Origin of the sequence: Methylotenera versatilis 79 (assembly GCF_000384375.1) — a bacterium.
GTDB lineage: Bacteria > Pseudomonadota > Gammaproteobacteria > Burkholderiales > Methylophilaceae > Methylotenera_A > Methylotenera_A versatilis_B.
This window is the reverse complement of record NZ_ARVX01000001.1, coordinates 403701-461371: the sequence shown is the minus strand read 5'-3', so window position 1 is coordinate 461371 and position 57671 is coordinate 403701. Positions and strand designations below refer to the sequence as shown.

Here is a 57671-nt window from a genome sequence, read left to right as displayed (position 1 = left end):
CTGCAGTTTCAGGCACAGAATCAATGCCCCACAGTTTGGCGACTTCTGCGCGGTGTTCGGCATTATCTAAGTCGCGATGGCCAGACATCAAGTTTGCCATGCCGCCTACTTCACGTCCACCCATGGCGTTTGGCTGACCTGTGAGAGAGAACGGACCTGCGCCTTTTTTGCCGATTTGGCCTGTTGCTAAGTGCAAATTAATCAGCGCGGCATTTTTGTCTGTACCATGAATACTTTGGTTAAGTCCCATGCAGTACATGCTTAATGTTGGGCCAGCGCCAAACCATTTAGCGGCTTGGATGATATCTGACTGTTTAATACCACAAATATCCGCCACCATTTTAGGCGTATATTCGCGTAGAGTTTCCTTTAGCTCATCAAAACCATTGGTGTGGGCGTTAATAAAGGCCATATCTAGCAAGCCTTCCCACAACATCACATGCAACAAGCCATTAAATAAGGCAACATCGGTGCCAGGTAAAATAGCCAAATGCAAATCGGCTGAACGAGCAGTGTCAGTTTTGCGTGGGTCAACCACGATGATTTTTAGATCGGGATTCTTTGTTTTGGCATCTTCAATACGCCTGAAAATAATCGGGTGCGCAAATGCGGTATTGCTGCCAGCGATAAACAGGCAATTGGTATGGTCGATATCTTCGTAACACGCGGGCGGTGAATCTGCGCCTAATGTGGCTTTGTAACCTGCAACAGCCGAGCTCATACATAAACGTGAATTAGTATCGACGTTATTCGTGCCAATCAAGCCTTTAGCGAGCTTGTTAAACACATAATAATCTTCGGTTAACAGTTGGCCTGAGATATAAAATGCGACCGAATCAGGCCCATGTTTTTCGATGGTTTGCGCAAATTTTTCGGTTAAGTAATCCAGCGAAACATCCCACGAAACACGCTTGCGTGGGGCTTCACGAGTCAAGCGCATCTCTGGGTACAGCAGGCGATTATCCAGTTTGGCGGTTAAATGTAGCGTAGAGCCTTTAGTGCAAAGTCGACCAAAATTGGCGGGATGCTCTGTATCGCCTTTAACGTCAATAATCTTATCGTTGAGTGAGTGAATAATCACGCCGCAACCAACGCCGCAGTAGCAACAAGTACTTTTAGTTTGTTTGATTAAAGTGTCCAATTTACTAGTCTTTATTTACTGGCCTTTTAATTCCAAATATACAATACCGTCTTCCACTTTGGTATTAAAACAGGCGGTTTCGCCCACATCTGGCTCTTCCGCTTTGCCGTCTACTAAACTAATTTTCCAGGAATGCAACGGGCAAGCGACTTTATCGCCGTACACAATGCCTTGCGACAAAGGCCCTGCTTTATGTGGACAGCTATTGTTAATCGCAAAAATGCGGTCGTCTTCTGTACGAAATACGCCGATGTCGAATTCTTTTTGCTCACTATCTTTTGTGCGCACAACGCGCGCGCCTAATTTAGGGATGTCTTCAAACGGCGCTACTTTAACCCAATTGCTCATGTTTTAACCTTTGTACTAAATAACTTTAAATATGCAAAAAACGTGGAAAATACTTAACACTCAAAAACTCACAACTTTAAGAAGTCCCTCATCAAGAAACCAAGAGTAAGTAAATTAAGAATATATTGATCATAAATGAAAAAATGGCGATCCATTGCCATTTAACTAATCTGGCGCGTGCAATCAAGGGTGTACGCGCTGGTGCTAATAGTGGCTTAAGTTCGCCATGTTCTAATGCAAGCAGCATTTCTTCTGCGGTTTCAAATCGCAATTGCGGATCGCGCGCAACGGCTTTTAAAATGATATTTTCTAACCAATACGGAATATCAGGCCGGTAACGCGTGAGCGGGGTAGGTGTGCCGAACTTGGGATGCTGGAACGGCTCAATTTCGCCATAAGGATATTTGCGCGTCAACAAATGATACAGCGTAGCGCCTGCGGCATAAATATCGGTTTGTGCGTTTGCCACTGCACCGTCAAATAACTCTGGCGCCATAAAACTAGGTGTGCCAGGATTTTGTGTGGCGCCAATCATCTCAGCGCCCGTACTTAATGCCACACCCAAGTCTAAAATGCGCAGGCGTTGGTCACTGGCCTGATGAATATTCGCTGGCTTAATATCGCGATGCATAATATTCAAGCGATGCAAGGCACCAATGCCGCGCATGATATCCATACCGATTTTGGCCGTACCTGCAACGGTAAAATAGTGTCCATTATCCAACCGTTGCTGCAATGTTGCGCCTTCGTGCCAGCTCATCACAAAATACAATTTGCTACGATTCTCAAGCGATAGCGTCAATACCTGCGGGATATATTGCGATACAACGCGCTTGCCCAGCCACTCTTCGTTCAGCAAGCCATTGCAGCTTTCGATATCGTTGGTCAGCGCGGGCTGTAGCGTTTTTAATACGAATAATTGTTTAGTGCTAACTTGGCGTACTTTGTAAAGCAAACTTGCACGTGATTCGTGCAAAATATCTTCTACTATAAAGCCATCAATGGAATCATTAATCGCCAGTTTTGGCGGCAAAGCCAAGTGTTTTCCACCTGCGATGCGCTCACTTAAAGTATCTGCGCCCAGTTGTGTAATCTTGACGATAACAGCAGTTGAATTATCTCCGCTTTGCTGAGTTAGCGCAGTTTTGGTGAGATGATTAGCAATCATCTGCACGCTGTCGAATTTTTTTAAGCCTTCATGAATGGCTTTTTCGCCTAAGGTTTCCCAGACGCCATCTGTCATCAAGGCAAAAATATCGCCTACATGCAGGGCGCCTTCGGTCAAATCTACAGACAAATGTGCATCCAAACCGACCGCGCGTTTTAACACGTGGCGCATATCTGGCCTATCCCAAACGTGGTCGGTAGTCAGCTGGGTTAACACATTATCACGCAGCAAATAGATGCGCGTATCGCCAACGTGTGCCAGATAATAACGCTGCCCGCGCAAAATAATCAGTGATAGCGTAGTCGCCATTCCAGCCAGATCGCGATTGGCATTCGCTTGTGAAATCAACCAGCGATTAGCAGCGGTAATCACTTTATCTAATGCGGTAGATGGTTCCCAGGTATCTGGCGTGGCGAAGTAATCAGTCGAAATATTGCGAATAGTCATCTCAGACGCTTCACCGCCGCCCGCGTTACCACTTACGCCATCAGCCACCGCAATAAGTGAGCCTTTGATATTCAATTGCTCATTAATCGGCGTCACCACACCTACGTAATCTTCATTACGCGGTCTTGGCCCTGTGAGGCTAGATTGACCTATTTCAAATTTTAGCGACATGTGGTGATAGCGTTATACAACTGAGTAATGAGTTTTGTTTTTGAACGACATGTTTTACTTTAAGTAAATAAATAGCTAAGTTAAATGCTAATTTAGCTTAAATTATACTTTGGCTGCGGTGTTAACCGCGCTGCCCCAAGTGGTTCTCCAGCGTGTTTTTACACCACTTAAACCAATCATTGCCAATACGGCAAGGCCTGCAAAAATCAATATACCTATTTGGTAGTTGCCAGTTACTTGCTTAACGTAACCCAAGCTTGCCGCCAAATAAAAACCACCTACACCGCCGGCCATACCTACTAAACCAGTCATGACGCCGATTTCTTTGCGGAAGCGTTGTGGCACTAATTGAAATACTGCGCCGTTGCCCATACCTAATACCGCCATTACTGGAATAATGATAGCCAATGCTAATTGGTAAGTTGGTTGCCCAAAACTCATGATAAACAACAAGATTGCAGCAATTGAATACATGGTGAGTAATGTGCGAATGCCGCCGATGCGGTCAGCGATCATACCGCCGATTGGGCGTACCAATGAACCTGCAAACACGCAAGCTGCCGTACAATAACCGGCAACCACTGGGCCTAAGCTGTACAGATCATTAAAATAAATTGTCAGTGATGAAGCCAAGCCAACAAAGCCGCCAAAAGTAACGCTGTAGAAAAACATAAACCACCAAGCGTCTTTGTCTTTTAATATCGCCATATATTGGCTTAATGATTTTGCGCTAGGCGTTTCTGGGCTATCTTTTGCGTAAATTAAATAGATCGCAAAGGCAATGCCCAGTGGGATTAGTGCTAAACCAAATACACTATTCCAGCCGTATGCCACTGCCAAACTAGGTGCGAATAGGGCGGCAAATACGGTGCCAGAATTACCTGCCCCTGCAATACCTAAAGCTGTGCCTTGGTGTTCTGGCGGATACCAGCGGCTAGCTAAAGGTAGAGCGACCGCAAATGCGGCACCAGCAAAACCTAAACCAACGCCCAGTAATAATGTATGTTGAAACGTTTGCAAACCATGCAGCCAAGCAGTTAACAAACTTAAAATAACGATGATTTGCCCAATCGTACCGGCATTTTTTGGCTTAATTTGGTCGACTAAAACACCCATAAAGATACGCAATAGTGCCCCTGCAAGTACAGGCGTGGCGACCATCAAGCCCTTTTGTGCGGGCGTTAGATTCAAATCGGTGGCAATTTGCACTGCCAATGGCCCTAGTAAAACCCACACCATAAAACTTAAATCAAAATACAAAAATGAGGATAGTAAGGTTGGTGTGTGGCCAGCTTTCCAAAAACTGCTTTTCATTTGTTTATTCCCAATGTGATTTATTTTCAGTCACAGAAAGCGCAGTATGGTTACTGCGCTTTCTGTGATGAGGATTTTTAACTGTTTAAACTAATAATGTTTTAAACGGTAATCGTCTCGAACTCTTTATGTTCTGCACGTTTCTGTACACGCTCAGACCAAGGTTCAATTGCACCTTGCAGCGCAAATAACAAACGTTCGTAAGCAGCTTTGCGGCCTTCGCTGTCTTCTAGAACGCGTTGTTTCACATATTCCAAACCAACGCGTTCAATCCAATGCACAGTCCGGTCTAAATAGCGTGCTTCTTCACGATAGATTTGGATAAAGGCACCCGAATATTCCAACACTTCATCTGATGTTTTGACCTTGCATAAGAATTGAGCCACTTCGGTTTTGATGCCGCCATTGCCGCCCACATAGATTTCCCAGCCTGAATCCACGCCGATGATACCAACGTCTTTAATGCCAGATTCAGCACAATTTCTTGGGCAACCAGAAACAGCGAATTTAACTTTATGTGGTGCCCACATATGGTCAAAAGCTTTTTCGATATCAATGCCCATTTGAGTAGAGTTTTGCGTGCCAAAACGGCAAAATTCAGAACCTACGCAAGTTTTAACGGTACGAATACCTTTGGCGTAAGCATAGCCAGACGGCATGTCGAGATCTTTCCACATGTCGACTAAGTCTTCTTTTTTCACGCCTAGCAAGTCAATGCGTTGGCCGCCAGTGACTTTCACCATTGGCACGGCGTATTTATCAGCCACATCTGCAATTTTGCGTAATTGGTCAGGTGTAGTCACACCGCCGTACATACGCGGAATAACCGAGTAAGTACCATCTTTTTGAATATTGGCATGCACGCGCTCGTTAATAAAGCGCGATTGCGGATCATCCACTGCTTCATGCGGCCATGTAGAAAGTAAGTAATAGTTCAGCGCTGGTCTGCAAGTTGCGCAGCCATTTGGTGTGCGCCAATTCATGCCTTTCATCGCATCTGGAATATTCAGGTATTTATTGTTACGGATTTCTGCACGAACTTCTTCGTGGTTTTTATCGGAACAACCACAAATGGCTTTGCTAGTGGATGGAGGCGCATAACCGCCACCTAAAGTTGACGCTAAAATTTGCTCAACTAAACCTACACATGAACCGCAGCTTGAACCCGCTTTAGTTTGTTTTTTTACATCATCGATGGTGAATAAGCCTTGGTCTTGAATGGCTTTGACAATAGTGCCTTTGCACACGCCATTACAACCGCAAACTTCCATTTCGTTGGTCATGGCAGCAGCTTTATCCTGGCCTTGATGGCCTGAGTTGCCTAAACTATCTTGCCCAAACATTAAAGAGTCGCGAATTTCATGAATCGGTTTTGCATCACGTAGCATTTGGAAATACCAAGCTCCGTCTGCGGTGTCACCATAAAGCACGCTGCCAATGATTTTGTCATTTTTAATGACGAGTTTTTTGTAAACCCCGCCAACTGCGTCGTGCAAAACTATTTCTTCTCTGCCATCATCAGCAACACCATCACCGCTAGCAAAATCGCCCGCGCTGAATAAATCGATACCTGTTACTTTTAATTTGGTAGAGGTGACAGAGCCTTTGTATGAACCAATGCCAAAATTAGCCAAATGCGTTGCACACACTTTTGCCATTTCGAAGAGCGGCGCTACCAAACCGTATGAAATACCGCGGTGTGCTACACATTCGCCCACTGAATAGATACGTGGATCGTAAGTTTGCATCGTATCGTTCACCACAATACCTTTGTTGCAATAAATGCCTGCGGATTCTGCTAGTGAAAAATTAGGGCGAATACCAACCGCCATCACCACTAAATCGGCAGGTAATTGTGTGCCATCATCAAAATGGATGGTGGTGACTCGGTCTGTTTTTCCGTCAGAACTGTCACCTGTAAGTTCTTTAGTATTTTGATTTAATTGAAACTTAAGCCCTTTGGCTTCCAAGCTTTGTTGCAGCATTTTGCCTGCGGTTTTGTCTAGCTGCTTTTCTAACAGCCATTCATTGCGGTGAATCACAGTGACATCCATGCCTTGAATTTTTAAGCCGTTTGCAGCTTCCAACCCAAGCAATCCACCACCGATGACTACTGCGTGTTTGTGTGACTTTGCAGTGTCAATCATGTCGTTGGTATCTTTAATATCGCGATAACCAATGACCCCTTTTAAATCTGCGCCAGGAATCGGCAACATAAAGGGTTTTGAGCCAGTAGCCAGCAGCAAGCGGTCATATTCCGCACTGGTGCCATCTTCTGCATAAACAACGCGATTTTTACGGTCGATTTTATTGATACGCGCACTGGTATAGAGCGTGATATTGTTTGCGGCATACCATTCACGCGTATTCAAAATAATGTCGTTAATGGTTTGCTCGTTCGCCAGCACTGGCGATAGCATGATACGGTTGTAGTTAGGGTAGGGCTCATCACCAAACACAGTGATATCGTAAATATGTGGTGCGATTTTTAGCAACTCTTCTACCACGCGCATACCTGCCATGCCGTTGCCCACTACTACTAATTTCATTTTTTGCATAATATCTACTTAAAAATTGTTGATACAGATAGCCATGTATTGGCAATTAATGTGCCACTATTATTTGTAACTAAACAAAAGTTTTTACGTTTAAATACATCGGCTTGCTAAATTCCTGGTGCCGGCAGGTCTGAATTGATGCACCAAAACAGCAAGCACACTATTTTGATGAACCAAAACAGTGCGCAGCGTGGCCAAGCTTTAAAAACTATACTGTGCAGTTACCCAAACAATCTCTTTATCAGCTTTGCGTGGGGCAGCGCCTAATGTTGTGCCGTAAACGTCGCTTTCGTTAAATTTGGCATACTCCACCTTGCCCCATAGGTTATCGTTAAACGGGTAGGTCAGGCCTAAATCGAACTCAGTGCCGTATTTATCGCCAAAGCGACGGCTAGCAGGTGTGCTACCCAGCGTTTCATACTTTTCATCTGACTTAAATATGTGATATTCAGAGTAAATTTTCAATTTATCGACTGCACCAGATAAGGTCACAAAAGTATCTTTAATGCCCTGTCTTGGTGTGGTTAAGAAATGGTCAGCCCAACCTTGAAACAAATGGTTGGTGCCAAGCGGCGTTTGGAAAGCATATTTGCCATCATTGCTAGAGAGTACTTCATGGTCCACACGAATCGACCACGTGTTATAACCAGCGCCACCGCCTATTTTGATGTAGTGCGCATCAATCGCCGAATTACCGCCACGATAATCATCTTGTTTTGCATATTCCGCTGTATACAAGCCTTTCCAGTTGGGTGTAAAAATATGCACGCCATCTAAACGCAAGCCGAAGGTTTTACTGCTGGCATCGGCATAAGGCACGCCGCCTACAATTGGCGTATCTTGACTAGAGCCTAATCCATTGCCGCCTTGTGTTGCAAAACCTGCTGCTGCTGGATTACCTGCGTTCTGACTTAAGTTTTTGACATCAACAAAGTAGCCATAACCCACTAAAAATTCTGATGGCGAAATGCGATATTTTGCGTTGACCAGATCAATATTGCCGTTGCGGTATTCAGTGTTGATTTGCCTGACTTGGTAAAAATGGCTATAAAACAGCTCAGTATCGGGGATGCTTTTATTCAACACAGAAACGCCATCGAACACTTGTGTATTTTGACGGAACGCGATATCACCGATAAAACGCACATTATCTAAATTGACTACTTGGCGTCCAAGACGAAATTTGGTGTTCTTGATACCTGTCCAATCGACATAAAGTTGATTGATATCGGTAAAACCCGGGTCAACAATATTGGCATATTGGCGCTTAAATAAAGAGGAAGTAGCCGTGCCATTATTGTGCTCTGGCTCATTGCCACGTCTGTCATTAAAGTCATCGTTAAACTCATGTACATCGGTTATCTGAGCAGCAAAACTAAAGTTCTTATATGGCGCAGTTTGCCAGCCCAATAAAGTGCGAGTGGTATACGCATAACTGTTTTTTAATTCTTTAGTACCATTCGGCGCAGGCTGTAAATTGGCTTGATCCACATTTTCATAGCGGGCACGCACACTGCTCAGTGATTTACCATCTTTAATTGCATCTAAAAACGTATATTCCGGTTCTGCGGCTTCTGCCGCTACAGATTCCTCTGCATAGGCACTGCCAGCAAAACTAGTGAATGCCATATATAAGTTAAGCGTTAATAGGTTTAATTTAAATAAATGCGTTTTTTTCATTGAAGTTATCTTTTTAAGTAAGGGATTAATTAAGGTAATTAAAAGTCGTGTGAACAAAAAATCTTACCAATAAGCCTAAGCCGCTTTTTTGGCGTGGCGTTCGTATAAAAATTTCAATACTTCAGAACGTAAATGGTTGTATTGCTTGTCTTCAGCCAACTCAAGACGTTTGCGTGGATACGGTAAATCGACAGTGAGAATTTCACCAATGGTCGCGCTTGGGCCGTTGGTCATCATCACGATTCGGTCTGATAACAATACGGCTTCATCTACATCGTGCGTCACCATCACCGCGGTTGCGCCAGATTTCTGCATGATTTTCATCAGTTCATCTTGCAAGCCTGCGCGGGTTAATGCATCCAGTGCGCCAAATGGCTCATCCAGTAATAACACTTTTGGTTCCATCGCCAATGCTCTGGCAATACCTACGCGTTGCTTCATGCCACCAGATATTTCATTCGGACGTTTTTCAACGGCGTGACCCAAGCCAACTAGATCTAGCGCAGCGTAAGTACGCGCTTCTTGTTGCACTTTCGATTCACTGCCAAATACCCGTTCAACTGCTAAATAGACGTTCTCATAACAGTTCAACCACGGTAGTAAAGAATGATTTTGAAACACAACCGCACGCTCTGGACCAGGCGCAGCAATCTCGCGTCCCGCACAAAACAGATTGCCGCTAGTGGGATGCAATAAACCAGCGATTAAATTCAGCACCGTTGATTTTCCGCAACCTGAGTGACCGATTATTGATATAAATTCACCTTGTGTGATGCTTAAGTTAACGTGTTTTAATGCCTCAAATTCGCCTTTTTTGCTGACAAAGCGCATGCCGACATCTTCAATTTCTACATAGCGTTCAGTGATTTTTTTGGTCACTTTATAGCCATCGGTATGATTTTTTTCGTGTGAAATATTAGACATTTGCTTATCCCTTATTCGTAATTAAAACGGTTAGCGATTGCAGTCAAACCTAGTTCAAGCAACAAGCCGACGATGCCGACAATAAAAATCGCGATAATGATGTGTTCGTAGTTAGAGGCGTTGTATTCATCCCATAACCAGAAACCAATACCTGCACCGCCGTTGAGCATTTCTGCCGCCACAATCACTAGCCAAGCGATGCCGATTGAAAGGCGCACGCCAGTCATCATGTAAGGCAATACATAAGGGAATGAGATTTTAGATATGATTTTCCATTCACTTAAATTCAGCACTTTGGCGACGTTCATATAGTCTTGCGGCACTTTGCTGACACCGACCGCTGTATTAATGACCATTGGCCAAATACTCGATATAAAGATCACCCAGATTGCGGCTGGGCCAGCGGCTTTAAGCACCAACAAACCCAATGGCAACCAGGCGAGCGGTGAAACCGGGCGTAGCAGACCGATGACGGGTGCTGTCATGCGTGATATAAATTCAAAACGGCCAATCATAAAGCCCAGCGGAATACCAACTAATGCAGCTAAGCCAAAGCCCAATGCCACGCGTTCTAAAGATGAAAGAATGTTCCAGCCAATGCCTTGGTCATCCAAGCTATTTTGGTGGAAAGGATGTGCAAATAACTCCACCGCAGAATGCCATGTGCTGACTGGGCCGGGCATCACGGGTTGCAAATGCGAGATTAAAGTCCAAACAGCTAAGAATAGTAAAATGCCAAATGCAGGTGGAATAATTATTTTAAAAAACTCGTTTCTTTTGAGTTGGCCTGGGGTTTTTATTTTAGCTGCACGGGTTTTTGACTTGTTTTTTCTGTTTAACATTTTCATGTGAGTGTTATCTTCATTAGCCGCGACGAGTTTATCTGCAACATTCTCATTGCTAACATCCGTTAAACTGTCTTGCAGGTTTAAGTCTTTATTACTATTGACTGCGCTCATGTTGCGCTCCTTTTTGCATTGAATAGTTGCCACATTTGTTTGCTTCACCCGAAAATTGCAGGGGATACTGACAATCTTCGGGTGATGCTCACAAGGGTCATTAAAATTTGCATTCACTTAAGTGCTTAAATCGCCACTAACTTAAGTTAGGCTTTAATTTTAAAACCCGCTGCATAGGCGGCTGGATTTTTACCATCCCACACCACGTTATCCATCAGTTTGCTGCTGCGCATCACATCTTTAGGAATGCTCGCGCCAACTAAGCTGGCTGCTTCAGAATAAAGTTTGATTTCATTTACTTTGGTCGCAACACCCAGATAATCAGGGTCAGTTTTCAACATGCCCCAGCGTTTATGCTGTGTTAAAAACCACATACCGTCTGATAGATAAGGGAAATTCACTGCGCCATCGTTATAGAACTTCATGTAATTAGGGTCTTTATATTTTCTGCCATTACCATCGTCGTAATCACCTACAAAACGACCAGAAATCACCTCTTCAGTAGTATTCACATACGCTTTACCGGATATTAGTTTTGCTACTTTTGCGCGGTTTTCCAATGCATCGATATATTTGCAAGCATCCAAAATGGCGGCAATCATGGCGCGTGTTGTATTCGGATTTTTCGCCACAAACTCAGCCGTGGTACCTAATACTTTTTCTGGATGATCGGTCCAGATATCTTGTGTCGTCGTCACAGTGAAACCAAGCTTGTCGTATATCGCACGCGCATTCCAAGGCTCGCCCACACAGAAACCATCCATATTGCCAATGCGCATATTGGCGACCATTTGCGGTGGCGGTACCACGATATTTTTGATGTCTTTTACAGGGTTAATACCGTTGGCTGCCAACCAATAGTTAAGCCACATGGCATGTGTGCCTGTTGGAAATGTCTGTGCAAAAGTAAAATCGCGGTTTTCATTCGCCATCACGCGTTTAAGAGATTTTCCGTCTTTCACGCCTTTATCTTTTAGTTGATTCGATAAGGTAATGGCTTGGCCATTATTATTTAAACTCATCAACACTTTCATGTCTTTTTGCTGTCCGCCAATGCCAAGCTGCACGCCGTAAACCAAGCCGTATAACACGTGCGATGCGTGTAATTCGCCATTCACGGTTTTATCGCGAATCGCCGCCCAAGAGGCTTGTTTAGCAGGAATAATCTTAATGCCGTATTTCTTATCAAAACCCATCTCAGCCGCCACTACAATCGGTGCGCAATCGGTTAAAGGAATAAAACCGATTTTGACTTCAGTGATTTCTGGCGCATCGCTGCCCGCTGCATACGCCATATTTTGAATGCCTGCTGGCACGATATTCATCATGGTCGCTGCTCCAAATGCACCTGCGATGGTGTGTTTAAAAAACTGCCGACGGTCAGTATTTAACGTGTCCATTTTGCTTACACTGCTATCAACACCTGTGCCAATAACAGCTGTGGTATTTTTTAATTCATCTTGATTTTGCACATTCATTCCTTAACCAAAGTTTTGCATCAAAAAGTTTCACCCAATAAAAAAGACGCCTTAACAATGAGGGTTAAAACCTCACTACTAAGACGTCTTTGTCTTTTTCTTTCTATTGATGCCAACTTTGGCATCATTTTAATATCGCATTACCCACCGTTGGGTCATGCGCATTTACTACAAACTAAATATTACAAATCGGTGTTACAAAATCTCTGCTACAAACTTACTTAATTTACTAATCGATCAGTTAATTAAATAATCAACATCTTTGCCGCTTCATTCAATTGATGCGATAAATCCGCTAACTTCATATTCTTTTTCATCGCCATACTGCGCAGTAGGTTGTAAGCCTCATCTTCATTTAACATACGCTGTCTCATCAGCAAACCTTTTGCGCGCTCAATCGTTTTGCGCTCATCTAGCTTAGTGTTCGCAATGTTTAATTCAGTGCGTAAATTTTTAAACTCTTCAAATCTCGCTATCGCAGCATCTATCACAGGTGTTAGCCTTTCACTTGAAATATCGCCTACTACATAAGCACTTACACCCGCTTGCGTAGCAGCCTTAATTTTTTCTTTGTCACCATCGTGGGTAAACATCACCACTGGTCGCGCATCATGCATACTCAACACACAAATATTTTCCAGCGTATCTCGTGTTGGTGAATCGGTATCAATAATCACAATGTCGGGTTTAATTTCACAACATTTCGCTTCTAGATTGATGGTATCTTCAACATGTGCAATCACTTCAAACCCATTATCAATCAAAGATTGTTTTAATGGTTTGACACGCATTAAGTCATTATCAACAATCATCACCTTCAACATGATTGGTACATAGCAAAGGCTATGCCAATTGTATTTTTTTATATTAACTGATTGAATTTGTTGATTAATCTAATTGCAGATATGGCTGTGAGTGTGCACTAACTCACGCATTTCATGCACAAATTAAGTGCGAACGCACCGAACTTAACTGAATAACTAGGGGGAAATTCCTGAAAATGGCTGAAATTTAAGCGTTAACTCAGAATAATGCGCGCATTTAATCGGGCATTAAATCAGCGATATTCATATCGATTAATTAAAGCAATTAGATACGTTATGCTAGTTGTAGTTTAGCCAAGCGTGCATATAAGCCTGCTTGCTCGCGTAATTCTGCCGGGCTGCCTGTTTCAACGATATGCCCGTTTTCTAATACGATAATACGATCCGCTTTTTGTACCGTGCTTAATCGGTGCGCGATCATTAAAGTGGTGCGGCCTTGCATCGCGGCTTGCAAACCTTGCTGAACCAGAATCTCGCTTTCTGCATCCAGCGCGCTAGTGGCTTCATCTAATAATAAAATCGGCGCGTCTTTTAATATCGCGCGCGCAATCGCAATACGTTGACGCTGGCCGCCAGATAAACGCGTGCCGCGTTCGCCCAAAAATGTTTGATAAGCATCTGGCAGTTTCTGGATAAATTCATCGACTTGTGCCGCTTTAGCCGCCGCCAGCACTTCTGCATCCGTCGCGCTGGGTTTACCGTAACGAATATTTTCTAGCGCGTTGGCAGAAAAAATCACCGCATCTTGCGGGACGATTGCGATATTGCCGCGCAAACTGGTTAAGCTGAGCGAATTGATTGCTTGGCCGTTAATGGTGATTTCGCCCGAAGTTGGCTCATAAAAACGCAATAAACATTGGAATAAAGTGGTCTTTCCTGCGCCAGATGGGCCGACTAACGCGACTGTTTCACCTGCTGCAATCGTTAAGTTAATGCCATCTAAAGCCGCAATTTGTGGACGTGATGGATAATGGAAAACGACGCTTTTAAACTCGATTTTTGCTTGCGTTGGGTTGATTAAAGTTTGTGCGTTCTCAGGTTCTGTAATCGCGGCATCGGCATGTAGCAATTCTAATAAACGCTCTGTCGCACCCGCCGCGCGCATCACTTCTCCCCACACTTCCGCCATTGTGCCGACTGCGCCAGCCACCATTAATGCGTAGAGCACGAATGAAGCCAGTTCACCGCCTGTCATGCTGCCAGCGCTTACTTGTCTTGCGCCAATCCATAGCACAAAAATAATCGTGCCCAGTATCGCCGTCACCATTAATAGCGTTAATCCAGCGCGCACTTTTACGCGTTTTAATGCGGTGTTAAAACTGATATTTGCGCTTTTGCTAAAACGTGAAATCTCCGCTTGCTCTTGCGTGTACGATTGTACAGTCGGCATGGCATTCAATATTTCACCTGCCATTGCGGAGCTGTCTGCAATACGATCTTGCGATTCGCGAGACAGTTTTTTAACTTTGCGCCCAATCAAGATAATCGGCAGAATTAACAATAACATTAAGCCAATATTCAGTGAAAACAAGTAAAAATTCGTTATTGCCAGCATGATCATGCCGCCAGTAAACTGAAACAAACTGCGTAAACCCATCGAAATTGAGCTGCCAACTACGGTTTGAATCAGCGTGGTATCGCCGGTTAAACGTGATAGCACTTCGCCTGTTTGCGTGGTTTCAAAAAACTGCGGGCTTTGCGTCATCACACGTCCATAAACCGCACTGCGTAAATCGGCTGTGACGCGTTCGCCCACCCACGAAATATTGTAATAGCGCATGGAAATCATCAGCGCCCAAAATCCCGCTAATACGAACATCACCAAAAAATGGCCGTTCAAACTCAAACCACCTAACAAGCCCGTGCCTGACTTTACGGCAGATGGATTACTGATAAAGCCAAAATCGATTAAATCGCGAAAGGCGAGTGGCACCAGTAATAAAGTGGCTGAGCCTAAACACAGCAACACAAATGACAAGATAACCCGTGCGCGATAAGGCTTTAAAAACGGCCATAAATTAGCCAGTGGCGACAGTTTTTTTGATGTGATTTTAGATAACGCGGTATCGGTTGAATTGGTTTGCATGATTGCTTTGTCTTAGATATTCTAGTTTAAATGTTGGGTTGTTTTTAGGGTTAAGTGTAGCACCCGACAGGCATGATATGCAGTCTGTTTTGCCTGACTCAGGATAAATAGATTGTTAGCACAACTAGATGACAAGCGACTGCACTAGGTTCAAATCACCAGTCTGATTTATACTAATGAACATTATTTATTCAACCACTTAACACAGAAATAACCCCAATAATCATGCCTAAAAATTTCAAATTCATTCTCTGGATATTAGTTGGATTGTTGGGTACTTTTGCGCTGAGTACGATTGCCTTGCATCGTGGCGAAAGTATTAACGCGCTGTGGTTAATTACCGCGGCAATCTGTATCTACGCCATCGCTTATCGTTTTTATGCGGCATGGATTGCAGCAAAAGTGTTGACCATAGACGAAACGCGCGCAACACCTGCCGAAAGATTAGATGATGGCCGCGATTTTGTGCCAACCAATAAATGGGTGGTATTCGGACATCATTTTGCCGCGATTGCTGGGCCTGGCCCATTAGTTGGCCCTACTTTGGCGGCGCAATTTGGTTATTTACCTGGCACCTTGTGGATTTTAATCGGCGCAGTGTTGGGCGGCGCGGTGCAAGATATGGTGACGCTGTTTTTCTCAACACGACGCAATGGCAGAAGTTTAGGCCAAATGGCGCGAGATGAAATCGGCGTTATCGGCGGCACAGCTGCATTACTTGGCACTTTTATCATCATGATTATCTTGATTGCCGTATTGGGTTTGGTAGTGGTGAATGCCATGAAACATAGCCCGTGGGCGACTTCTACCATTGCTGCGACGATTCCAATCGCCATGTTGATTGGCGTTTACATGCGCAATATTCGGCCAGGACGCGTGTTAGAAGCTTCAGCCATTGGCGTAGTGCTGCTTTTATTGTCTGTTTTTGCAGGTGGTTGGATTGACCACAATGCTACTTTGCGCGTGCTTTTTGACCATGAAGGTTTACCACTGGCATATGCGATTATTGTGTACGGGTTTGCAGCGGCAGTGTTACCAGTTTGGCTGTTATTAGCACCGCGTGATTATTTATCGACCTATATTAAGCTAGGCACGGTTATTTTATTAGCCATTGCGATTGTTATTTTACGGCCAGAAATTCATATGCCCGCTTTCACCCAATTTATCGATGGCACAGGGCCGATTTTCGGCGGCAAGCTCTTCCCATTTGTATTTATCACCATTGCTTGCGGTGCGATTTCTGGTTTTCACGCGTTAATCGCTTCGGGCACAACGCCTAAATTATTAGAGAACGAACGCGATATTCGCACCATTGGTTACGGCGCGATGTTGCTAGAAAGCTTTGTCGCGATTATGGCGATGATTGCTGCAACCGTATTAGAACCAGGCGTATTTTTCGCCATTAACAGCCCAGCAGGCGTTGTAGGTAAAGAGGCGGTTGATGCGGTGGCCACCATTAATAGCTGGGGTTTTGCTGTCACAGTTGAACAAATGAACCAGCTAGCCAAAGATATGGGCGAAACCAGTTTATTTGCGCGTACAGGCGGCGCACCCAGTTTAGCGGTTGGCATGGCCAGCATTTTTGGCAGCGCGTTTGGCAAAAGCATGCTGGCATTGTGGTATCACTTTGCCATTATGTTTGAAGCGATTTTTATTTTAACCACCTTAGATGCAGGCACGCGCGTTGGCCGATTTATGCTGCAAGATATGCTGGGGAACTTTAATAAAAAACTGGGTGAAACGTCTTATATGCCGTCTGTCATCCTAACAAGTGCCATCGTAGTGGCTGGCTGGGGATACTTTTTATATATCGGCGTGATTGACCCAAATGGTGGCGTGAACATCTTATGGCCATTATTTGGTATTTCTAATCAAATGTTAGCGGCGATTGCGCTGTGCGTAGCAACGGGTATTTTAGTGAAATCCGGACGATTGAAATACGCTTGGGTCACTGGTTTGCCATTGGTTTGGCTGGTAATGATTACCAGCACGGCGGCTTATGAAAAAATATTCTCTGATGATGTGCGCATTGGCTTTTTTGCCGCCGCGAATGACTTAAGTAGCAAATTAGCCAGCGGTGCTTTATCCGTTGAAAAAGCTGCGATTGCGCCACAGCTTATTTTTAATCAGCAACTGGATGCGTACTTAACACTATTTTTTGTGGCAATGTTGTGGATTGTGATTATCAATACTTTGATTGTTTGTGCGCGGCATTTGTCTGGCAAGCCAGTGTTGCCAAGTACAGAAGTGGCTTATGTTGAAACAAAGTTATTCAAACATAGTCTTTAAATTGCAGTATTTAAAACACAGAGTTTTCAGTGAAGTAATTGTTGATTTGAGGCAACAGTATGCTTAAAAAATTGCGCCACATTTGGCATTTAATCCGCCAGTTATCGGGTGATGATGCGTATGAACAATATGCGAAACATCATGCGGACTTTCATGCTTGTAGTGTAGATGCGCCGCCAATGTTAACGCGTAAGGATTTTTACAAATTATGGCAAGACAGTAAATGGAAAGGATTGAAACGCTGCTGCTAGGATTTTTAAATAGGCGCTTTACACACAAAAACAATCAATCTTAAATCGGAATTTAGATTTAAATCAAATAAATTAAAACAAGCTTTAAGTTAATTAAACCGAGCAAAAATAATATTTAAACCGCAACAAACTTACATGCCTTTATAAATATTATCAATTTGCATTTCATCCAGCTCTTCAGACTGATCCGTTTCATGTTCAGTTACACTTACATCTAATCGCATTTTGTCGATTTTAATGGGCTGGTATTCAGCAATGATGTAATTGTATGCTGGTTCTTTTTTCAATAAACGCGCAAGTAAATTAATCATATCATTCGTTCCAAAATTCTAGGTTAGTTGTTGCTAGTACCAGTACTGCAATCAACATGCCAAATTTTTTAAACAAAACGACTTGTTTAACTGATTGATTTTATTAATTAAATTATTTGTGTAATATTGTCATTTTTGAAGCTGTGTTGTAATTTAAAGATTAACGTTTAATTTTCATCAATATTTCAGAGTTAAGTTGCTGCGTTAAATCGACCTGATTTCGTTTTAAGCCACATCCAAATACCGATTAAAATCATCGGTAAACTCAACCATTGGCCCATGCTTAAACCTAGCTGCAACAGACCTAAATAATCATCTGGTTGACGCGTAAATTCGACTAAGAATCTAAAGCTGCCATAGCCGATTAAAAATAGCGCTGAGATTGCGCCAACCGGACGTTGTTTGCGTGAGAACCACCATAAAATGCAGAATAAGGCGATGCCTTCTAACGCAAACTCATAGAGTTGAGAAGGGTGGCGCGCAAGCATGTCGGCTTGTGGGAAAATCATGCCGTAGTTGGCATTGGTTGTTCTGCCCCATAATTCGCCATTGATAAAATTGCCCATGCGCCCAGCGCCTAAACCGATTGGCACAAGTGGCGCGACAAAATCCATAATTTTTAACCAAGGCTGTGGATATTTTCTAGTAAAAAAGAACATGGCAACCAGCACGCCTAAAAAACCGCCGTGAAAACTCATGCCGCCTTGCCATATTTTGAAAATATCCAACGGATGCTCGACAAAGCTAGAGAACTGATAAAACAGCACATAACCAATTCTGCCGCCTAATATCACGCCTAATGCGCCATAAAATAACGCATCATCAATCATCTGATTCGACCAATTAAACCAAGGTTTGTGTTTCACCTGGTAACGTCCTAAACCTAAAAATGCCAAAAAACCAATCAAGTACATTAATCCGTACCAATGAATGCCGAAGCTATCGGTGAAATGGATGGCAACTGGGTCGAACTTTGGATGAGTAAATATCATGATAATTTAAGGTGTTAAGTAAGTAATTTGAGGGATTATGTTAATTTAAATTTTATGCTATGGTTTAAGCATGATTGTAATAATAAAACCGTAAAGAAAGCTTAAGTGCATGGCGCATGGTTCAAAAAAACCGCAACTATCAACTGAGGCAAATAGTTTAACCTTAAGTGCTGGACTTCTAGCGGATTTTATTCCATTACTGACGGCAATTTTTCAAGATTCGCCGGATTGTGTTGCCATCTATGCCGATGACGCAAGTATCGTTTATGCAAATACAAGTCTTGAGAACACTTGGGGCTACCCTTTGCATTATGCACAATCGCTTCAAGATCAGGTGCCCGAAAGTTTGAAGCCTTATCGTGATGCATTAAATAATGTATTAAGCACTGGCGAAGCCACTACATTTTTATTGGATTGCCAGCCTTCAACGATGCGTCGTCATATACACGATATGATTTCTATGACCGCCATTAAGAGTCAAAACCAATCCATTTTAGGTGTTATTTCAATTGGGCGAAATTTAGATGATTATCGCCAAACACAACACCAAATATTAGCGCAAAAAGAGCGTTATCAACGCGCATTGATTGATAATTTCCCGTTTATGGTGTGGCTAAAAGATATTGATAATCGCTTTTTGGCCATCAATAACACCTTCGCACAATTAATTGGCGTGACTTATCCTGAAGAGGCGATCGGCAAAAGTGACTATGACTATTTTCCGAAAGAAATCGCCGATGGTTATGTGGCGTTTGATCGCGAAGTGTTGTTGTCAGGTGAATCTAAAATTATGGTTGAGTCCATTCACAGTGATTCGGGTGAGGCGCACTGGGCTGAGGTCTACAAATCTCCTGTATTAATTGATGATATCGTCATTGGAACGGTAGGTTTTGCGCGCGACTTGTCTGAATTTAAAAAGTTACAGGCGGACATTTCAAAAACCAAGTTAGATTATATGACGCTGGTCGAAAGCTTGCCGCTGACGATCTCACGCTACGATTTGAATCATAAATGTATTTTTATGAATTCCTATTCTGAGCGTATCTCAGGTGTGTCAATGGAATCTATGTTGGGAAAAACGCCATCAGAATTTTGGCATTTACACCAGTTAAGTGTGGCAGCAGAAGAGACCGAAACCAAGATGGCGCAAGTGATAGAGACCGCCGAGCCTTGTGTTTTCGAATTATACAATCATGCCGAAAACAAAACTTTTGCGTTTTTGGTTCAACTGATACCTGAATTCGATGCGGAAAAAAAAGTCATCGGCGTGATGATGTTGGGTAATGATATTTCTGAGGTGAGCGAATATCGTGAGCAACTTGAATATATGGCGTATCACGATACGTTAACCAGTTTACCTAACCGCGCCCTGTTTAATAAGCGCATTGTTTCTGCCATCAGTATCGCCAAACGCCAGCAACAGTTGTTAGGTATCTTAATGATCGATTTGGATCATTTTAAATCGATTAACGATACTTTAGGTCATGTGATTGGCGATGCGCTATTGGTTGATGTGGCGGCGCGGATTTTGAGTACTTTGCGCGGAGGTGATTCAGTTGCGCGTTTGGGTGGCGATGAATTTGCTATCTTGATTCAAGATGTGAACAAGGCAGAAGACTTGGCTGTATTGGCTAGCAAGATTCTACAAATGTTGGTATTGCCGTTTTATGTGTCAGAACAAGAGTTGTATGTGACCGCGAGTATTGGTATCGCGGTTTACCCGCAAGATACCGAACATGTGGATGATTTACTTAAATATGCCGATATGGCGATGTATGCCGCAAAAAAACTAGGTCGCAATAATTATCAATTTTTTGTAAAAGAACTCAATCAGCGCATGTCGCAGCGTTTGCAAATGCAGACGGAACTCATGCATGCCATCGAAAAAAATGAGTTTTACTTAAATTATCAGCCATTAGTGCAGTTAGGTACAGGCGAAATTGTCGGTGTAGAAGCGTTATTGCGCTGGAAAAATGGTGTGCTGGGTGAGTTAAGCCCAGTTGAATTTATTCCGTTGGCTGAAGAATTGGGTGTCATTACTGAAATTGGTCGTTGGGTCATGATGCAAGCATTCAAAGATGCGGCAGAAGTGAATGCGACACGCAAAAATCCGCTCATATTTGCAGTTAACTTATCTGCACGGCAGTTTTTGCGTTATAACATTTTTGGCGCGATTGAATATTGTATCAGTGTCACAGGATGTAAGCCTGAGTGGGTGACGCTGGAAATCACTGAAAGCTTGTTGTTAAATGATTCTGCCTCTGTGCTCAATATATTGCATAAACTAGTGGATTTGGGCGTGAAAATTGCCATTGATGATTTTGGTACGGGCTATTCTTCACTTTCTTATCTGAATAAATTTCCTATTAGCGAAGTGAAAATAGACCGTAGCTTTGTTAACGATATTACGACGCATGAAGATCATGCCAAATTGGTCAAAGCCGTCATTGATATGGCAATCAGTTTGGGTAAAGAGTTGGTTGCAGAAGGTGTGGAAACCCAAAAGCAGGCAGATTTGCTGAAAAGTTGGGGCTGTCATATTGGCCAGGGCTACTTATTTAGCAAGCCGCTTGGTTTTGAGCAGCTTTTGCTACGATTAAGCAAATAAGCTTAATTACACATAATTTAAGCATTACATGTAAAAACCTGCTTACTCTAGGCACTGCATCAGCTAAAATAGCGTATTAAGTATTATTTTAGGATTTGCAATCATGCCAGTTTATCGTTCTCGTACCACAACACACGGCCGTAACATGGCTGGAGCACGCGCCTTATGGCGTGCTACGGGCATGAAGGATGGCGATTTTGATAAACCAATCATCGCTATTTCCAATTCATTTACGCAATTTGTACCAGGTCATGTGCATTTAAAAGATCTAGGCCAATTAGTTGCGCGCGAAATTGAGCGAGCGGGCGGTGTGGCGAAAGAGTTCAACACGATTGCAGTGGACGATGGTATCGCTATGGGACATGGCGGCATGCTTTACAGCCTACCTTCACGCGACCTGATCGCTGACAGCGTTGAATATATGGTGAATGCGCATTGTGCTGATGCGCTAGTGTGTATTTCGAATTGCGACAAAATTACTCCTGGTATGTTAATGGCGGCATTGCGCTTGAATATTCCCGTGGTGTTTGTATCTGGCGGCCCAATGGAAGCGGGTAAAGTGAATTGGAATGGCAATACGCACAAGCTGGATTTAGTGGATGCGATGGTCGCTGCGGCCGATAGCAAAGTTTCAGATGCGGAATCGGATGCGATTGAGCGCTCAGCCTGTCCAACTTGCGGTTCATGTTCTGGTATGTTTACTGCTAACTCTATGAACTGTTTAACCGAAGCGCTTGGTCTTAGCTTGCCTGGTAATGGCTCAACTTTAGCCACACATGGCGCACGTAAAGAATTGTTCTTAAAAGCGGGTCGTTTGATTGTTGAGCTAGCAAAACGCCATTATGAGCAAGATGATTACAGCGTATTGCCACGTAGCATCGCCAATATGAACGCCTTTGAAAATGCCATGGCGTTAGATGTTTCAATGGGCGGTTCGACCAACACTGTATTGCATTTGCTGGCGGCTGCACATGAAGCCGAGCTTGATTTCACGATGAGTGACATTGACCGTATCTCTCGCAAAGTACCATGTTTAAGCAAAGTTGCCCCTGCGACTGCCAAGTACCATATGGAAGACGTGCACCGCGCTGGTGGCGTAATGGGTATTTTGGGTGAATTAGATCGCGCTGGTGTCATCCATCGTGATACGCCAACCGTTCATAGCAAAACAATGGGCGATGCTTTGGATAAGTGGGATATCAAAGTGACGCAGGATGAAGAAGTTAAAAAATTCTTCCGCGCGGCACCAGGCGGCATTTCTACGACGATTGCTTTCAGTCAAAGCATGTTGTATCCAACGCTAGATGATGACCGTGCTGAAGGTTGTATTCGTGATAAAGCGCATGCTTATTCGCTAGATGGTGGTTTAGCAGTGTTGTACGGCAATATTGCTTTAGATGGCTGTATTGTTAAAACAGCTGGTGTTGATGACAGTATTCTGAAATTCACTGGCCGCGCACGCATTTTTGAATCCCAAGACGCAACGGTAGAAGCGATTTTGGCAGATCAGATTGTAGCGGGAGATGTAGTGGTGATTCGTTATGAAGGGCCGCGCGGCGGACCTGGCATGCAAGAAATGCTCTATCCGACGTCTTATTTGAAATCGAAAGATTTAGGCAAGGTTTGTGCATTACTAACAGATGGTCGCTTTTCAGGTGGTACATCAGGCTTAAGTATTGGCCATGCTTCACCAGAAGCAGCCGAAGGCGGCGCGATTGGTTTGGTTGAAGAGGGCGATACTATTGAAATCGATATTCCAAATCGCACTATTCATTTAGCCATTACCGATGAAGAAATGGCACACCGTCGTGCGCACATGGAAGCCAAAGGTAAGGACGCGTGGAAACCGGTTAATCGTACGCGTGAAGTGTCCTTGGCATTACGCGCCTACGCAGCGATGACAACTAGCGCGGCCCGCGGCGCAGTGCGTGATGTAACGCAAATCGAGAAGTAATCTTAAGCTTAAATACTCAATTAATTCCTAGTTAATAAAGTAAATCAATATTATGGATACAGAAATGTCAGAAACCAGTGTGACACAAACAAGTGCGACAGAAGCCAGCGGTTTGAAAACTGAAAAACTTTTAAGATTGCACGCGCATGTGTTGCAAACAAAAGATGAAAATGGCATGCAATACTTAGAGGTGGACAATCCGCTTTGTACAGCAAAAATCGCGCTGCAAGGTGCGCATGTTATGCACTGGCAACCTAAGTTTTTAAAAGATCCGGTTTTGTGGCTATCTAGCAATGCGCGCTATATGAAAGGCCGTTCAATTCGTGGTGGAGTACCAATTTGCTGGCCTTGGTTTGGTGCACATCCAACTGATAGTAGTTATTGTCCACACGGTTTTGCACGCGTTATTCCTTGGCGCATCATTGATATAGATGCCACGCCAACCGGCGCAACACGCATCATGCTGGAAATGTTAGAAACAGAAGAGGCTAAGCGCCAGCTTTCATATCCGTATGCACTCACCATTACCATTACAGTTGGTCGACGTTTGAGAGTGGATATGTCTACCACTAATAAAGCAGATCACCCATTTGTGATTGGTGAAGCATTTCATACCTATTTAAATATCAGCGATATTGCAAATGTTAAAATTACCGGTATGCAAGACTATGTTTATGCAGACAAAATGCTTAAATATCAACGTGAGGTTGAACATAATGCACTGAAATTTGATGGCGAGTTTGACCGTGTATATGTTAACCATAGTTCAGATTGTACTGTGCATGACACAGGCTACAATCGTTTAATACATGTCTCTAAATCAGGCAGTGACACGACCGTCGTTTGGAGTCCTGGAGCAGAAAAAGCGAACGCAATGGCTGATATGGGCGTAGCAGATGAGTGGCGGAAAATGGTTTGCGTAGAAACAACCAATGCGCTGGATAATATGGTGGTCATCAACCCAGGACGTACCCATGTAATCAGCGCAGAATATGTAATAGAAACTTTATAGCCTAGGCTATTAACATGTTGTGATTAACACATAATTTGCATCAATAACTGATTGGCGTCAACGCAACGCCATTTAAGGCGTTGTTTCTCTTTAAGCATGAATGACTTACAAATGTATTGGAATTTGTAGTCCAAATTGTCTTAAATCCTATAAGAGCTATTGTGGATTTTTAAATTATAGGTATTATTCAATTTGCATAAAATTGCAGCATTAATATAAAAATTATCACGTAATTCAAGGAGATAGCATGAAAGTTTTATTATCAACAGTTGCGGTAGCCACCATGTTATTAGCGGGTCAAGCCAATGCAGCGAGCGCTGACGCGGCAAAAGCGTTAGCACAAAAAAGTGGCTGTTTAGCCTGTCACAGTATCGATAAAAAAGTATTAGGCCCATCTTACAAAGATGTTGCAGCCAAATACAAAGGTGACAAAACAGCCGAAGCAAAATTGGTGGCAAAAGTTAAAGCAGGTGGTAGTGGTGTTTGGGGCCCTATGCCAATGCCAGCTAATAGCCCACAAGTAAAAGATGAAGATATCAAAACAATCGTACAGTGGATTTTGACACTTTAACTTCGGTTAACTATATTTCATTATTAAAAAAGCCAGCTAACCGCTGGCTTTTTTATTGCTTAAATGTTGTTAAGTTTGCTGTGCCTAATTGAATAGGCGAAATAGAATATAACACCAATTAAAATCCACCAGCCAAAGCGTATCCAGGTGGATGTTGGCAAAAAATACATTAATGCGCCGCAAGATAATATGCCTAATACGGGAATCACAGGATTCCATGGGTTTTTAAATGGTCGCGGTAAATCAGGTTGGCGTATACGCAACACAATTACCCCAACGCAGACCATGACAAATGCGGCTAAGGTGCCGATATTCACTGTCTCTGCCAACTCACCCAAAGGGAAGAACCCCGCGACTAAAGACACCACCACGCCGCACATTAATATGATGCGCGTGGGGGTTTGTCTGTCTGGATTCACTTTTGAGAAGATGGGCGATATTAATCCATCGCGGCTCATGGCGAATAAAATCCGCGTAAGACCATACAGTAAAACTAATAACACGGTAATTAATCCAGCTAAAACGCCAGTGGCAACCAAGGTGGACGACCAAGTGTAGCCAAGTTTAAATAATGCATACGCAACAGGTGAAGATGTATTGAGTTCTGTATATGGCACAACGCCAGTGAGAACTGCGGAAACGATGATATAGATGGTGGTGCAAAATGTTAATGATGCCAGTAAGCCAATGGGTAAGTCGCGCTGTGGATTTTTAGCTTCTTCTGCCGCTGTTGATACTGCATCAAATCCAAAATAAGCAAAAAATACTAAAGATGCGCCTGCGAATACACCGATGTTTTTGCCATTTTCTAAAGTGCTGAACCAGCCAAATGGAGTAAAAGGATGCCAGTTATCTGTGTTAATGTGCGCGCTTGCTAGTGCTATAAAAATGCCAATCGTACTTAACTTGATGACAACAATAATATTGTTAAAACGTGCACTTTCTTTTACGCCGATAATCAATAATATAATCAATAGCCAAATGATGGCAAAAGCAGGCAGATTGATAATGCCACCTAGCATTGGCGCTTTAGTTAAAGACTCAGGCAAATGCAGGTTAAAATTGGCGAGTGTATTAATAAAATAACCAGACCAACCATTTGCGACCGCAGCGGCACCCACACCGTATTCAAGCAATAGAATCCAACCTATTACCCAAGCGATTAATTCGCCAAAGGCAACGTAGCTATAACCATAAGCACTGCCAGAGCCGCCGACTGAAGCAGCTAATTCTGCATAAGCCAGCGCTGCAAAAGCGCTGGCAATGCCTGCAAATACAAAGGATAAAACGACAGCGGGACCAGATTGAGTAGCGGCGGCAAGGCCTGTTAAGACAAAAATACCGGTGCCGATGGCGCAACCGATACCTAATAAGGCTAAATCAAAGGCACTTAAACACTTTTTAAGGCCACTATTGGCATGATTTTCGACAGGTTTTGTGCGCAATAATCGTTTTAGCATATGCTTTGATTCCTCATGACTACAGTGTCTTAAGCACAGTGTACAACAATTCTAAGCGTTTATAACCAATCTCTATCAATCAAAAAATCGGTATATAACTTAGATTCGGCGCTGCCATTTTCTGGCTTCCAATCGTAACGCCACTTCACGATTGGCGGCATTGACATTAGTATCGATTCAGTACGGCCATTCGATTGCAATCCAAATAACGTACCGCGATCATGTACCAAATTAAACTCTACATAACGGCCACGACGGTAAGCTTGAAAATCTCGCTCTTTTTCAGTGTAGGCAATATCTTTACGGCGTTGCAAAATAGGTAAATACGCTTGTACAAAACTATCGCCCACTGCACGTTGTAGCGCGAAACTTTGTTCAAAACCTAGCGCGTTAAAGTCATCAAAGAAAATGCCACCTATGCCACGTGGTTCTTTGCGATGTTTAATGTAAAAATACTCATCGCAGTGTTTTTTGAATTGCGGATAGTAGGTTAAATCGAATGCGTCTAATGCAGATTTGTTGGTGCGATGAAAGTGCACGCAGTCCTCTTCAAACGCGTAGTAGGGCGTTAGATCCATGCCGCCGCCGAACCACCAAATATCTTCGGATTCCTTTGTAGCTGTAACTGCGTTGACTTCGTCTGCATCTGCTTGATTAGATGAGTTTCCTTGTGCTCTAGCTACAAAAAAACGAATATTCATATGTACCGTAGGCACATAAGGGTTGCGTGGATGCAATACCAGTGAAACGCCCATGGCTTCCCATGCGCGGCCAGCAGCTTCTGGGTGGGCGATAGTTGCAGCGGGAGGAAGTTTACTGCCGAGCACGTGAGAAAAACCAACACCAGCACGCTCGAATACATTGCCGTCCTCTAGCAAGCAGCTTGTACCGCCGCCGCCTTCTGGACGATTCCAGCTATCATGCAAAAAAGTTTTACCGTCAACTAATTCAAGTGCTTCAACAATTTGATTTTGCAGATTTTGTAAATAATGCAGTACGGCGTTGCTATTTAGTTGTTGGCTCAAAATAACTTAACCTGGTTTTTAACCTTTAATTGCACGATAACCAATATCAGAGCGATATTGCGCGCCATCAAACTGGATTTCATCGACTATTTTATAGGCTTGTTGTTGCGCAAATTTCACTGTTTCGCCTAACGCGGTTACACATAAAACGCGACCGCCGCTAGTGACAACTTTGCCATCAACTAATTGAGTTCCAGCGTGAAACACATGTGAATCTTCTAATCCATGTGGCAAACCAGTGATGACATCGTTCAGTCTGGGTGTTTCAGGATAATTGTGAGATGCCATCACCACACCAAGTGCTGTGCGTCTGTCCCATTCTGCTTCTGCTAAATTCAGTGTGCCATTTGCGGCATGTTCAGCCAATGCCACAAAATCACTTTTTAAACGCAACATAATCGGCTGCGTTTCAGGATCGCCCATACGACAATTAAACTCTAAAGTTTTTAAATTGCCATTTGGCGAAATCATCAAGCCGGCATATAAAAAGCCAGTGTACGGAATGCCATCTTTCGCCATGCCGTCAACGGTCGGGCGAATAACTTCACGCATCACTTTTGCGTGGATTTCTGGCGTCACGACTGGCGCAGGTGAATAAGCGCCCATACCACCAGTGTTTGGGCCAAGGTCAGCGTCTAGTAAACGTTTATGGTCTTGACTGGTTGCTAACGGCAAAATGTTTTTGCCATCTACCATCACAATAAAACTGGCTTCTTCACCGGTTAAGAACTCTTCAATCACCACGCGCGCACCAGCATCACCGAGCTTGTTATCGGATAGCATGGCATCAATGGCAGCGTGTGCTTCGTCATTGGTCATGGCGACAACGACACCTTTGCCAGCAGCTAAACCATCTGCTTTAATGACAATTGGCGCGCCTTGTTCATTCACATAATCATGCGCAAGTTTTGCATCAGTAAATGTGGCATAAGTAGCTGTCGGAATATTGTGGCGCACCATAAAAGCTTTGGCGAAATCTTTGCTGGATTCCAACTGTGCGGCGGCTTTAGTTGGGCCGAAAATCTTTAAGCCATTTGCGCGGAATGTATCGACTACACCTTGCGATAATGGCGCTTCTGGGCCGACTACCGTCAAGTTAATTTGCTCTTTTAGTGCAAAAGCCAACAAGTCATCCACGCTAGAAACAGGTACATTCACCATGTCAGGATTCAATGCGGTGCCAGCATTGCCAGGCGCAACAAAAACGCGGCTGATGTTTTTATTTTGGGCGATTTTCCAAGCCAGCGCATGTTCGCGTCCGCCACTACCAATCACTAAAATTTTCATGCTGAATTATCCTTTAGCGATTGCTATTAATGTCTAAAATGTCTGATACCAGTCATCACCATGACTAAGCCATGCGCATCTGCCGCAGCAATCACTTCCTCATCGCGCATGCTGCCACCTGGATGAATCACACAGCTGGCACCAGCTTCGGCTAGTACGTCAATACCGTCGCGGAACGGGAAAAATGCATCAGACGCAACGACTGAATCTTTAAGCGTTAAACCAGCATTTTGTGCTTTGATTACGGCGATTTTTGTACTATCAACGCGGCTCATTTGACCAGCGCCCACGCCTAATGTCATGCCATTGCCGCAGAATACAATTGCGTTAGATTTAACATATTTGGCTACATTCCAAGCGAACAGCATATCTGCCAATTGCTGTGCTGTTGGTTGTTTTTGTGAAACCACTTTTAAGTCTGATGGGTTGATTTCGTGGTTATCTGCGGTTTGAATCAAGATGCCAGAACCAACACGTTTGATGTCGTGTGAGTTGCGGCCTTGTTCCCATGCGGTCTTGCCGCCTTTTGGCAAATCGATTTTTAAAACGCGAACATTAGTTTTTGCAGCAAAAACCGCCAATGCATCTGCTGTGAAATCGGGTGCAATTAATACTTCAACAAATTGTTTAGAAACAGCTGCTGCTGCTGCTTTATCTAAGGGCGTGTTAAAAGCGATAATGCCGCCAAAAGCCGAGCTAGGATCAGTTTGGAAAGCTTTTGAGTAAGCTTCAAGAGCATCTTTACCTACTGCAACACCGCATGGATTCGCATGTTTTACGATGACACAAGTTTTTTCAGTAAAAGATTTAACCGCTTCCCAAGCTGCATCTGCATCTGCGATATTGTTGTAGCTTAATTCTTTGCCCTGCAACTGTTGCGCAGTAACCAGTGAGCCAGGCGCTGGATATAAATCGCGATAAAACGCCGCTTCTTGATGTGGGTTTTCGCCATAACGTAAATCTTGCAATTTGACAAAACGCCCATTGGTTTGCGCAGGGAAAGCGTTGCGTGTGCCGTCCGTTTTAAAAGATGATAAATAATCACTAATCGCGCCATCGTAATTGCTGATGCGGTTAAAAGCCGCGATGGATAATGCGAAATTGGTCGCTTGGCTAATATTGCCGTTTGCATTTTGTAACTCGGTAATTACATCAGCATATTGGCTGGCGTCTGTTAAAACAGAAACATCTTTCCAATTTTTGGCTGCTGAACGCACCATGGCTGGGCCGCCGATATCGATATTTTCAATCGCATCTTCCAGACTGCAATCTGGCTTGGCAACCGTTGCTTCAAACGGATATAAGTTAACAATGACCATATCAATATTAGGAATATCCGCTGTTTGCATCGCGTTAACATGCTCTGGCAAATCACGGCGACCTAAAATGCCACCATGTACTTTAGGATGCAGCGTTTTAACGCGGCCATCTAACATTTCTGGAAAACCAGTGTAATCACTCACTTCTATCACTGGGATATTGTTTTCGCGGAATAATTTTGCGGTACCACCAGTAGATAAAATCTCTACTTGCAGTTTAGTTAACACCTGCGCCAGCTCTAAAATGCCTTGTTTGTCTGAAACACTGATGAGTGCACGTTTGATAGTTGCCATAATTTTTTAATGAATATTGGTGATATTTAAGATAGTTGATGCTGGAACAAGTTAACAATATTGCTTTTAACTTAAGTCGTATTGCGCCATTTTTTTACGTAGTGTATTGCGATTTAAACCGAGCATTTCAGCTGCTTTTGATTGATTGCCGCCGACTTTATGCAGTATAAATTCCAGCATAGGTTTTTCTACACAACCTAATACCATATCGTAAATAGCGTGCGGTGGTTGTCCATCAAGATGCGTAAAATACTCTTCTAAAGATTCATCAATCGCGGTTGAAAGTTTGCAGATATTGGACATATTATTATTGTTCTCCACCAAAGTTTAAGCAGCTAGCGCCTGAGATTCGTCTTGAGTCAACGTATCGATATAGACTAAGCGTTCATTTTTGCTTTTTAGCTCTGCAAAAAAATCATTGATGGCACCCAGTTGTAAATCGATAGTCTGTAACGTGTTCATGTTGTGCCTAAAGCTAGCTGAACCTGCCAAACCTTTGGTGTACCAAGAGATATGTTTTCGCGCAACGCGCATACCCGCTAAATCACCATAAAAACTGTATAAATCGTGCAGATGTTCCAACATCACCGTGTGAATTTCTTCAACCGTTGGCGGCAGCATATGCTCACCAGTTTTTAAAAAATATTCAATTTCGCGGAAAATCCAAGGTCTGCCTTGTGCTGCGCGGCCAATCATCACGGCATCTGCGCCAGTGTAATCTAAAACATGCTTGGCTTTTTCGGGAGTGGTGATATCGCCATTGGCAATAAGTGGAATGTTGATGGATTGTTTAACCGCGGCAATCGTATCGTATTCCGCATCGCCCATATATAAACAGGCGCGCGTGCGACCATGCATGGCAAGCGCTTGCACACCAATATCCTGTGCCATTTTTGCAATCTCAATCGCATTGCGATTATTCTTATCCCATCCAGTGCGAATTTTTAAGGTCACTGGTACGTTAACCGCGCCGACGACTGCTTTAAGGATTTGCGCGACTAGCGGTTCATCTTTTAATAAGGCGCTGCCAGCCATCACATTACAGATTTTTTTTGCCGGACAGCCCATGTTGATGTCAATAATTTGTGCGCCGTTATCCACATTATGTTTAGCGGCTTCCGCCATCATTTTTGGATCTGCACCTGCAATTTGCACTGAAATCGGATCGACTTCACCTTCATGATTCGCGCGGCGCAAGGTTTTTTCACTACCGTAAAGCAAAGAGTTTGAAGTCACCATTTCTGAAACGGCCAAGCCCGCGCCCAATTTTTTGCATAACTGGCGAAAAGGCCTATCCGTAACGCCAGCCATAGGGGCGACGACTAGATTGTTTTTCAAAATATGATTGCCGATTTGCATGGAGTAATTCGTTCTTGGGAAGGTGCTTATTTTATACGCAAACAGGCTTACTTAACAGATTTAAATACCTATTTTTTGCATAAAAGTTTTGAAAAAATCTAGAGGTTAGGCTTTGTGAGTTGCTCTAAATTACTCAGCCAAGCAATCGCATATTCGCGAGCATTATTGTGTTTTTCTTCGCCACACATTTCGCGGCTAGGTTTTAAGCTGCCGCAAAACTTAGGTCGTTCAGGTGCGTTAAAAATTGCGCATTTAAAGTCGTTAAGTAAGTGGATGCAAGCTACGCCCGCAGGTTTGCCGTTTGGCATGCCGGGTAAAGAGCTGTTGATAGAAGGTGCGATGCAACACGCACCGCAGTTTGGTCTGCAATCCATAAAAATCTACACAACCAACTTACACAACATCGACCCAAGCAAAACCAATGTTGCTCACACCAGCTTTAATATCTTGCATCGCTTTATTCACTAAATCAGGCGCGCCTTTCGCACCTAATTCCACTTGACGATTCGGCTTGAGTTTTGGCAAGCTAAATACTTTAATGCTTGGGTAGTCAATTAATACTTGTTGCATTAAATCAATTAGTTGACTCTCAACGCCATCCGCAATAATAATTGATTGTTCTAGAAATTCCGTTTTGTGAAATAGATGGCTGTAATGCGTATCAAGCACCCATTCCATCATTGGATGCGCCATTTGCGGAAAACCAGGTAAGAAATAATGGCTGGGTTTTTGTCCTTTTAAACCCGCAGCAAATCCCGCCACACGATTCACCGGATTAGGAATCAAATCCACACCTGCTGGGAAATCGGCCATCAATACGCGTTTAGGATAAGCGCCTTCACCAAACTGCGCTTCAATCTCCTCAACTGCCGCTTTGTGTCGCTCAATCGGCACGTTCAAAGCATCCGCCGCCGCTTGACGAGTGAAATCGTCAGGTGTAGCACCAATGCCGCCAAAACTAAACACAATGTCGCTGCTGTTAAAGCTGCGCTTAAAACTAGCTACTAAACGGTCAGGCTCATCTGCTAAATATTCCGCCCAAGCAAGCGTTAACCCGCGCGATTTCAGTATTTGAATCGCCTGCGTGAGATGCTTATCTTCTCGTTTACCAGAGAGGATTTCGTCGCCGATGATATAAATACCAACATTTAAATCAGACATCTAATGCGCGCTTTCCCAATTACTACCCACGCCAACCTCAGCCAATAAAGGCACATCTAATTTCGCCACGCTCTGCATTAGTTTTGGCAAGGTGGATTTGATTAACTCTAGCTCGCTATCTGGCACTTCTAGCACCAGCTCATCGTGTACTTGCATGATTAATTTGGTTTGTAGTTTTTCTGCCCTTAACCATTTATCAACCGCAATCATAGCGAGTTTAATCAAGTCTGCTGCGGTGCCTTGCATGGGGGCGTTGATGGCGGCGCGTTCGGCGCCTGCGCGTCTTTGGCCATTTGCGCTGTTGATTTCTGGTACCCATAATCGGCGGCCGAAGTAGGTTTCTACATAGCCTTTTTGTTTGGCGATTTCGCGGGTGTTTTGCATGTATTCGCGCACGCCAGGGTAGCGGGCGAAATAGCGTTCGATATAGCTGGCGGCGGCGCTGCGTTCAATATTCAGGTTTTGCGCTAAACCGAATGCGCTCATGCCGTAGATTAGGCCGAAGTTGATTACTTTTGCGTAGCGGCGTTGTTCGTTATCTACTGCCGCACGCTCTACGCCAAAAATTTCTGCGGCGGTGGCGCGGTGGATATCTTCATTATTGGCGAATGCTTGCAGCATGCCTTCATCTTGTGAAAGATGCGCCATGATGCGCAACTCAATTTGTGAGTAGTCGGCCGAAACAATATGGCTGCCTAGCGGCGCAATAAACGCTTCACGGATTCTTCTACCTTCTGCGGTACGCACTGGAATGTTTTGCAGATTAGGGTCTGAGCTGGCAAGGCGGCCAGTAATCGCCACCGCTTGGTTATAGCTGGTATGCACACGCCCGGTCTGTGCGTTAATCATTTTGGGCAATTTGTCGGTGTAAGTCGATTTCAGTTTTGCCAAACCGCGGTATTCCAACAAAACTTTAGGTAGCGGATGATCAAGCGCTAATTCCTGCAATACATCTTCATCAGTAGATGGCGCGCCAGAAGGCGTTTTTTTAGTTGGCTTAATGCCCAGTTTGCCGAATAAAATCTCTTGTAATTGTTTAGGCGATGCCAAGTTAAAAGGTTGGCCTGCTAGTTCGTAGGCTTGGCTTTCCAACGCGATTAATTTCAAGCCGATTTCGTTGCTTTGCTTATTCAGCATGTTGTTGTCAATCAACACGCCATTGCGCTCAATGGTGAATAAAATGTTGGAAACGGGCAATTCAATCTGGCTGTAAATGTAGTCTAGCTTGCTATCTGCAGCAATGAGCGGATACATCGCCTCATGCAATTGCAGCGTGATATCGGCATCTTCAGCCGCGTATTCGCTGGCGGTTTCTACAGTCACTTGGTTAAAACTAACTTGTTTTGCGCCTTTGCCCGCCACATCATTAAACGTAATCGTTTTAACATCTAAATGACGTCGCGCAAGGTCGTCCATGCCATGCGATTTGTGCGATTCAAACACATATGACTCCAGCAAAGTATCATGTTGAATGCCATTTAATTGGATGCCGTGATTGGCTAAAACATGCTGGTCATATTTTAAGTTTTGCCCGACTTTTTTTATTTTTTCATCTTCTAAAATAGGCTTAACTTTGGCCAAAGTTTCAGCAAAACTTAACTGTTCTGGCGCATCGAAATAATCATGTTTTAAAGGTAAGTAAGCGCCACCTCCTGCTTCAATACTAAACGACATGCCAACAATCTTCGCAGTCATTGGTTCTAGCGAGGTGGTTTCTGTATCAAAACAAAATAAGGCTGATTGCTTGATTTTATCTAACCAATTATCTAATTGCGCATTGGTTAATATGGTTTCATATTGGCGATTGGTGTTGGTTTTATAATTAACTAAACTCTCAACGATCGGTACGAAATCTTGCTTTTCTTTTAAATTTTCAGCAGATGTAATGCTGGCAAATAAGTCGCCAGATTGTGAAGGGGTTGCCAATTTTTTGTCTTGGTTTGCCTGACTTGTACTGGGCAAGCCCAGCTCTCGCTGCCAAGTTTTAAACTCAAAACGGTCATAAATCTCAGAAAGTTTGGCAGTATCTTGTGTTTGTAATTGCAAAGGCTCAAAACTTTGCGGCATGCCTGCAAAATCGCCTAAGTCACATTTAATGGTAATCAGCTCACGGCCTGTCGGCAGCCAATTTAAGGCTTTGCGTAGATTTTCGCCAACCACTCCAGTAAATTTATCCGCATTGGCGATAATGTTATCTAGCGTGCCATATTGTTGTAACCATTTAACTGCGGTTTTAGGGCCAACTTTTTCTACGCCGGGTACGTTATCCACCGTATCGCCGATTAAAGTCAGGTAGTCAACAATCAATTCTGGTTTAATGCCAAATTTAGCTTCAACGCCTACGATATCCAATACCTCATCACCTTTTCTAAAGGCATTTGGCATGGTGTTAATCACGGTGACATGCTCATTGACCAATTGCGACATGTCTTTGTCGCCTGTAGAAATAAGCACGCGCACGCCTTGCTTTTCGGCCTGTTCGGCTAAGCAGCCGATAACGTCATCTGCTTCTACACCATCCACCACTAAAAGCGGCCAACCCATCGCTTTAATCGCTTCAAGCAGCGGCTCTACTTGGCTGCGTAAATCATCCGGCATGCTTGGGCGATTGGCTTTGTATTCGGGGTAGATATCATCGCGAAAGGTTTTGCCTTTTGCGTCAAAGATACACGCGCTATAATCAGCAGGGTAATCTTTGTGCAATTTGCGTAACATGCTGAGTACGCCGCGAATGGCGCCAGTGGGTTCATTTTTACTATTGCGCAAATCTGGCAAGGCATGAAAGGCGCGATAAAGGTAAGAAGAGCCATCTACAAGTAAGAGCGTTTTCATAATGTATAAATGCTATATTTAAATAATTAACGAATATTAATGAGTTAACTAAATGATTAAAAAATTACCAAAAACGAATGATTCAGAATTGCTGAATGGCGCGAGCGGAGAAACTGAATCGTGGCATGCGTTTGAGATTATGGCAGAATTTGTCGCTGCCACCGAAAAGTTAAAAGAAATCACGCCAGCGGTTTCTATTTTTGGTAGCGCGCGTACAAAGCCAGATCATCCTTATTACAAGTTAACGCAAGAAATCGCGCGTGCATTATCAGATGCGGGTTTTAGTGTGATTTCTGGCGGCGGGCCAGGCATTATGGAAGCGGCGAATAAAGGTGCATTTGCAGGTGTTGGGCCAAGTATAGGGCTAAATATTGAGCTACCGTTTGAACAAAGTGGCAATGGTTTTCAGGATATTGATATTCTCTTTAAATACTTCTTTATGCGTAAAGTGATGTTTGTTAAATATGCGGGTGCCTATGTGGTGATGCCAGGCGGGTTTGGCACGTTGGATGAGTTAATGGAAGCGATTACACTGGTGCAAACGGGTAAATCGCGCAAAATTCCGATTATTTTAGTGTGTAAAGATTTTTGGGCAGGTTTACTGGATTGGCTTAAAAATACCTTAGTGCATGAGGGGATGGCGTCTGCGCAGGATTTAGAGTTGATTCAATTGATTGATGACCCTAAAGAAATTGTCGATGCAATCTTTAAACATTATGAATTAACAGGTTTTGAGCTGACGCCTGCCGAACGTAGGATGCAACTGTACTTATAAACGAACTTACAAGTGTGATTTATCGTCTTGTTTATTTGTTGTCGATTAAGTTTTTATACAGCCTTTTTGATAGAATGTACCAATATAATTTCTTGGTGAGTTTGTGATGCAAATATTAAAAATAGTCACAGTTTTAGTAGCCCTTTTACCTACATTAATGCTCACAAATGTGAGCATGGCAGCACAGCCGGATAATCTTGAACCATTAGAACAAGTGCAACCACCACCTAAAGTAGTGGATGGCGAAGCGCTAGACGATCCTGCGATTGAGCCGCAAATCACTATTCGCAAAAAAGGGGCTGATACGATTGAGGAATATCGTATTGGTGGCGAAATGTATATGATGAAAGTGACGCCTGCGCATGGCGTACCGTATTATCTACACAAAGAAGATTCCAGCGGAAACTGGATTAATGATGGCCCAAATAAACCATTAAGTGTGCCGAAATGGATTTTATTTAGGTTCTAAGAAATTTCAGTTCATAAGAGGGCATTGCCCTCTTAATTTTTTGAATCGCATTCATTCAATGATATGTTTCTAATCCACTTGTCAGTTTAATTAATATGTCGGTTTTTACCACTTTAACGCTTGAAGAAGTACGCATTTGGTTACGCGATTTTGCCATTGGCGAACTCGTTGAATTAAAAGGCATTGCAGCAGGTATCACGAATACCAATTATTTTGTGATGACGGCGAATGCGCGTTATGTGCTGACGATTTTTGAGAAAAATGATCTAGACGAACTGCCGTATTTTGTCGATTTAATGGCGTATCTGGCCAAGCATGATGTGCCTTGCCCAGCGCCGATTTTAGATAAAAATGGCGTTGCTTTGCACACGTTAAAAGGCAAACCAGCGTTGATGGTCAGTTGCTTGAAAGGGCGCGATGTTGAAGCACCTAATCTAGCGCAATGCATTGCAGTTGCACAAACACTTGCGCATATGCATGTGGCTGGGGCGGGTTTTCAGTCCACATCGCATAATCAACGTGGCGCAAATTGGCGTAATCAAACCGCACAGCAAGTGCTGCCAAAATTGGCAGATGATGAAGCAGAGTTGCTTAAAAATGAATTGGCTTTTCAGACAGGTTTAGATTTAAACGATTGCCCACATGGTGTGATTCACGGGGATTTATTCCGCGATAATGTGCTGTTTGATGGCGACAAATTGGGTGGCTTTATTGATTTTTATTATGCCTGCCATGATGTGATTGCTTATGATGTGGCGATTGCAGTGAACGAATGGTGCATCAATGCAGATGGGCGTTTTGATGCCGAAAAGCTAGAAAATTTCTTAGCGGCTTATCAACAAGTGCGACCGTTTACAGCGACTGAATTGCACTATTGGCCAGCATTATTACGCCGCGCGGCATTGCGTTTTTGGTTGTCACGATTGTATGATTTCCATTATCCAGCGGCTGGTGAGTTAACACATGCAAAAGACCCAAATCACTTTAAAGATATATTAAAAAATCGCATTGAAATGGCATCAGAACTAGACGGGGCACTACAACTTATTAAAAAGTTAAAGAAAGTTTAAACAATGGCAATTTTGGAATCACGCACTAAAACGGGCATTAGTTGGGTAAAAGAAGCGGTGGCTTTATTTAAAACCAATCCAAGCAAATGGATGTTGCTTGGGCTGAGTTATGTCGCGGTTTTTATGATGGTTCCATCTATTCCAGGTTTACAGTTATTTAGCTTTGTAGTGATATTAATGTGGCCAGTTTTTTTGGTGTTTGCGATTAGCCTATATCGCAATGCGGATACTCAACAACCGCAAAGCTTAAATGCAGTATTTAATACGATTCAACCGAAAATCAAGTCATTAATCGGCTTAGGCGCATTTTGTCTTTTATACGGTGTTCTGGTCGGATTGTTGTTGAATAGCGATATTCAAGGCGTGCTTAAATTATCCCAAGTAGAAGGCGTGATGACCGAATCGCAAGCCGCATCGGTGATGCAAAAAACGCTGCCTTTAATACTGAAAATATTATTACTATCTGCGCCGCTGTTAATGGCGACATGGTTTTCACCGATGCTAATCGCTTTTAATAATTACGGTGTGATTAAAGCCATTAAATCTAGTATCGCTGGATCAATTCAATACATGGTCGCTTTGGGTGCCGCGTGGTTATTGCTGACTGCGGGCATTGTGTTGCTGATGATTCCAGCAGGTATGTTGGTTGCAATAGTTAGTTTAGTGCAGGCTAGTTTTGGCGAGTTGTTAGCTTCATTATTGGTTTTTGGCGTGTTGTTATTAGCCACTACATTAATGCTAGCGTTCCAATATGTCAGTTATCGCGATGTGTTTCGCGCCGCCCCAGTTGATAAAACTTAAGACTTAACACTTAAAAACGACTAGTTTTTATAGCTATATTTATAATTGCTAGTTTATTAACTGTTAAGTTTTTTCTAGATTTTCTCTAATTTGGCATATTCCATCGCCAACATTTTCAAGCCTTCGCGACCGAAATTGATTTTAATCACCAAACTCGCCGCATTGCCTTCATAGCTCACCACCACGCCTTCGCCAAATTTGTTATGGCGTACGCCTTGACCAATTTTATAAGGATAAACATTGGCGTTTTGTGCGGAAACTTGCAGCGGTTTTTGATTGTAACTTTCACCGTAACTACTGCCTGATCTTGCGATTGGTTTACTGTTCAGCCGTTTTAATAATGCTTCCGGTATTTCATCTAAAAAGCGCGATGGAATGCCATAGCGCACTTGTCCGTGCAACATGCGGCTTTGCGCGTGGCTTAAATATAAACGTTGGCGCGCGCGTGTGACGGCGACGTACATCAAGCGGCGTTCTTCTTCTAAGCCATTGTTTTCACTTAAACTTTGTTCATGCGGGCAAAGACCTTCTTCTAATCCGCTAATAAAAACGGCTTTAAACTCTAAACCTTTAGAGGCATGCACCGTCATTAATTGCAGCGCATCATAACCAATCGTCGCTTGGTGATCGCCAGCCTCTAAACTCGCATGAGTTAAAAACTGCGTCATTAAATCTTGCTCGGTGTCGCCGTCTACATTGTTATGGTTGCCAAATGCCTGATTGGTGAACGAAACTGCAGCAGTGACCAATTCTTCCAAGTTTTCAATACGGTCTTCACCATCTTTGTCGTTTTGATAATGTGTTTTTAAGCCAGAAAGCGTGGTGGCAAGTTCTGCGATTTCTGCCAATGTGATGCCGTAAGCTTGGTCTGTCATTTCGCGGATTAACGCGACAAAGCCTTCAATTCCCTTACCGCCAGCGCGACCATTTCCCACTTTATTAACGGCGGCTTGCCATAAACTGCACTCATTTTGACGTGCGCCTTCTTGCAATTGCTCAAGGCTGCGCGCACCGATACCGCGCGCGGGGAAGTTAATCACACGCAACAGTGCAGTGTCATCATTGGCGTTCGCCATCAAGCGCATATACGCCAGCGCATGTTTTACTTCGGCACGTTCAAAAAAGCGCAAGCCGCCATAAACGCGATAGGGCAAGTTGGCGGAAAATAACGCATGTTCTAACACGCGCGATTGCGCATTACTGCGATATAGCAACGCCATATCAGCCAGCGGCGTACCTTCGCTTTGTAACATTTTCACTTCATCGACAATAAACTGCGCTTCATCATTATCGTTGTAAGCTTCATAGATTCTGACTGGTTCGCCAGCGCCTGCACTTGTCCATAAGTTTTTGCCAAGGCGGTTTTTGTTGTGTGAAATAATCGCATTCGCTGCATCCAAAATATTGCTGTGGCTGCGATAGTTTTCTTCTAACTTAACGATATTTTGCACGTTAAAATCGGTTTCAAAATCGCGCATATTACCCACGCGCGCACCGCGAAAGCCATAAATAGATTGGTCATCATCACCGACGGCAAATAAACAATTTTCTTTGCCAGCTAATAACTTAAGCCATTGATATTGCAGTTTATTGGTATCTTGGAACTCATCGACCAGAATGTATTGAAAGCGGCTTTGATAATGATTGCGAATGCGCTCATCGCGACTTAACAACTCGTAACAACGCAATAATAATTCCGCAAAATCTGCCACACCTTCGCGATTACATTGCTTGTCATATTCTTCATAGATCTCACGCATTTTTTGGCTGTGGCCATCGTACGCATCTACTTTATTCGCGCGCAAACCTTCTTCTTTACAGCTATTGATATAACCTTGCACTTGCTTTGGCGCATATTTTTCATCGTCAATTTGCATTAACTTCATCAAGCGTTTAATGCTGGATAATTGGTCTGCAGTATCTAAAATCTGAAAGGTAGAAGGTAAACCAGCTTCGCGATGATGTGCGCGCAACAAGCGATTGCATAAACCATGAAAAGTGCCAGCCCACATGCCGCGCGTGTTAATCGGCAACATGGCGGTCAAGCGCGTCAGCATCTCTTTGGCGGCTTTATTGGTAAAAGTCACCGCCATCAAACCCATCGGCGAAATCTGCCCCGTTTGAATCAACCAAGCGATGCGAGTAGTTAAAACGCGCGTTTTTCCGCTACCCGCACCAGCTAATATTAGCGCGGATTGATGCGGTAAAGTAACGGCTTCAAGCTGTTTATTGTTAAGGCCAGTGAGAAGTGATTCTTGATTTTGCATGCCGATATTATCGCATGTGAGGCAAATAAAGAGGCAATGAAAAAAAGTTAAAAAAATTGAAAGATTAGTGAACTAACCTGAATTGAAGGCCTCTGAACCTACATGAAAGCTAAGTTGACGCTTAGTTTTCTTTCCGCTTCTTTCCTCCCTGAGCGGAAGCCTTAGACTATGAGGCCTTTTAACCCCGATTTATTCCCCTTAATCGGGGTTTTTTTTGTCTTGCGTTAGTTTGTAACTAACTTTTGCAAAGTGTAAACAAGTTGTAAATGGCAGGCAAGCGCTTTATTGGAATTGCAATTTATTGACCTATTTTAATGGTTAAGTTTAGGCATTTATCACGAATTTTTGATGTAATTTGGCTGAAAAGCCCAAAGTTAACCCATTAAATAAGCTAAAAAAGATTAAAGCTGCCAATTAATCGGCGTTTGACCTTGCTGAATTAAATGCTGATTAATCGTAGAAAATTGGTGATTACCAAAAAATCCGCGATGTGATGACAAAGGTGATGGATGTACAGACTTAAGCACTAAATGCTTTTTCTCATCGATGAACGCACCTTTTTTCTGCGCATAACTGCCCCATAAAACAAACACCAAACCTTCACGATGCGCGTTTAATGCGGTAATTGCTGCATCGGTAAACGCTTCCCAACCTTTACCTTGATGTGAGCCCGCGTTGCTTTGTTCTACTGTTAACGTTGCATTCAACAGCAAAACACCTTGATCTGCCCAAGGTGTTAAATCACCATTTCGGCTCATGCTGATATTTAAATCAGACGAAATTTCTTTAAAGATATTCACTAAAGAAGGCGGCGGCGCAACGCCATGCGGAACAGAAAAACTCAAACCATGCGCCTGTGGAATCCCTTTATCTAAACCGTGATAAGGATCTTGACCCATAATCACCACTCGCACTTGTTCAAATGGCGTGTGATTAAACGCATTAAAAATCAACGGACTAGGTGGAAAAATGACTTTACCAGCCACTTTTTCTTCTTTCAGAAAATGCCGCAAAGCCTGCATATAGGGTTTTTCGAGTTCATCACCAATGACTGTCAGCCATGATGGGTGAAGTTGACCAGGTTTTTGTTCTGTCATAAAAGCTTTAAAGAGTACATCTGCGGGTCGTGATTGATGGATGAGTGGTGTTCAAGCTTACGCATTTGGAACCCTAAATTGCATTGTAACCACTTTAATAACTAACCAAAAAGATAATGGTAATGCAACGAACATTAAAAGCTGACACCAAAACAAACCAAAACCAAGAAATGGGAGAATATTAACTGAGCCCACAAAACAAGGCTGAAGATTTTTTAGATTACCTTGACAACCAAAGTAATCGTAAGCCCATGTTGCAGACTGCCACCCACCAAATATTACAATGGCAGGAAGTAGTGCAACTAAATATTTTCGTAGCCAAAACATATTAGACCTAACGCAAAATGGCCATCCTAATTGACGAACTGTCTTGCGTCAAATAGCTAGTTACAATAAAAAACCTCGCCGATGCGAGGTTTTAATACTACGGAGTAACAATGTCGAGCTTCGTAATTGCATCAACCCGCCTTGGGGCGGAAAGTTGATGCAACATTAACAAGCCTACATCATGCCGCCCATGCCACCCATACCGCCCATATCACCATGTCCGCCTGCTGGAACATCTTCTTTAGGCAATTCAGCAATCATGCAATCAGTCGTTAGCATTAAGCCAGCAACTGAAGCTGCATTTTGCAATGCGCTGCGTGTTACTTTTGTTGGGTCTAAAATACCCATTTCAATCATATCGCCGTAAGTTTCGTTTGCTGCGTTGTAACCGTAGTTGCCTTTACCAGCAGCAACATTGTTTACAACTACAGATGGCTCAACGCCAGCATTAGCCGTGATTTGACGCAATGGCTCTTCAACCGCGCGCAATACAATTTTAATACCTGCTTCTTGGTCTAAATTGTCGCCTTTTACCTTAGAGATTGCGTCACGTGCACGAATCAATGCAACGCCACCGCCAGCAACAATACCTTCTTCAACCGCTGCACGTGTTGCGTGTAATGCATCTTCAACGCGGGCTTTTTTCTCTTTCATTTCGATTTCTGTTGTCGCGCCAACTTTAATCACTGCAACACCGCCAGCTAATTTAGCTACGCGTTCTTGCAATTTTTCTTTGTCGTAATCGCTGCTTGATTCTTCGATTTGAGATTTGATTTGTGCGATACGTGATTTGATATTAGCTTCAACACCAGCGCCGTCAATGATAATGGTGTTTTCTTTACCCACTTCAATACGTTTAGCAGAACCTAAGTTTTCTAAAGTAACGTTCTCAAGTTTCAAGCCAACTTCTTCAGCAATCACAGTACCGCCAGTTAAGATTGCGATATCTTCTAACATGGCTTTACGACGGTCACCGAAACCAGGTGCTTTAACAGCAACAGTTTTCAAGATGCCACGAATGTTATTCACTACCAATGTTGCTAGGGCTTCGCCGTCGATATCTTCAGCGATGATTAACAATGGGCGGCCTGATTTAGCCACTTGCTCTAATGTTGGTAGTAAATCACGGATGTTTGATACTTTTTTGTCGTGCAATAACACGAAAGGATTGTCTAACAATGCAATTTGACGCTCTTGATTGTTAATGAAGTATGGTGATAAGTAGCCACGGTCGAATTGCATACCTTCTACAACATCTAATTCGCTCTCTAAACCAGAACCATCTTCAACGGTAATAACGCCTTCTTTACCTACTTTGTCCATTGCATCTGCAATGATTTTGCCGATAGATTCGTCAGAGTTAGCAGAGATTGAACCAACTTGTGCGATTTCTTTGCTGGTTGTACAGGGTTTTGATTGTTCTTTTAAGTTTACAATCGCTGCAGCAACAGCTTTATCGATACCGCGTTTTAAATCCATTGGGTTCATGCCAGCAGCAACAGATTTCATACCTTCGCGAATAATCGCTTGTGCTAAAACTGTTGCAGTTGTTGTACCGTCACCAGCGATGTCAGAAGTTTTTGAAGCAACTTCTTTAACCATTTGTGCGCCCATGTTTTCGAACTTGTCTTTTAATTCGATTTCTTTAGCCACTGAAACGCCATCTTTAGTGATGGTTGGTGCGCCGTATGAACGCTCTAGAACTACGTTGCGACCTTTTGGGCCTAAAGTTACTTTAACTGCGTTAGCTAAAATATTAACGCCGTTTGTCATTTTTTGGCGGACTTCATCGCCGAATCTTACGTCTTTTGCTGCCATGATTAACTCCTAAAATTGATGCAAATTTTTAATTGGAAAGTGGTTAGGTTTAACCAAATTACTCAACGATTGCCATGATGTCTTCTTCGCGCATCACCAATAACTCTTCGCCATCTACCTTAACGGTTTGGCCGGCGTATTTGCCGAATAAAACTTTATCGCCAACTTTAACGTCTAAAGCGTTGATTTTGCCGCTGTCATCACGTTTGCCGTTGCCCACTGCTGTTACCACGCCTTGGTCTGGTTTTTCTGTTGCTGAATCTGGAATAACAATGCCAGATGCCGTTGTGCGTTCTTCTTCAGAGCGTTTTACAATAACGCGATCGTGTAATGGACGAATTTTCATTCAATTTCTCCTGATGAGTGATTTTTTGGTTAGTATCAATAAAGTTGATAAAATTGCTAGGCAATACGGTATTTTAGCACTCGCATACCCTGATTGCTAATATTGAGCTTAAGTTTGTTTTTTCAAGTGTTTTAATTCGTTAACTTCATCCAATTATGAATAAAGTTTAGAAAGTTTAATTTGTCATCTCAACACGCATCAGAAGCCGCCATACAGCAAATTAATTTAGGTTATAACGCGGAGCAAGATCGCCTGCTTTTCCGTGTGGGCTTAAGTGACAATACCGAGCTATTAGTTTGGTTAACAAATCGCATCACGCAAATGATGTGGTCATTATTAACAGGTGAAGCGCACCTGCCAACAGCGACGTCTATTCAAGCAGAAACGCCGCCAGAACAAGCGGTGGAGCAGTTTAAGCAAGAAGCGCAAGCAGTAGACGCATTGCAAAAAATGGATTTTAAAACCGAATATCAGCCCAGACCAGAAGTGCGCAATGATGGTGCGATGTTGGCGATAAACGTATTGTTGATTGCGCAGGAAAACAAGCCTTCCTCTTTAGAGTTGCCATGTTTAGAAGGCGTTACTGTGCGTATCAATTTGAATCAAGAACTGACATTGGCCATTTGCAATATGCTGCAATTGGCATGCAAAGAGGCTAGTTGGACGATTGGGAATGTTGCCGGAAATACTAAGGTGCTGAATACGCCGTCCACGCAAATCGTGCCGTCAGCAGATATTAAAAAGGTGTTGCATTAATGGAATATACAAAACTAGGCCTAACAGATTTAAGTGTATCTAAAATTTGTTTGGGGACAATGACTTATGGCGACCAAAATACTGAATCAGAAGCGCACGAGCAGTTAGATTATGCCGTTGCCCAAGGCATTAACTTTATTGATACGGCAGAAATGTATCCAGTACCGCCAAAAGCTGAAACCTATACGCGCACTGAAATCATTGTCGGTAATTGGCTTAAAAATCAGCCACGTGAAAAGATTATTTTGGGCGGAAAAGTAGCTGGGCCAAGGCGCGGCATGCATTGGATTCGCGGCGGACCAGCTTCGTTAGACCGCGCCAATATTCGTGCTGCGGTTGAAGCTTCACTTGAACGTTTGCAAACGGATTATATTGATGTGTACCAATTGCATTGGCCAGAACGCAATGTGCCAATGTTTGGGCAATATCTGTTTGACCCAGCCAATGAGTTTGAATCGGGTACTTATCAACAAGGCGCGCAAAAAGAATGGGTGTCGATTCAGAATCAATTAGAGACTTTGGCGGAGTTAATCAAAGAAGGCAAGATTCGTTATATTGGTTTATCTAATGAGCAGCCGTGGGGCGTGATGGAGTTTTTGCGTATCGCTAAAGAATACGATTTGCCACAAGTTGCCAGTGTGCAAAATTGTTATAATCTGATTAATCGTGGCATGGAATTTGGCATGTCTGAAGTGCTTTTTCGTGAGAGCGTGAGTTTGTTGGCTTATTCGCCATTGGCTTTCGGACATTTAACCGGCAAATATGTGGATGACCCAGCCGCAAAAGGCCGTGTAACCCAATTTTTAGGTTATGCGCAACGTTATAAAAAACCGAATGTGCCAATGGCCAGTGCCGCCTACACACAACTCGCGCGCGCGAATGGTCTGACACCGACACAACTTGCGCTTTCTTTTGTTTATCATCGCTGGTTTGTTGCCAGCACGATTATCGGCGCGACATCAATGGCGCAGCTAAAAGAAAATATTAATGCTTGGCAATGCAGATTATCCCCAGAAGTATTGAGCGCGGTAGAAGCGCTGCATTTAAAATATATGAATCCAGCACCCTAGGTTGCTATACCTTAAGATTGCTACAAATAGGAAAAACATGAATCAACCTCAAAGGCATGGCCTTGCTAGTGGGATTAGCTTTTTTGGCTTTTTAATATCGTCATTCTTGTTGTCATTGTCAGTATCTTTTGCAGTGAATGCAAAAGAAGTTTTGACGGTAGAGCAGGCGTTAATCAAATGCAGAGATACGTATCCATCGCAATTCGAATCCAAAAAAAGATTGGCTTGTTTTGATAGTATCAGCACGCCATCGATTGAAATCAAGGCGAGTGAATCACTGATCAATAATACGAACAGTGCCAGTAATGAGAACAATAACGTGGCCGCTGAAAACGCACCGAAAGAAATTAAGCCAGCAAAAGAAAAGCCTGTGGCTATTGCGGTTAAAAAAACCAATGCTGATTTAACTTATTTAGAAAGAAAATGGCGTTTAACTTCAGAGGGTGATTGGAATATCAACGATTTTGAAATCTATAAATCGAATTATTTGATTTTTAGCCACACGAATAATACCAATAACACGCCTCAAAGCCCGAATCGACTGAATACAGAAGATCGTAATTTAGATGCCGAAGATTTGAAATTTCAACTGAGTTTAAAAACGGAGTTGTACAACAATATCCCGCTGATTCGTAACTTGCCTTTTGTGACAAGTTCTAGACTTTGGGGTGCGTATACGCAGAAATCCAATTGGCAGATTTTCGATGCGAATGCATCAAGACCGTTACGTGAAAATAATTATGAGCCGGAATTGATTTTGTCTTTAGGCATTGATAATGAAGTGGATGGCGTTAAAAAAGACTACATTCCCCGCATGCTGAATCTTGGTGTGGTGCATCAATCGAATGGACGTTCAAATCCGACTTCTAGAAGCTGGAATCGCGTTTATCTTGAAAGTGGTTGGGAATTAACTGACCGTATCTCTCTAATGGTGCGACCTTGGTGGCGCCTTCCAGAAGATGGTAAAAAGGATGACAATCCAGATATTGAAAAATTTATGGGTTACGGCGATGTGACCGTGCGCTATGAAACGCCTTCTGGCAAAACTGCGCTTTCTGTTTTAATGCGCAATAATTTACGTAGCGATAACAAAGGTTTTGCTCAAATTGATTTGCAACAGCGCGTATTTAATAATCCGTATATTAAATTGCATATGATGTATTCGAGTGGTTACGGCGATACTTTGCTGGATTACAATCATTCGCAAAATATCTTCGGCTTTGGTATCTCGCTCGGTGAGTAATTTGGATTGTTTATTGGGTCATTTATATGATTAAGTCTTATTGTTTAAGCATGCTGTGGTTCCATTCAAGCCATTAATAAATGACGTCAAATTTTAAAAATTATGTCTAATCAAGATTTGCTTAAACGTAGCATGCAATCTGTGTGGCACCCTTGCACGCAGATGAAACAGCATGAAACTTTCCCTCTAGTTCCGATTCAGCGAGGCGAGGGCGTTTGGCTGTACGATGTTGAAGGCAAGCAATATTTAGACGCGGTAAGTAGTTGGTGGGTGAATCTGTTTGGGCATAATAATCCGCGTATAAAAGATGCGATTAAGCAGCAATTGGATACACTGGAACATGTGATGTTGGCGGGTTTTACGCATGAACCTGTGGTTGAATTGTCTGAAAACTTAGCTAAGTTTTCAGGTTTAGGTCATGCGTTTTATGCCAGCGATGGCGCCAGTGCAACTGAAATCGCGTTGAAGATGAGTTTTCATTATTGGCGCAATAGTAGCAAGCCAAAAAAAAACCAATTTATCAGCTTGCAAAATAGTTATCATGGCGAAACATTAGGTGCGCTAGGCGTAACCGACGTGGCGATTTTCAAAGATACTTACGCGCCATTGTTGATGCAATCGGCGCAAATGCCCAGCCCAGATTTTCGATTGGCTGAAGTAGGTGAAAGTGCAGAAGATTTTGCGCTGCGCTGCGCTGAAAAATTAGAGCTATATGTCAGCCAACATCACCATACATTAGCGGCTTTTATCATCGAGCCTTTGGTGCAGTGCGCGGCAGGCATGGGCATGTATCATCCGGTTTATTTGCGCCGTGCGCGTGAGATTTGTACGCAATATCAAGTACATTTAATCGCCGATGAAATTGCCGTAGGTTTTGGGCGCACTGGGACGATGTTTGCTTTTGAGCAAGCGAATGAAGTCAGCCGCGAGCTGACGCAAAATCAAAAAGTATTGCCTGATTTTATCTGTTTATCCAAAGGCATCACTGGCGGATATTTGCCGTTATCCGCAGTGTTAACTACCGATGAGATATACGCAGCTTTTTATGATGACAGCACTGCAAAAGGTTTTTTACACAGCCACAGTTATACCGGAAATCCATTGGCATGTAGCGCGGCTTTAGCCACTTTAGCCATTTTTGAAACAGATCATGTGCTAGCAAAAAATCAAGCAACAGCCGCCTACTTAACCACAAAAATGCGGGTATTTTCTAATCTGCCGATTGAGCATTTACGCCAGCAAGGCATGATTGCTGCATTTGACGTTAAAACCAACAATGCACATTTTGCGCGCGATTGTTATGCTGCAGCATTAAAAAATGGATTGTTGCTTCGCCCTATTGGCAATACCGTTTATGTTATGCCGCCCTATATTATCAGTGAATCTGAAATCGATTTTATGCTGGATGCCACGCTTGAAAGTGTGCAATCTGCCTTATGAAAATGCGATTCGGCATTGCAAATATCAGCATGAAAGTCATCGCTAGTTTCTATCTGTTTTTTTTAACTTGTATCGCACACGCGGCATTACCTGCCAGCGTAATCGATGCGCTCAAGCAATCCAATATTCCCCAAACTAGCGTTGGCGTTTATGTGCAGGCTGTTGATGCAACTCCGCTAATCATCACGCACAACGCGCAAAAAGGTTTGAACCCAGCCAGTGTGATGAAGTTAATCACCACAAATGCAGCGCTGGATTTATTAACGCCCGCTTACCGCTGGAAAACCGAAATCTATCGAGACGGCGAAGTGGTTAATGGTGTTTTGAATGGCAATTTGATTATTAAGGGTTTCGGTGATCCAAATTTTAAAGCGCAAGATTTTTGGCGATTACTGATGCGTGTGCAACAAGCGGGCATTCGCGAAATCAAAGGCGATTTAATTATCGATAAAAGTCTTTTTGCAAAAAATGGTGAAAATCTTCCTGCGTTTGATGATGAAATTTGGCGTGCGTATAACGCGAAATCCAGTGCGTTTTTGGTTGATGGGCGACATAGCAGTTTTCGATTCAGCACAACGAATACCGCCGTAAATGTCAACCAAGAATTCGCGTTGAATGAAGTGGAAGTGATTAACAATATACAGTTAAGTCAGGCTGCTTGTGGCGATTGGCGCAGCCGATTACTTTACACCGTTAAATCAAAATCGCACGGCAACAATAATGCAGCAGTCGTGACATTTAACGGCACATTTTCGCCAGATTGTGGTGAGCGATATTTAGAGTTGAGTGTGTTGGATGACGAACAATATGCGTTTTACACGTTTAAAAAATTATGGCGCGAATTGGGCGGCGTATTTAATGGACAATTAAGTGTGAAGTTAACCACTCAAAATCCATCAAAACTTCAAAATTCAAGCTGGCAAGATTTAGACCAGCAAGATTTAAGCCGGCAAGATTTAGCAAAAAAACCGAACTTAACGAGCAGTTCAAATTCTATCGCGGTAAAAGTGCTTGAGCAGGTTTCTGAGCCTTTGGGATACGTGATACGCGATTTGAATAAGTGGAGTGATAATTTAATGGCGCGGCAGTTGCTATTAACCATTGCCGCAGAAAAGCAGATTTTGCCAGCGACAGAAGCTAAAGGTGCGGCAGTTATTCAAAGTTGGCTAGCTTCTAAAAATATAGTTGCCAAAGAGTTGGTCATCGAAAATGGTTCGGGATTATCGCGAGTGGGAAGAATTAGCAGCGAGCATTTAGGTCAAATGTTAGTGAGCGCTTACAATAGCCCGATCATGCCAGAACTAATAGCTTCTCTACCCATATTGGGCTTAGATGGCACAGCACAAAAGCGCTTAAAAGACAGTGTGGTACAAGGTAAAGTACATCTAAAAACAGGCTCATTGGATGGCGTAAGTGCGGTTGCGGGATATGTTTTAAGCAGTAAAAATAAACGCTATGTTTTCGTCTTTATAGTCAATCATGCAAATGCAGCAGCCAGCAAAACGGCGCAAGATGCACTCATTGAATGGATTTATACGTATTAGTTAGTCTATTCGCAAAAGAAACATTCTAGAATTTACATTAAGTTATCTACCCTAACGGGCTATTGTTTCCCTCAATGCAAAGAGTATCGTGACACTTGGATATGTAGTTTTAGCATACGTCTAATTAATGGAGGGACTATCATGTACAAAAAATTATTTTCGTGCTTATTTATCACTTTATCTTTGTTACCGATTAGTAAAGTAAGTGCGGCGACTTGGAGTAGTGTGGATCCATCAAACGCTTTTTTTGGGTATACCGTATCACCTGCAGATGCCATCTGGTATTTTGATGGCAATATTACTCCTCAAAGTCCAGCAAATATTAAAACAGTCACTGAGAATCAATTTGGATTAACTCCTGGTGCTTTAACATTTGTTTCTGGTTGTGATAGTGCTACTAGTAACTGCACTAATGCAACTGCTGGTGCATCTGGCAATACCAATACGTTTTCTAGTGACGTTGCCTTTAATTATTTAGCCGTTCACTTTGGTCAAGCTGAACTGTTACTTTATTGGGATAATGCTATTAACAGTTTTTCTATCACAGACTCGCAAAATGCATTTAAAGGCTTAAGTAACTACAGGGCTTACAGTGATGGGCTTAGTGAGGTGCCATTGCCAGCAGCAGGCTGGTTGTTTGGTACAGCATTAGTCGGGTTAATGGGCTTAAGGCGCAAGATGTTGTAGTTAATTAACTAAACAAGTTAATTAAGTTTTGATAAAGGTGATGGTGAAAACCATCGCCTTTTTTTATGGTCTGTAGAAATAGACGCAGCGAACTGAAAGTAAATTAAAGTATGATATTGAATTGTGAAAATAATGGAGACAAAAATTGTCTAAAAAAAGATTATATTTAAGTGTATTTACACTCTTATTTATTTCAATGACAGGCTGCCAAGCTGAATCAACTACATCAACACAGGAAAAAACTGCAATGACTGCAAACATCACTGAATTACAAAAAATAGACACACAAGTAGGTACAGGCCGCGAAGCCGAACCTGGTTTTAACGTGACCGTACATTACACAGGCTGGTTATACGATGCTGCGGCAGAAGGCAATAAAGGTAAAAAGTTTGATAGTAGTGTAGACAGAAAAGAGCCATTCAATTTCTTTTTAGGTGGCGGTCAAGTGATTCAAGGTTGGGATGAAGGTTTTGCCGGTATGAAAATTGGCGGCAAACGCACATTGGTTATTCCACCAGAAATGGGCTACGGCGCACGTGGTGCAGGGGGCGTGATTCCGCCAAATGCCACCTTAGTTTTCGATGTGGAACTACTGGACGTTAAATAAAATCATCATTTGCGTCGCTATACGGCGCTGCAAGGTTGAAAAATCGCGCTTACTACGTTATTGGTATGCTGCGCACGCTTTCCAACCTTGCGCCTTGTCTGGCTTAACAATGGTAAAAATAAAGTAGGAATCAATCATGAAAGTCAGAATTAAATGGGTTGAGGATGTCAGTTTTGTTGGCGAATCTGAAACTGGTCATGCGGTAGTATTGGACGGTGCGCCTGAGAATGGCGGTCGCAATATTGGTATGCGTCCAATGGAAATGCTGCTAATTGGTATGGGCGCTTGTACGGCGTTTGATGTAGTGACGATACTTAAAAAATCGCGTCAGCCTATTGTGGATTGTGTTGCAGAAATTGCAGCGGAACGCGCGGCTGAGATTCCTAAAGTGTTCACTAAAATTCATGTGCATTTTGTGATTACTGGTAATAATCTGAATGAAACACAAGTTGAACGTGCGGTAAAATTGTCGGCAGAAAAATATTGTTCAGCTTCTATTATGTTAAGTAAGTCTGTTGAAATTACCCATGATTATGAAATAAAAGCGAGCGCGGTTTAATGGCAAACAGCTTGCCAAAAGGCATGTTGGGCATTCGCCATGTGGCTTTGTTTGTTAAAGAGTTGGAAACGGCGGTTGATTTCTATACACGTATTATGGGCATGCGTATCGAATGGCAACCCGATGTAGATAATGTGTATTTAACCAATGAAGGCGATGTTTTTGCGCTGCACCGTGTGGATTATGTGCCACAAGCACAACAGCGGTTAGACCATATTGGTTTTGTATTAAAAACGCCAGAAGATGTGGATAACTGGCATGCATATTTTGTGCAAAACAATGTGAAAATCACTGAAGCACCAAAAACACACAGAGATGGTTCACGCGGTTTTTACTGTTTAGATGCAGTGGGACATTTATTAGAGCTGATTTATCATCCACCAATAGTCGCGAGACTTAACCATTAAAATAGTTTAAAAAACGAAGTTGATCTGACGAGATATAAATTTACAGCGGATGATTTGCTGTAGGTTATTTAGTTTTGACTATATGGCTTTAATTATAGTGTAACGATTTTAACGGTAAGCGGTGCTTCGTTCTCTAACACATTCAGTAATCTATCTACATTTGGGTGCTTACCCGGGCAGTTTTCAGCATCTTCAGTATGTTCTGCAAACAAGGCTAAACCTTCTACTGCTGCATCCAATGTGATTCCACCAAACATTTTGGTCAAATGACTAAACACTTTTAATGAGCCTTGGCTGCCGGGCTTATTTTCAATCACGCCAGCAGATGCACCGCTTTCATAAAATAGCTCAATACGTTTTATATCATCTACGCTATCTAAGGTCAGTAGCACATCACTAAATTTTTGCATTTTTCAATCGCCTCTTTAACACCTGATTTGTTACTCATTTTATAACTTAGTTTTACACGTAATATGCAGTGCTTGTCATAATTTTTGATGCGAATTTCATACCAGCTTTAACTGGTCGCGGTAAGTCACTGCCACCAAGCTGTTTTGCCTCTTCTGCATGTGCCGCTTCGTCTTGCTGCATCTGACTAACGATTGTACGCGTTTTAATATCTGCATCACTCAATTTAGTTAAATGATTATTTAAATGATTCGATACCTGTTGTTCGGTTTCAGCTAAAAACCCTAAATTCCATTTATCATGCATCAAGCCAGCTGCTGCACCCAACGCAAAGCTGCCCACATACCACACAGGATTAAGTAGACTTTTACGTCCGCCAAGTTCGTTAATGCGCGCCTCGCACCAAGCAAGATGGTCGGTTTCTTCATCAGCAGCATGCTGCAAGCTTTGCACTGTTTGTGGATTGCGCGATGTAAATGCTTGGCCGCTGTATAAAGCCTGAGCACACACTTCACCCACATGGTTAATACGCATTAATGAGGCAGCCTGGCTTTTTTGTGATTCGCTAAGAGGTGTTTCTTCAATCGCTGCGTCAGGACGTTCTCTACCCGCAACTGCTTGTGCAAAAACAGTACGTAAACCTGTATCAAACGTAGTAATTAATTTATCTAATAACATCGTTTTTCCTCATCAATAAGCCAGTATAACTCAATTTTTTCGCAATAATGATGACATAGCTATCGCCAAATCACTATCATAGCGTGTAATAAGTTAGCTGCCATACTCACGTAAATTATTCATAGTAAAAGCAAAAAAGCCCTGCTAGAAGCGATGTGATTAACACAAGCTTTAGCAGGGCTTTTAAAGAGCAAGTAATTATTTTTTAATTTCTGCTGGCGCTTTTTCTGTTGCAGGTGTTGCCTCTGGCGCTTTTACTTCTGGTGATTTCTGTACTGGTAAACCTTTCAATACATTCATCGCCTGCACAAATTGAATATCATCTTTGCTCGCTGGTTCGATTGGACCTTTCTGCTCAGCAAATTTTTTCTCATTGGCTTTTTGAATCGCGGCTGCTTTTTCATCATCGATTACTTTAGCTGGTGCTTCGGCTTCTTTCGGATTAGATAAATGTTTAGCTAAATCGGCTTCACGAATATTATTCGATTGATCAAAACCATCTTCCACAATAATATCTGGCACGATGCCTTTAGCTTGAATCGAACGACCTTTTGGTGTGAAATAACGCGCTGTCGTCAATTTAATCGCACTACCGTTATTCATTGGTAAGATGGTTTGCACAGAACCTTTACCAAAGCTTTGTGTGCCTAAAATAGTCGCACGTTTGTGATCTTGCAACGCGCCAGCAACAATTTCAGATGCTGAGGCAGAACCATTATTAATCAACACAACAATCGGTGTTTTTTTGTAATCAGTCGCTTCATCTTTTAAATAATCCACTTTACCGCGGCGCGCATAATCTAGCGGTGTGGCATTTAAGTGCATTTTCGCATCAGCTGTACGGCCTTCTGTGTACACAACTAATTCGTCTTTTGGTAAAAATGCGGCTGAAACACCTACTGCGGCATCTAACAAGCCACCTGGATTATTGCGCAAATCCAATACGATACCTTTGAAAGGACCTTTATTTTGAGCGTGTAAATCTTTTAATGCTTTTGCTAAATCTTCACCAGTATGCTCTTGGAACTGTGTAATACGTAGATAAGCGTAACCTGGCTCAATAAATTTATTTTTAACACTTTGAGATTTGATAATCGCGCGGGTTAATGTGAACGTTAACGGTTTGGTTTCGCCTTTACGCAATACAGTTAACACAATAGAAGTGTCAGGTTTGCCGCGCATTTTTTTAACTGCGTCATTCAAGCTTAAGCCGCGCACTTGCGTGTCATCTAATTTAGAAATTAAATCGCCTGTTTTCAAACCAGCTTTGTAGGCAGGGCTATCTTCAATCGGTGTAATTACTTTAACCAAGCCATCTTCCATGGCGACTTCAATGCCCAGTCCACCAAACTCACCTTGCGTACCAGCTTGTAAATCTTTGTAACCATCTGCATCCATAAAAGTAGAATGTGGATCTAAACCTGAAAGCATGCCAGTTAAGGCTTCGTTGATGAGTTTTTTGTCTTCAACTGGCTCTACATAATCGCTTTTCACTTTGCCGAATACTTCAGCAAATACGCGTAAATCATCCAAAGGCAATTGTGAAACACTGGTTTTCTCAGCCAATGCCGAAAAATTCAGGCTAATTAATACGCCCACTAAAACACCAGATCCAATTAAACCCATTTTTTCAAAAGAAGACCGCATGCATACCCTTTTCAATAAATTAACCATTCGCTACACATAAGTTTTGTATATAACTTAGCTATGAGCTTAAAATAAAACAATAGGTTCATTTTGCGCTATTTCAAGTTAATTGAATAGTACGCACCGATAATTTTGCCTAACTTTACAAGAAAGAGATTGATATTGAGTACACATCAAGTAAATATAGAATATTGCACACAATGCCGCTGGTTATTGCGCGCAGCGTGGCTTGCACAAGAACTGTTAACCACTTTTGAAGCGGATTTAAAAACGGTGAGTTTGCAGCCTGGAACTGGTGGCATATTTGAAGTGCGTTTGAACGATGTGGTGATATTCAATCGTAAACAAGCGGGGCGCTTTCCAGAATCAAAAGAATTAAAGCAGTTGATTCGTGATGTGATTTCACCAGAACGCGATTTAGGCCATAGTGACAGGCAGAGTTAACACTCAAACTTAACACAAAAAATCGTGCAATATTTAGTGTTAAGTGATTGATGATAAATGCCAGATTTTCTCAATTAATCTATTTGCCCGAAAGTATCTGCCCCGAATCTATTTGATAGTGACAATGCGAACTATTTGCAATTCTGCAAACGATTTTTATTTGCTATAAACTGCGTTCCATTGAGTCTTTTATTGAAACACAGCGCTCAACTAACGAACATTATTGCGAACAGTTTAGGAGAATAAAATGTCAGATGATCATGGTATAAAAAGCCCAGTAGTTAGTGCCTTAAATACGATTTTAGAGTTGGAACTAGCCGGCGTTGTACGTTATACGCATTACGCACTTATGGTCTTTGGTTACAATCGTATTCCAATCGTTTCTTGGTTACGTAGCCAAGCAGCAGAATCATTGACGCATGCAGATAAAGCCGGTGAGTTAATCACACATTTGGGCGGACATCCATCATTGTCAATTGGCCCATTATTAGAAACACACAATCACGATATTGGTGATATCTTGCGTGAATCATTGGCACACGAGACAGTTTCATTAAATGCTTACAAAGCGTTATTGAAATTAGTCGAAGGCGACTCTGTGATGCTAGAAGAATATGCGCGTGAGATGATTTATCAAGAAGAATTACATTTGGGTGAAGTAGATAAAATGCTGCGTAAACCGGGTGAAATTGCTAAATTTCATGAGTAAGATTTAATTTAGTTAAATTAGCATCAACCAAAATAAAAAAGCGGCTTTTGCCGCTTTTTTTGTTTCAAATTATTTATTTAATTTCAGCTGATTGACTCAATAATTTGCTGATTAGATATTAATTAGAAGTGACCGCAGTTTTTTCAACTTCTGTATCCAGACGTTGCGCGCCACTAAATCGTTTTGCCCAATAGCTACTCTTCATGCTCTCAACGCGCACGGTCTTGCCAGTGCTTGGCGCATGAATGAATTTGTTATCGCCCATGTAAATGCCCACATGTGAAAAAGCTGATTTTAAGGTATTAAAAAACACCAAATCGCCTGGTTGTAACTCATCTTTTTTGATTGTTTTGCCGATTTGGCTAATCGCACGTGCAGTTGGTGGTAACGATAAATTAGTGGCTTGGCTAAATACGTAGCGCACAAATCCACTGCAATCAAAACCTGTCTCAGGGCTTTTGCCACCATATTTATATTGAATGCCCGTTAAACTTAATGCATTCACCAGCACTTCTTGCGCACGCGTTTGCCAAGTGTCTGGTTTTTCTTGATGATCTAATTCTTCAGTTTCGTCTATGTTGTATAGCTTAACGCCAGCAGCATTTTGTAAAAAAGATTGCTCTGCATGTGCGTTTAAGCAAACGCTTAAAAAAACTGTCAGAAAGAAAATAAAAAATTT

Annotated in this window: 52 protein-coding genes (2 of these 52 cut by a window edge); 21 read left to right on the top strand and 31 right to left on the bottom strand. The window is 42.7% G+C overall.

The window, feature by feature from the left end:
- The 11 genes from METVE_RS0102320 to METVE_RS0102270 form a co-directional block, all read right to left on the bottom strand.
- On the bottom strand, positions 1-1141 hold the 5' end (the start) of the coding sequence (locus METVE_RS0102320) for a nitrate reductase (protein WP_020166838.1). Its footprint begins 1586 nt before the window's first position; the window shows 1141 of its 2727 coding nt (coding positions 1-1141); it begins with the start codon at positions 1139-1141; its stop codon lies off the left edge, out of view.
- 15 nt (positions 1142-1156) lie between these two features.
- Entirely contained in the window at positions 1157-1489 is a 333-nt protein-coding gene (gene nirD, locus METVE_RS0102315) for a nitrite reductase small subunit NirD (RefSeq protein WP_020166837.1), read from the bottom strand.
- Positions 1490-1580: 91 nt separating this feature from the next.
- The gene (locus METVE_RS0102310; protein ID WP_020166836.1) at positions 1581-3275 is read right to left on the bottom strand and encodes a bifunctional protein-serine/threonine kinase/phosphatase; all 1695 of its coding nucleotides are present in this window, start codon (positions 3273-3275) and stop codon (positions 1581-1583) included.
- A gap of 102 nt (positions 3276-3377) precedes the next feature.
- Positions 3378-4589 carry a nitrate/nitrite transporter gene (locus METVE_RS0102305; protein WP_020166835.1) on the bottom strand — a complete coding sequence of 404 codons (1212 nt, stop codon included), beginning with the start codon at positions 4587-4589 and terminating at the stop codon, positions 3378-3380.
- A gap of 101 nt (positions 4590-4690) precedes the next feature.
- Positions 4691-7147, bottom strand: coding sequence for a nitrite reductase large subunit NirB (gene nirB / locus METVE_RS0102300; RefSeq protein WP_020166834.1), 2457 nt, complete (start codon positions 7145-7147; stop codon positions 4691-4693).
- 201 nt (positions 7148-7348) lie between these two features.
- The gene (locus METVE_RS0102295; protein ID WP_020166833.1) at positions 7349-8827 is read right to left on the bottom strand and encodes an alginate export family protein; all 1479 of its coding nucleotides are present in this window, start codon (positions 8825-8827) and stop codon (positions 7349-7351) included.
- Between the two features lie 75 nt (positions 8828-8902).
- Positions 8903-9751 (bottom strand): ABC transporter ATP-binding protein, encoded by an 849-nt coding sequence (locus METVE_RS0102290; protein ID WP_020166832.1) that lies wholly within the window; start codon positions 9749-9751, stop codon positions 8903-8905.
- Positions 9752-9762: 11 nt separating this feature from the next.
- On the bottom strand, positions 9763-10710 hold the full coding sequence (gene ntrB, locus METVE_RS0102285; protein ID WP_020166831.1) for a nitrate ABC transporter permease: 948 nt from the start codon (positions 10708-10710) through the stop codon (positions 9763-9765).
- Between the two features lie 146 nt (positions 10711-10856).
- Entirely contained in the window at positions 10857-12110 is a 1254-nt protein-coding gene (locus METVE_RS0102280) for a CmpA/NrtA family ABC transporter substrate-binding protein (protein WP_198290312.1), read from the bottom strand.
- A 323-nt stretch (positions 12111-12433) separates the two neighbouring features.
- A complete protein-coding gene (locus tag METVE_RS0102275) occupies positions 12434-13012 on the bottom strand; it encodes an ANTAR domain-containing response regulator (protein WP_020166829.1) in 579 nt (192 codons plus the stop codon).
- Between the two features lie 274 nt (positions 13013-13286).
- Complete coding sequence (locus METVE_RS0102270) at positions 13287-15098, bottom strand: ABC transporter transmembrane domain-containing protein (protein WP_020166828.1); 1812 nt, start codon at positions 15096-15098, stop codon at positions 13287-13289.
- Between the two features lie 225 nt (positions 15099-15323).
- Here METVE_RS0102270 and METVE_RS0102265 point away from each other — a divergent pair, with 225 nt between their 5' ends.
- Entirely contained in the window at positions 15324-17387 is a 2064-nt protein-coding gene (locus METVE_RS0102265; protein WP_020166827.1) for a carbon starvation CstA family protein, read from the top strand.
- Between the two features lie 59 nt (positions 17388-17446).
- A complete protein-coding gene (locus METVE_RS0102260; RefSeq protein WP_020166826.1) occupies positions 17447-17638 on the top strand; it encodes a CstA-like transporter-associated (seleno)protein in 192 nt (63 codons plus the stop codon).
- A 131-nt stretch (positions 17639-17769) separates the two neighbouring features.
- On the opposite strand, the gene METVE_RS0102255 is transcribed toward METVE_RS0102260, so the two are convergent.
- Both METVE_RS0102255 and lgt read right to left on the bottom strand, forming a co-directional pair.
- Positions 17770-17949, bottom strand: coding sequence for a hypothetical protein (locus METVE_RS0102255; protein WP_020166825.1), 180 nt, complete (start codon positions 17947-17949; stop codon positions 17770-17772).
- A 191-nt stretch (positions 17950-18140) separates the two neighbouring features.
- On the bottom strand, positions 18141-18938 hold the full coding sequence (gene lgt / locus METVE_RS0102250; protein WP_026361973.1) for a prolipoprotein diacylglyceryl transferase: 798 nt from the start codon (positions 18936-18938) through the stop codon (positions 18141-18143).
- A gap of 112 nt (positions 18939-19050) precedes the next feature.
- Here lgt and METVE_RS0102245 point away from each other — a divergent pair, with 112 nt between their 5' ends.
- The 4 genes from METVE_RS0102245 (at position 19051) to METVE_RS0102230 (ending at position 25086) form a co-directional block, all read left to right on the top strand.
- Entirely contained in the window at positions 19051-21549 is a 2499-nt protein-coding gene (locus METVE_RS0102245) for a sensor domain-containing protein (protein ID WP_020166823.1), read from the top strand.
- 103 nt (positions 21550-21652) lie between these two features.
- Positions 21653-23503: a dihydroxy-acid dehydratase gene (gene ilvD, locus METVE_RS0102240; RefSeq protein ID WP_020166822.1), complete on the top strand. Its 1851-nt coding sequence runs from the start codon at positions 21653-21655 to the stop codon at positions 23501-23503.
- A 52-nt stretch (positions 23504-23555) separates the two neighbouring features.
- The gene (locus METVE_RS0102235; RefSeq protein WP_020166821.1) at positions 23556-24515 is read left to right on the top strand and encodes a D-hexose-6-phosphate mutarotase; all 960 of its coding nucleotides are present in this window, start codon (positions 23556-23558) and stop codon (positions 24513-24515) included.
- Between the two features lie 247 nt (positions 24516-24762).
- Positions 24763-25086, top strand: coding sequence for a c-type cytochrome (locus METVE_RS0102230; RefSeq protein WP_020166820.1), 324 nt, complete (start codon positions 24763-24765; stop codon positions 25084-25086).
- A 59-nt stretch (positions 25087-25145) separates the two neighbouring features.
- On the opposite strand, the gene METVE_RS0102225 is transcribed toward METVE_RS0102230, so the two are convergent.
- The 9 genes from METVE_RS0102225 to polA all read right to left on the bottom strand — a co-directional run bounded on the left by METVE_RS0102225 (position 25146) and on the right by polA (position 35823).
- Positions 25146-26546, bottom strand: coding sequence for an amino acid permease (locus METVE_RS0102225; RefSeq protein ID WP_020166819.1), 1401 nt, complete (start codon positions 26544-26546; stop codon positions 25146-25148).
- 59 nt (positions 26547-26605) lie between these two features.
- On the bottom strand, positions 26606-27571 hold the full coding sequence (gene hemF / locus METVE_RS0102220) for an oxygen-dependent coproporphyrinogen oxidase (protein ID WP_020166818.1): 966 nt from the start codon (positions 27569-27571) through the stop codon (positions 26606-26608).
- Between the two features lie 18 nt (positions 27572-27589).
- Positions 27590-28858: a phosphoribosylamine--glycine ligase gene (gene purD, locus METVE_RS0102215; protein WP_020166817.1), complete on the bottom strand. Its 1269-nt coding sequence runs from the start codon at positions 28856-28858 to the stop codon at positions 27590-27592.
- 26 nt (positions 28859-28884) lie between these two features.
- On the bottom strand, positions 28885-30471 hold the full coding sequence (purH, locus tag METVE_RS0102210; protein WP_020166816.1) for a bifunctional phosphoribosylaminoimidazolecarboxamide formyltransferase/IMP cyclohydrolase: 1587 nt from the start codon (positions 30469-30471) through the stop codon (positions 28885-28887).
- A 66-nt stretch (positions 30472-30537) separates the two neighbouring features.
- Positions 30538-30774, bottom strand: coding sequence for a helix-turn-helix domain-containing protein (locus tag METVE_RS0102205; RefSeq protein ID WP_020166815.1), 237 nt, complete (start codon positions 30772-30774; stop codon positions 30538-30540).
- Positions 30775-30798: 24 nt separating this feature from the next.
- Positions 30799-31830 (bottom strand): tRNA dihydrouridine synthase DusB, encoded by a 1032-nt coding sequence (dusB, locus tag METVE_RS0102200; RefSeq protein ID WP_020166814.1) that lies wholly within the window; start codon positions 31828-31830, stop codon positions 30799-30801.
- A gap of 98 nt (positions 31831-31928) precedes the next feature.
- A complete protein-coding gene (locus METVE_RS12840; RefSeq protein ID WP_020166812.1) occupies positions 31929-32204 on the bottom strand; it encodes a YkgJ family cysteine cluster protein in 276 nt (91 codons plus the stop codon).
- A gap of 19 nt (positions 32205-32223) precedes the next feature.
- Positions 32224-32991, bottom strand: a complete 768-nt coding sequence (locus tag METVE_RS0102185) for a competence/damage-inducible protein A (protein ID WP_020166811.1) — start codon at positions 32989-32991, stop codon at positions 32224-32226.
- Complete coding sequence (gene polA / locus METVE_RS0102180) at positions 32992-35823, bottom strand: DNA polymerase I (protein ID WP_020166810.1); 2832 nt, start codon at positions 35821-35823, stop codon at positions 32992-32994. It abuts the gene before it with no gap.
- 52 nt (positions 35824-35875) lie between these two features.
- Here polA and METVE_RS0102175 point away from each other — a divergent pair, with 52 nt between their 5' ends.
- The 4 genes from METVE_RS0102175 (at position 35876) to METVE_RS0102160 (ending at position 38938) form a co-directional block, all read left to right on the top strand.
- Entirely contained in the window at positions 35876-36598 is a 723-nt protein-coding gene (locus METVE_RS0102175; RefSeq protein WP_020166809.1) for a TIGR00730 family Rossman fold protein, read from the top strand.
- A gap of 106 nt (positions 36599-36704) precedes the next feature.
- Positions 36705-37067 carry a DUF2782 domain-containing protein gene (locus METVE_RS0102170; RefSeq protein ID WP_026361972.1) on the top strand — a complete coding sequence of 121 codons (363 nt, stop codon included), beginning with the start codon at positions 36705-36707 and terminating at the stop codon, positions 37065-37067.
- Between the two features lie 95 nt (positions 37068-37162).
- A complete protein-coding gene (locus METVE_RS0102165; protein ID WP_020166807.1) occupies positions 37163-38137 on the top strand; it encodes a homoserine kinase in 975 nt (324 codons plus the stop codon).
- A 3-nt stretch (positions 38138-38140) separates the two neighbouring features.
- Positions 38141-38938 (top strand): BPSS1780 family membrane protein, encoded by a 798-nt coding sequence (locus tag METVE_RS0102160; RefSeq protein WP_020166806.1) that lies wholly within the window; start codon positions 38141-38143, stop codon positions 38936-38938.
- 74 nt (positions 38939-39012) lie between these two features.
- On the opposite strand, the gene METVE_RS0102155 is transcribed toward METVE_RS0102160, so the two are convergent.
- The 5 genes from METVE_RS0102155 to METVE_RS0102135 form a co-directional block, all read right to left on the bottom strand.
- On the bottom strand, positions 39013-41205 hold the full coding sequence (locus METVE_RS0102155; protein ID WP_020166805.1) for a UvrD-helicase domain-containing protein: 2193 nt from the start codon (positions 41203-41205) through the stop codon (positions 39013-39015).
- 401 nt (positions 41206-41606) lie between these two features.
- The gene (ung, locus tag METVE_RS0102150; protein ID WP_020166804.1) at positions 41607-42302 is read right to left on the bottom strand and encodes a uracil-DNA glycosylase; all 696 of its coding nucleotides are present in this window, start codon (positions 42300-42302) and stop codon (positions 41607-41609) included.
- A 57-nt stretch (positions 42303-42359) separates the two neighbouring features.
- A complete protein-coding gene (locus METVE_RS0102145) occupies positions 42360-42629 on the bottom strand; it encodes a hypothetical protein (RefSeq protein ID WP_020166803.1) in 270 nt (89 codons plus the stop codon).
- A gap of 174 nt (positions 42630-42803) precedes the next feature.
- Positions 42804-44447: a chaperonin GroEL gene (groL, locus tag METVE_RS0102140; protein WP_020166802.1), complete on the bottom strand. Its 1644-nt coding sequence runs from the start codon at positions 44445-44447 to the stop codon at positions 42804-42806.
- A gap of 58 nt (positions 44448-44505) precedes the next feature.
- Complete coding sequence (locus tag METVE_RS0102135) at positions 44506-44793, bottom strand: co-chaperone GroES (RefSeq protein WP_020166801.1); 288 nt, start codon at positions 44791-44793, stop codon at positions 44506-44508.
- 180 nt (positions 44794-44973) lie between these two features.
- Between METVE_RS0102135 and METVE_RS0102130 the strand changes: the two genes are divergently transcribed.
- The 9 genes from METVE_RS0102130 to METVE_RS0102085 all read left to right on the top strand — a co-directional run bounded on the left by METVE_RS0102130 (position 44974) and on the right by METVE_RS0102085 (position 53106).
- Complete coding sequence (locus METVE_RS0102130) at positions 44974-45549, top strand: hypothetical protein (protein WP_020166800.1); 576 nt, start codon at positions 44974-44976, stop codon at positions 45547-45549.
- Positions 45549-46619 (top strand): aldo/keto reductase, encoded by a 1071-nt coding sequence (locus METVE_RS0102125; protein WP_020166799.1) that lies wholly within the window; start codon positions 45549-45551, stop codon positions 46617-46619. The genes METVE_RS0102130 and METVE_RS0102125 overlap by 1 nt, the downstream gene beginning before the upstream one ends.
- Before the next feature lie 37 nt (positions 46620-46656).
- Positions 46657-47862, top strand: a complete 1206-nt coding sequence (locus METVE_RS0102120; protein ID WP_020166798.1) for a phospholipase A — start codon at positions 46657-46659, stop codon at positions 47860-47862.
- 102 nt (positions 47863-47964) lie between these two features.
- Entirely contained in the window at positions 47965-49302 is a 1338-nt protein-coding gene (gene bioA / locus METVE_RS0102115; RefSeq protein WP_020166797.1) for an adenosylmethionine--8-amino-7-oxononanoate transaminase, read from the top strand.
- Positions 49299-50846 (top strand): D-alanyl-D-alanine carboxypeptidase/D-alanyl-D-alanine-endopeptidase, encoded by a 1548-nt coding sequence (locus METVE_RS0102110; protein WP_020166796.1) that lies wholly within the window; start codon positions 49299-49301, stop codon positions 50844-50846. Before bioA ends, METVE_RS0102110 begins: the two co-directional genes overlap by 4 nt.
- 141 nt (positions 50847-50987) lie before the next feature.
- Positions 50988-51533 (top strand): VPLPA-CTERM sorting domain-containing protein, encoded by a 546-nt coding sequence (locus METVE_RS0102105; protein WP_020166795.1) that lies wholly within the window; start codon positions 50988-50990, stop codon positions 51531-51533.
- A gap of 196 nt (positions 51534-51729) precedes the next feature.
- Positions 51730-52140 (top strand): FKBP-type peptidyl-prolyl cis-trans isomerase, encoded by a 411-nt coding sequence (locus tag METVE_RS0102100; RefSeq protein WP_020166794.1) that lies wholly within the window; start codon positions 51730-51732, stop codon positions 52138-52140.
- Positions 52141-52276: 136 nt separating this feature from the next.
- Positions 52277-52699, top strand: a complete 423-nt coding sequence (locus METVE_RS0102090) for an OsmC family protein (protein WP_020166793.1) — start codon at positions 52277-52279, stop codon at positions 52697-52699.
- On the top strand, positions 52699-53106 hold the full coding sequence (locus METVE_RS0102085) for a VOC family protein (RefSeq protein ID WP_020166792.1): 408 nt from the start codon (positions 52699-52701) through the stop codon (positions 53104-53106). The genes METVE_RS0102090 and METVE_RS0102085 overlap by 1 nt, the downstream gene beginning before the upstream one ends.
- Before the next feature lie 92 nt (positions 53107-53198).
- Here the strand turns inward: METVE_RS0102085 and METVE_RS0102080 are convergent, their stop codons facing one another.
- The 3 genes from METVE_RS0102080 to METVE_RS0102070 all read right to left on the bottom strand — a co-directional run bounded on the left by METVE_RS0102080 (position 53199) and on the right by METVE_RS0102070 (position 55839).
- Complete coding sequence (locus tag METVE_RS0102080; protein ID WP_020166791.1) at positions 53199-53516, bottom strand: DUF2322 family protein; 318 nt, start codon at positions 53514-53516, stop codon at positions 53199-53201.
- A 52-nt stretch (positions 53517-53568) separates the two neighbouring features.
- Positions 53569-54192 (bottom strand): 2-polyprenyl-3-methyl-6-methoxy-1,4-benzoquinone monooxygenase, encoded by a 624-nt coding sequence (gene coq7, locus METVE_RS0102075; protein ID WP_020166790.1) that lies wholly within the window; start codon positions 54190-54192, stop codon positions 53569-53571.
- 198 nt (positions 54193-54390) lie between these two features.
- Entirely contained in the window at positions 54391-55839 is a 1449-nt protein-coding gene (locus tag METVE_RS0102070) for a S41 family peptidase (protein ID WP_020166789.1), read from the bottom strand.
- A 162-nt stretch (positions 55840-56001) separates the two neighbouring features.
- Between METVE_RS0102070 and METVE_RS0102065 the strand changes: the two genes are divergently transcribed.
- Together METVE_RS0102065 and METVE_RS0102060 are read left to right on the top strand one after the other, a co-directional pair.
- Complete coding sequence (locus METVE_RS0102065) at positions 56002-56283, top strand: SelT/SelW/SelH family protein (RefSeq protein ID WP_020166788.1); 282 nt, start codon at positions 56002-56004, stop codon at positions 56281-56283.
- A gap of 247 nt (positions 56284-56530) precedes the next feature.
- Positions 56531-56992 (top strand): ferritin-like domain-containing protein, encoded by a 462-nt coding sequence (locus METVE_RS0102060; RefSeq protein ID WP_020166787.1) that lies wholly within the window; start codon positions 56531-56533, stop codon positions 56990-56992.
- Positions 56993-57110: 118 nt separating this feature from the next.
- Here METVE_RS0102060 and METVE_RS0102055 read toward each other — a convergent pair whose 3' ends face one another.
- On the bottom strand, positions 57111-57671 hold the 3' portion of the coding sequence (locus tag METVE_RS0102055; protein ID WP_020166786.1) for a C40 family peptidase. 3 nt of this gene lie beyond the right edge of the window; 561 of the gene's 564 nt are visible here — the last part of the coding sequence; the start codon falls outside the window, past its right edge; the stop codon is at positions 57111-57113.

What these genes read in the sequence shown, in the direction of transcription:
- METVE_RS0102085 (WP_020166792.1), top strand. Translation starts at nt 52,699, where the DNA reads ATGGCAAACAGCTTGCCAAAAGGCATGTTGGGCATTCGCCATGTGGCT.
- nirD (WP_020166837.1), bottom strand. Translation starts at nt 1,489, where the DNA reads ATGAGCAATTGGGTTAAAGTAGCGCCGTTTGAAGACATCCCTAAATTA.
- METVE_RS0102110 (WP_020166796.1), top strand. Translation starts at nt 49,299, where the DNA reads ATGAAAATGCGATTCGGCATTGCAAATATCAGCATGAAAGTCATCGCT.
- METVE_RS0102080 (WP_020166791.1), bottom strand. Translation starts at nt 53,516, where the DNA reads ATGCAAAAATTTAGTGATGTGCTACTGACCTTAGATAGCGTAGATGAT.
- METVE_RS0102145 (WP_020166803.1), bottom strand. Translation starts at nt 42,629, where the DNA reads ATGTTTTGGCTACGAAAATATTTAGTTGCACTACTTCCTGCCATTGTA.
- ilvD (WP_020166822.1), top strand. Translation starts at nt 21,653, where the DNA reads ATGCCAGTTTATCGTTCTCGTACCACAACACACGGCCGTAACATGGCT.
- bioA (WP_020166797.1), top strand. Translation starts at nt 47,965, where the DNA reads ATGTCTAATCAAGATTTGCTTAAACGTAGCATGCAATCTGTGTGGCAC.
- METVE_RS12840 (WP_020166812.1), bottom strand. Translation starts at nt 32,204, where the DNA reads ATGGATTGCAGACCAAACTGCGGTGCGTGTTGCATCGCACCTTCTATC.
- METVE_RS0102165 (WP_020166807.1), top strand. Translation starts at nt 37,163, where the DNA reads ATGTCGGTTTTTACCACTTTAACGCTTGAAGAAGTACGCATTTGGTTA.
- METVE_RS0102310 (WP_020166836.1), bottom strand. Translation starts at nt 3,275, where the DNA reads ATGTCGCTAAAATTTGAAATAGGTCAATCTAGCCTCACAGGGCCAAGA.
- METVE_RS0102120 (WP_020166798.1), top strand. Translation starts at nt 46,657, where the DNA reads ATGAATCAACCTCAAAGGCATGGCCTTGCTAGTGGGATTAGCTTTTTT.
- dusB (WP_020166814.1), bottom strand. Translation starts at nt 31,830, where the DNA reads ATGCAAATCGGCAATCATATTTTGAAAAACAATCTAGTCGTCGCCCCT.
- METVE_RS0102070 (WP_020166789.1), bottom strand. Translation starts at nt 55,839, where the DNA reads ATGCGGTCTTCTTTTGAAAAAATGGGTTTAATTGGATCTGGTGTTTTA.
- METVE_RS0102175 (WP_020166809.1), top strand. Translation starts at nt 35,876, where the DNA reads ATGATTAAAAAATTACCAAAAACGAATGATTCAGAATTGCTGAATGGC.
- METVE_RS0102100 (WP_020166794.1), top strand. Translation starts at nt 51,730, where the DNA reads ATGACAGGCTGCCAAGCTGAATCAACTACATCAACACAGGAAAAAACT.
- METVE_RS0102260 (WP_020166826.1), top strand. Translation starts at nt 17,447, where the DNA reads ATGCTTAAAAAATTGCGCCACATTTGGCATTTAATCCGCCAGTTATCG.
- METVE_RS0102135 (WP_020166801.1), bottom strand. Translation starts at nt 44,793, where the DNA reads ATGAAAATTCGTCCATTACACGATCGCGTTATTGTAAAACGCTCTGAA.
- purD (WP_020166817.1), bottom strand. Translation starts at nt 28,858, where the DNA reads ATGAAAATTTTAGTGATTGGTAGTGGCGGACGCGAACATGCGCTGGCT.
- ntrB (WP_020166831.1), bottom strand. Translation starts at nt 10,710, where the DNA reads ATGAGCGCAGTCAATAGTAATAAAGACTTAAACCTGCAAGACAGTTTA.
- METVE_RS0102280 (WP_198290312.1), bottom strand. Translation starts at nt 12,110, where the DNA reads ATGGACACGTTAAATACTGACCGTCGGCAGTTTTTTAAACACACCATC.
- METVE_RS0102170 (WP_026361972.1), top strand. Translation starts at nt 36,705, where the DNA reads ATGCAAATATTAAAAATAGTCACAGTTTTAGTAGCCCTTTTACCTACA.
- METVE_RS0102275 (WP_020166829.1), bottom strand. Translation starts at nt 13,012, where the DNA reads ATGTTGAAGGTGATGATTGTTGATAATGACTTAATGCGTGTCAAACCA.
- METVE_RS0102305 (WP_020166835.1), bottom strand. Translation starts at nt 4,589, where the DNA reads ATGAAAAGCAGTTTTTGGAAAGCTGGCCACACACCAACCTTACTATCC.
- ung (WP_020166804.1), bottom strand. Translation starts at nt 42,302, where the DNA reads ATGACAGAACAAAAACCTGGTCAACTTCACCCATCATGGCTGACAGTC.
- METVE_RS0102225 (WP_020166819.1), bottom strand. Translation starts at nt 26,546, where the DNA reads ATGCTAAAACGATTATTGCGCACAAAACCTGTCGAAAATCATGCCAAT.
- METVE_RS0102235 (WP_020166821.1), top strand. Translation starts at nt 23,556, where the DNA reads ATGGATACAGAAATGTCAGAAACCAGTGTGACACAAACAAGTGCGACA.
- groL (WP_020166802.1), bottom strand. Translation starts at nt 44,447, where the DNA reads ATGGCAGCAAAAGACGTAAGATTCGGCGATGAAGTCCGCCAAAAAATG.
- METVE_RS0102060 (WP_020166787.1), top strand. Translation starts at nt 56,531, where the DNA reads ATGTCAGATGATCATGGTATAAAAAGCCCAGTAGTTAGTGCCTTAAAT.
- METVE_RS0102105 (WP_020166795.1), top strand. Translation starts at nt 50,988, where the DNA reads ATGTACAAAAAATTATTTTCGTGCTTATTTATCACTTTATCTTTGTTA.
- METVE_RS0102185 (WP_020166811.1), bottom strand. Translation starts at nt 32,991, where the DNA reads ATGTCTGATTTAAATGTTGGTATTTATATCATCGGCGACGAAATCCTC.
- nirB (WP_020166834.1), bottom strand. Translation starts at nt 7,147, where the DNA reads ATGCAAAAAATGAAATTAGTAGTAGTGGGCAACGGCATGGCAGGTATG.
- METVE_RS0102255 (WP_020166825.1), bottom strand. Translation starts at nt 17,949, where the DNA reads ATGATTAATTTACTTGCGCGTTTATTGAAAAAAGAACCAGCATACAAT.
- purH (WP_020166816.1), bottom strand. Translation starts at nt 30,471, where the DNA reads ATGGCAACTATCAAACGTGCACTCATCAGTGTTTCAGACAAACAAGGC.
- METVE_RS0102295 (WP_020166833.1), bottom strand. Translation starts at nt 8,827, where the DNA reads ATGAAAAAAACGCATTTATTTAAATTAAACCTATTAACGCTTAACTTA.
- METVE_RS0102090 (WP_020166793.1), top strand. Translation starts at nt 52,277, where the DNA reads ATGAAAGTCAGAATTAAATGGGTTGAGGATGTCAGTTTTGTTGGCGAA.
- METVE_RS0102205 (WP_020166815.1), bottom strand. Translation starts at nt 30,774, where the DNA reads ATGTCCAATATCTGCAAACTTTCAACCGCGATTGATGAATCTTTAGAA.
- METVE_RS0102160 (WP_020166806.1), top strand. Translation starts at nt 38,141, where the DNA reads ATGGCAATTTTGGAATCACGCACTAAAACGGGCATTAGTTGGGTAAAA.
- METVE_RS0102230 (WP_020166820.1), top strand. Translation starts at nt 24,763, where the DNA reads ATGAAAGTTTTATTATCAACAGTTGCGGTAGCCACCATGTTATTAGCG.
- METVE_RS0102290 (WP_020166832.1), bottom strand. Translation starts at nt 9,751, where the DNA reads ATGTCTAATATTTCACACGAAAAAAATCATACCGATGGCTATAAAGTG.
- METVE_RS0102265 (WP_020166827.1), top strand. Translation starts at nt 15,324, where the DNA reads ATGCCTAAAAATTTCAAATTCATTCTCTGGATATTAGTTGGATTGTTG.
- METVE_RS0102155 (WP_020166805.1), bottom strand. Translation starts at nt 41,205, where the DNA reads ATGCAAAATCAAGAATCACTTCTCACTGGCCTTAACAATAAACAGCTT.
- METVE_RS0102125 (WP_020166799.1), top strand. Translation starts at nt 45,549, where the DNA reads ATGGAATATACAAAACTAGGCCTAACAGATTTAAGTGTATCTAAAATT.
- coq7 (WP_020166790.1), bottom strand. Translation starts at nt 54,192, where the DNA reads ATGTTATTAGATAAATTAATTACTACGTTTGATACAGGTTTACGTACT.
- METVE_RS0102245 (WP_020166823.1), top strand. Translation starts at nt 19,051, where the DNA reads ATGGCGCATGGTTCAAAAAAACCGCAACTATCAACTGAGGCAAATAGT.
- METVE_RS0102270 (WP_020166828.1), bottom strand. Translation starts at nt 15,098, where the DNA reads ATGCAAACCAATTCAACCGATACCGCGTTATCTAAAATCACATCAAAA.
- polA (WP_020166810.1), bottom strand. Translation starts at nt 35,823, where the DNA reads ATGAAAACGCTCTTACTTGTAGATGGCTCTTCTTACCTTTATCGCGCC.